The organism is Halodurantibacterium daqingense (assembly GCF_042666235.1).
Classification (GTDB): domain Bacteria; phylum Pseudomonadota; class Alphaproteobacteria; order Rhodobacterales; family Rhodobacteraceae; genus Halodurantibacterium; species Halodurantibacterium daqingensis.
This window is the reverse complement of the sequence record NZ_JBHTFQ010000003.1, coordinates 334843-390702: the sequence shown is the minus strand read 5'-3', so window position 1 is coordinate 390702 and position 55860 is coordinate 334843. Positions and strand designations below refer to the sequence as shown.

Here is a 55860-nt window from a genome sequence, read left to right as displayed (position 1 = left end):
CCCGAACCGGTGTCGCTGGGGCGGCTGTTTCAGCGGCTGGCGGCGGATTTTCACGGCCAGGCGGCCGCGCGCGGGCTTGACCTTCGGTTCGTGCCCACCGCCGCCACGGTGCTCAGCAGCCCGGTCTTTCTGCGCGGTATCGTGCAGAACCTCGTGTCGAACGCGATCAAGTATACCCGGCGGGGGCGGGTTCTGGTCGGGGCCCGGCGCCGGGATGGGATGATCTGGCTCGAGGTGCATGACACCGGCCCCGGTATTCCCCCGGCCGATCAGGAACGGATCTTCAACGAGTTCGAGCGTCTTGCCCCCGACGCGGCCGTTCCGGGCAATGGGCTGGGCCTGTCGATCGTGCGCCGCGCCTGCCTGCGGCTGGGGCATGAGCTGACCCTGGACAGCACACCGGGGCGCGGCACCCTGTTCCGGGTGCAACTGCCGCCCGCCCCCTCGGCTGCTGCGCGGGGCGGGCTTGCAGCGCCGGATCAGCGCCTGCCGCAAACGCCCGCGCGCGACCGGCTGCGGCTGAGCGGCTGCACCGCCATCGTGGTGGAAAACGATGCGGCGATGCGCCATGCCTATATGCTGCTGTTGCAAAGCTGGGGCGTGCAGGTCGCCGCAGCCGCAGGAACCGAGGATGCGCGGGCGCTGCTGCGGGCCGGGGTGCGGCCGCAGATCCTGGTAACGGATTATCAGCTTGATCGGGGCGACACCGGGATGCGCACCATCGCCGCCTTGCGCGACGATCTGGGCGCATGCCTGCCTGCGCTTCTGGTCACTGCCGAACGCTCGGCCGACCTGCCCGAAGCCGCCCGTCGCGCCGGGGCCCTGCTTCTGGAAAAGCCGGTGGCGGAAACGGATCTGCACGCCGCCGTGCTGCGCCTGCTACAGGTGCAGGCGTGAAGCCCAGGCGCAGAAGCTTGCGGCTTCGGCTGATGCTGGGCGCGCTGTCGCTGGCGGCGCTGGCGGTCTTTGCCGCGGGTCTTGCCGTGCACGGCCTGTCGCAGGCGGAACGGCTGGGCGCGGCAGCCGTTGCCGCCCAACAACGTATGGAGGCCTATTCCGCCCTTTCTGCGCGGGTGAACGAACGGGTGCTTGCCTCGCTTGCCGGGCCGGCCGATCCAACGCAGGAGGAAAGCGCCGAGACGCGGGCGGTGCTTGCCTCGCTTGCACATCTTGACGGGCTGATCGCCGCCGATGTGGCTGCGGCGCGCACCGCCGCCGAGGCCGACCGTCGCGCAGCACCGGCCCGCGTGATCGGCCGGATCCGGGGCCAGTTCATCCAGCTTTCGGAAACGCTCGACAGCCATCCGCCCGGATCGGGGCCGGTGCTGGCGGCGCTCAGCCTCTATGGCTTGCAGGTGCCGCCGCTGCTGACCGAACAGATCGACCACGAACGCCGGCGCCGCGACGAAGCGATGCGCAGCCTCAGCGGATTGCGCCGCCGGCTGGGCGGTCTGGCGGTCGGGGTGGCCGTGGCGGCGCCGGCGCTTCTGGCGGTGCTGTGGATGCTGGTGCTGCGCCCCCTGCGGCTGCGGTTGCAGGCAGCGGCCCGGGCGGCGGGCGCCGTGGGCCAGGGGCGCGCCCCGCTCGAGATCGGTCCGGGGGATGAGCTGTCGCTGGTCTTTGCCCGGATCAACCAGATGTCCAGCCGTCTGGACCGGCGGCAACGGCGGCTGGCGCAGGATCATGCGCGGCTGGAAACCACGGTTGCCGAACGCACGGGTCAGCTGCGCCGCGCCAATGACCGGCTTGCGCGGATCGATGCCGAAAGGCGCCGCTTCTTCGCCGATGTCAGCCACGAATTGCGCACTCCGCTCACCGTCATCCTGGGCGAGGCCGAACTTGCCCTGCGCGGCGTGCTTGCACCGCCCCTGGCCGAAGCCTTTACCACGATCCGCAGCCGGGCCCGACGCCTGTTCCGCCGGATCGAGGACCTTCTGCGCATCGCGCGCTCCGAAGATGGCCAGCTTGACCTTCAGCGCCAACCGGTTGCCCTGGGGCCGCTCGTTGCCGCAGCACTCGATGATCTGCGGCCGCTTCTGGGAAGCATGGCCGTCCGCCTGGATCTGCCGCCCTCCCTTGCGGTTGTGGGCGATGCGGACTGGATCCGGCAGGTGATCGGCGGCATCATCGAAAACGCAGCGAAATACGCCGGGCCCGGCGCGCAACTTGCGATCACGGCGCAGGGCCTGGGCGACAGGGTGCGGATCAGCCTGGCCGACACCGGCCCCGGCCTGCCCCCAGGCCTTGCCGACCGGGCGCTGGATCGCTTTGCACGCGGCACGGGAACGGCAGCGGGCTTTGGCGTGGGCCTGGCCCTTGCGCGCTGGGTGATCGAGGCGCAAGACGGCAGCATCGCCCTTGTGAGCCCGGCAGCCGAGGGGCGCGGGCTGCGGGTCGAGATCACGCTGCCCGCCGCCCGGCCCGAGCCAGCCCGCGCCGAAGCAAGAGAGGAGGCGCCATGGCCCGTATCCTGATCGTCGAGGATGACAGCGACATCTCTTCGCTGCTGCGCCGGGGGCTGGCCGCCGAAGGCTATGAAACCGCCTGCGAGGCAGCGCCGGAGGCCGCGCTTGCCCGGCTTGCGGCCGAGCCCTTCGATGCCGCGATCGTGGACATGATGCTGGGCAGCGAGAGCGGCGCCGATCTTCTGCATGAAATGCGGCTGCGCGGCCACCGTTTGCCGGCGATCGTGCTCAGCGCGCTCTCGCGGGTCGAGGACCGGACCGAGGGGTTGGACGCGGGCGCCAACGACTATGTGGTCAAGCCGTTCGAGCTGAGCGAGCTGATCGCGCGGCTGCGCGTCCAGCTGCGCCGGGCCGAGCCGCCGCAGAACCTGCGCTTTGGCCCGCTGCTTTATGATCGGACGGCACGGGTGGTTTCGGGCCATGGGCAGCGCATGGTGCTGACCGAGCGGGAGGGCGAGCTGCTGGAGTATCTGATCGCCCATGCAGGGCAGGTCGTCACCCGGGGGGCGATTTTCGACGCGCTCTGGGCCCCGCATGGCGGATCGGCCGAGAACGTCGTCGATGTCTATATCGGCTATCTGCGCCGCAAGCTGGCGCCCTTTGCAGGATCGGGCATCGCGCTTCGCACCTTGCGCGGCCGCGGCTTCCTGCTGACACGAGGAGAGAGCGAATGAAACCATGGCCGGCAGTGCTGCTGATGGTCCTTCTGGCCCTGGGGCCGGTTGCGGCGGCCGCCCAGATCGACTCCAGCTCCGCGGCGCAAGTGCTTCTGCAACCCGGCGCCTTTGATGCCGACAGCGCCGCGCCAGCCCGATACCTGCGCGACCGGCAGATCGATACCGCTGCCGCCCCGGAGACGACCATGATCGAGGTCGGGCAGGCAGCAGACCGCCTGACGCTTTTCGCCCTCGAGGGTGACCAGCGCCGGCAGCTTGGCACTTTTGCTCCGAATGGGGCGACGCCCATCCTTCTGTTCTTTCTGGAGGAGACGGTCCGCGCGGTGGCCGAGGCGACCGGGGGCAGCCCGTTCTACATCCGTAACCGCATGCGCGAGGCCCTGGTCCGTGCCGAAGCCGCGCGCGGAGAAGGGCCGTTCAGCGTCCGGATCGCCCCGTTCGAAAGCGACACCAATCGCGCCCGCCTGGGCGCCTTTGCCGATCTGCGGATCGAGATCACTGCCGAGCCGGGCCACCCGGCCCATGTCCTCGCACTTTCTGCCGATACCATTGAGGCGGGCGGAGGCTATCATGACCGCCTGACCCTGATCGAGGAGACACGCTGATGCATGACTTGCTGTTCCGCCTTGGGCGCCCTTGCGCAGGTTCGGGTCCACGATGCCGTGCCGCCGATACGCCATGCACCCGGACCGCGTGGCCCCGGGCAGCAGCTTTGAACGCAATACCAAGGCTGGGCGCGGCGCTGACTCTGGCGCTTGGCCTGATGCTGGCGCTGCCCGGGCCTGCCGCTGCACAGGGGCCGGCTGCGCTCAACGACTATCCGACCCTTGCCCGCGCGGATTACATATTCGGCTGCCTCGCGGTGAATGGCCAGACGCGCGACAGCATGACCCGCTGCGCCTGTTCGATCGATACCATCGCCTCGATCCTGCCTTATGATGACTATGTGGCCGGGGAAACCGTGCTCAGCCTGCGTCAGGCCGGCGGAGAGCGCACCGCCATCTTCCGGGGGACCGCACCGGCAACCGAGGCGGTGGCCAATCTGCGCCGCGCCCAGGCCGAGGCCGAGATCCTCTGTTTCTGATCAGAGCGTGCCCCGGCCATAGAAATCCGACGCGGGATCGCTGAGCACCATGTCGCGCAACCGGTGCCACAGACCGTCGCGCAGGCGGCTGAAGTCGGGATCGGCGCGACGCAGTGCCGGATCGTCACCGCGAAATGGCAAGGCAAGATCCTCGACCACGCGCCCCGGACGCGGCGACAGCAACACCACCCTGTCGCCGATCAGAAGCGCCTCGTCAACACTGTGGGTGACGAAGATCACGGTTGCCGGACGCGCCCGCAACAGACGCAGAAGCTCGTGCTGCATCAATTCGCGCGCCTGGGCGTCAAGGCTTGCGAAGGGTTCGTCCATCAGCAGAAGATCAGCCTCGGCCGCAAGGGCGCGGGCCAGCGCCAGACGCTGCTTCATGCCCCCCGAAAGCGCCGCCGGATAGCGTTCGGCAAAGCGGCCAAGGCCCACAAGATCAAGATAGCGCTGCGCCCGTTCCATGCGCTCACCATGCGACAGATGGCCCAGCGCGAACCCGACATTCTGACGCGCGGTTTTCCAGGGCAGCAGCCGAAACGACTGGAACACCATCGCCCCAGCCTGCCCCGGCCGGGGTGCCTGCCCCTGCACCAGCGCCCTGCCCCCATCTGGCCGCACCAGCCCCGCCGCCACCCGCAGAAGCGTTGTCTTGCCACAGCCCGACGGCCCCAGCAGCACAAGCCGCTGTCCCCGCGGCACCGACAGGGCCACCGGGCCCAGCGCCACGGCATCCGGATTGCCGAACCCGTGGACAACCTCGTGCAGCTCGACATGCGCCCGGGCCGTTCCGGGCTGATCCGGTGTCATCGCGACAGGCTGTCCATACCCGCGCTGTCATCCACCCCGATCCGGGCGAGCACCGCATCCAGCGGCCCGAAGTCAACCCAGGCCTCGAGCGACGGCAGATCAAGGCCCTGGAAATCCTCGGATTGCGCCACCCAGGACGCCGTATACTCCAGTTCGTCGCGTTGCAGGCCACCGTTGACGCTCCAGCTTTGCGCATAAAGCGTCGCAAGCTGGTCCAGATCGTCGCGATCGACATCGGGCCGCGCCTCGGCCATTGCGGATGCCCAGCTTGCACCATCGGCGGCGAAATCGCGCGAGGCCAGCACCAGTGCCTCGATCACCGCCTCGACCTCGGCGCGACGGGTGTCCAGAACGGCCTGCGGAACCGCGTTGACCTTTGTGACCACCGGGGCCGCAGCATAATAGGCATCGGCGTCCAGCAGCACATTCACCGCCTCGGGGTCGGGCAAGGAAATCAGGGTGCCGATCGACATGGTGGTGGCCTCGATCTGCCCGGCGAGAAGCGCCTGCGCCCGCACATTCGGCTGACCAAGCGACACGATGTCCAGACGGTCAACCGCCACGCCCGCCCGCTGCAGGACCGTCATCGAAAGCGAATGGTCAAGGCTGCCCAGCCGCCCGACGCCAAAGCTGCGCCCCTCAAGGTCTGCCACCGTCTCGATCCCCTCGGCCGCCGCGATCAGGAACGGGAGCGACTTGTTGGGCGAAAGGACGGCCCGCAGATCGGTGCCACCGCGCGCCGCAAGCTGCATCAGCGCATCGACCGAGATATTGGCCATCTCGCCTTCACCGGCCTGAAGGGCTGCAATGGCAAGCGGCGTCTGCTGGACGCGGACAAAGGTGACCTCGACCCCGGCACGTTCGAAATAGCCACCCTGCTGGGCCAGTTCCATCACCGAATTCGGCACGAGCGGCGTTTCCAGATCCGAGACGATCAGGCGAAACGGATCGGCGGCCGCGGGAAGCGCCACCAGCGCACCAAGGGCAAACAGCGCCAGAACAGGTGATTTCATTCTTTCCTCCTGAGTCAACGGCTCGCGGGGTTGCGCCAGCGCGACAGGCGCAGTTCGACAAGTCGAAGCCCCTCGGTCACCACCACCCCGATCAATGAAAGCGTCAGCACGATCACGAAATATTCGGCCATGCGGAAGGTATTGCCATAAAGCGCCAGAAGCCCGCCCAGCCCGCGCACCGCCGTGTAAAGCTCGGCAACAACGGTGTTGATCAGGCCGATGGTCGCCCCCAGCCGCAGCCCGACCACCAGAAACGGCAGCGCACCCGGCAGCACCACATGGGCATAGATCCGGGCCTGACCCGCGCCGGTGGAGCGCGCCATCTCGACCAGCTCGGCATCGGCATCCTGCACCCCGGCATAGGTGTTGAGGATCACCGGCATGACCGCGCCCAGGAAGACGATGAAGGTCTTGGCCTCCAGCCCCAGCCCCAGAAGCAGGATCACCAGCGGGATGAAGGCCACGCGCGGCGTGGCAGCAAGCGCATAGACGAACACGTCAAGCGCGCGCCCCAGAAGCCGGATCGATCCCATGAGCACCCCCACCGGTATGCCCACGAGCGCAGCAAGCCCGAAGCCGCTGGCAAAGACGGTCAGGCTGTCGCCCAGCGCCGCCTGCAGGCGCCCCGCCGCCCAAAGCCGCTGCGCAGCCTCAAGCGTCGCCACCGGCGAGGGAATGATCCCGCGCGGCACGCTTTGCGAGGCCCAGGTCCAGAGGACGAGAAGCAACACAAGAAACCCGATCCGCGCCAGCGCGACCACCGCCGCCGATTCCGCCCCAGGGCGCCGCCTTGTCTTTTCGCCCGGCCTGGCGAACCGGCGCCGGCGTTGCGCGGCGCCGCGCACTGGTGCTGGCGTGATGGGCTCTGGCAAGGTCTCCTCCGCACTCGGGGTCGCGCAGCGCGCATCCCTGCTCCGAACCTGCCATTGCCACCGTCCCGGGGCAAGCCGAAGCGTCGCCGCCTCGTCCGAACGGATGAAGGCGGGCGGTGCGGATGGCGGTCGTGCAGCATCGCCCGCCGTCTTTGACGGAGGGTGACGCACCGTCGCATCCCGCCCCCGATCCGGCCCGTGCAGATCCACGCCGCCGGTGCGCTTCGCAATCGCCGAGGCTCCCGTGCCTGCGGCCTCTGCAGGGCTTGGGCCTGTCCTCATCGCTTTGCGTCTGATGCGCCGCTTTCATCATGCGCTGCCCGGATACCCTCAGGATTTGTCCGCCGAAGGTCCGCGACACCGCGCAACCGGGCCGGGTCGGCACGTGGTCCGCACAAATCAACCGGCACGAAGGCAAAGGCGGCAAAGGTGTTCCCTGTGGCCGATATGGGGTGTTCTCAGCGGTTGGTCATCCGCATCCCGGGCGGATGACCCGACCCGAAACTCGCGTGGTAGTCCCATAGTCCCATAGTCCCATAGTCCCATAGTCCCATAGTCCCATAGTCCCATAGTCCCATAGTCCCATAGTCAGAATGCCGGGTTCGGCAGCCGGCACAAGGGCATTTCGGCACAGGCCGTGACACTGCCCGGAGGCATTGGGCGCGGGGCGCCGCCCGGCAAGGACTGACCGGCCAGGCGCCCACTTCTCAGCCTTGTGGTTGAATTGACCTGCCACGCCCATGCTGCAAGGCTTGGACAGCCATGGAAGGACCTGTCATGCGCCTTTGCCGAATTGCCCTGACCCTCGCACTGGCGACGACAATGGCCCCCGCCGCCCAAGGGCGCGAGAGCCTCGCCATTGCCGAGCTGGCGTTTCGTGACACATCGGGCGAGCTGCGCGATCAGACCGCGGAACATGCCTCGCGGATCCATGTCTTTGGCGCTGCCCTGCGCACCAGCCTCGCACGCGATCACGGGGTGCCGGTGGTGGACCTTGGCTGCACGGGGGCGTGCTCACCGGCTGATCCGGGCACCGAAGCCCTTGCCGAGATGGCACGCACGGCCGGCGCCGACCTGCTTCTTGTCGGAGAGATCCACAAGATCAGCACCCTTATCAGCAACATCCGGCTCATCATGCTGGACCTCGACAGCGGCGCGGTGCGCTGCGAGCGGCTGCTCAGCTATCGCGGCGATACCGATGAGGCATGGCAGCGTGCTGCCCGTTTCGCCGACCGCGATCTGACAACCTATTGCCTGCCCGATCAGGTCCGGGAGGCCCCCTCGCGTCATTCGCCGCCCCAGTCCGCGCATTGATCGCCCTGGCGCCTTCTGGATAAGGTGGCACCGCCGCAGGATGCTGAGCGCAACCCTGCGCTCGGATCCATGGCGGCTGACGGCCCCGCCTGAAGCAAAGCCGACCATGCGAACACAAGGCTATGCACCGCCCGCGGCCGGTGACGGCCGCGCGCCTTCGCCGGGTCGGTGGCCCTGGTGGCGACCGACCCGGCTGCCGGCTGGCCATGCGTCAGGCGCGGCGAAAGCCGATGTCATCCTCGATCACCGCCAAGGGGCCGACGGGCAGCGGCTCGGCGCCCTCCTCGACCAGCCGTTCGAAGACGATCCCTTCCTGCCAGACGTGCCGCAGCAGATCCTTGAACACATCGACCGTCAGCCATTCACCCGCACAGCGCCGATAGCCAAAACCGAAAGGCGCATAGCCTGCGTGATCGGCCAGAGGCTGCGTGGCGCCCTCGACCGTGGCATGAACCGTGCCGAAGCCGTTGCTGGGCAGGGTGACGTCGCGGCCGTCGCGGACCTGCATTTCCGCGCCCGAAAACGGGCAACGCACAAAGCCGAGGTCAGCACAAGCCGCCTCGTCCACCGCTGCTGCGGTGCGGACGCGGCGATAACGGTCAGGGTCAAAACCGGCCGGATCGTCCCAGTGGCGCGGATCGTGGCTGGTTTCGGGATGGGGATGGATGATGAAGGCGGTCCCGGTCACCCCCTCCTGACTGTCCGCCAAGGTTGAAACACTGCCGGTATTGGGCGAGATGGTCCGGAACAGCTCCATCACAAGCCGATCAAGCGGTGTGAACCCGCCTTCGTCATCCACCTCGTCGGGGGTGCCCTGCATCGTCCGGGTGAACCAGTCGCGCGCGGCGGGGTTGCCCGATTCCGGCTCGAGCACCGCCATGATGTTGTAAAGCGTGTTTCCCCACTGGCTGAAGGCAAGGAAATTGTGGAAGCATTCGAAAACCACATCCTCGCGGCGGAAATTCTCGCCCAGTTCGCCATTGACGGCCCAGTAGTGCACGAAGGTCGCCTCGGGGGCGTCGATGCGCTGGTCAAGAACGTCCTGCACCCGCGCATCGATCCAGTCGCGCAGACCCGGGCGCAGGGCGCGCACCGTCATGTAGGCCTCGTAGACCCGAGGCTCGCGCGGATCCCAGAAGCCAAGCACGGTGTTGAAGGCTGTCCCGATCTCGCGCACCTCGTCGGGGATATCCGCGCCCCGCACGCCAAGGTGCAGATCCCAGTAAAGATCGAAATAGCCATCGTAATAGGCCCGCATCAACGGCACGCCAGCCTGTGCCTCGTCAAAAAGCTGGTCAAGCGCCCGCTGCACCTTGGGTCGGTAATGGGCCGCGTAAAGATCGGGGGTCAGTGCCGACATGTAGATCCGCTTGCGGGCATTGTCGGGGCCGCGATTTTCCAGCCCTTGCAGAAAGACCGAAAGGCCCTCTTCCTGCATCGCCGGCTGCCAGTCATCGTAGAGCATGCCCCAGATCTGCGGCGGGATCGCGGCCTCCTTGCTGAACGGCAGGTCGATCATCGGAACGGCCAGTCGTCCGCCCTGATAGATCGAGGTCTGCGCAAAGGGCTTGATCGCGCCTTCGACATAGGCCGGGTCGAAATCGGGGAACCGCCCGGCAAGGCCTGGGGGGGAAGGCGATTGTGCCTGTGCCTCGGTCTGCGCCTGCGCGGGCAGTGCGGTGCCGGCAAGCGCAGTGCCGGCGCCGGCCAGAAAACCGCGACGCGAAGGGCTGTGCGTGAAGGGATTCATGGCGACTCCTCGTTCGTTCCAGCGTGTCGTTTCAGCGCCGGGCATCCCCGGCCGCGAAAACCAACCCGCCCCGTTGCGCCGTGTTCCGCCTTGCGTCGCCTGACGCGACGGCACAGTTCAGCCGCCGTGCACCTCCCGTTCGAGACCATCCAGAACGGCGGCGTTCAGGCTGCCGGCGGACAAGGCCGCGACAGGATCGGGCGCATCCAGACGGGCACGGGCCTCCGTCAGGCTGAAGCCGTCGGCCCGCTCAAGGCGCGCAAGTTCGTCCCATGCGACCGGCACCGCCACGGGCGCGCCCGGCCGCGCACGCACCGACCAGGGCGCAACCGCCGTCGCGCCCGAGCCGTTGCGCTGCCAGTCGATGAAGATCCGTCCCTTGCGGCGGGCCTTGGACATGTTGGCGGTAAATCCTTCGGGCGCGCGATCTGCCACCAGCGTCGCCACGGTGCGGGCAAAGGCGCTGACCGCAGCCAGGGGGGCGATGCGGCGCAGGCGCAGGATCACATGCACTCCCTTGCCGCCGGTCACCATCGGGGCGCTGTCAAGGCCCAGCCCCGCCAGAAGGTCGCGCAGGCGCACGGCGCCCTCTCGGACCCGCGCGAATGGCAAGCCCTCGTCGGGGTCAAGATCGAAGACCAGCCGGTCGGGCCGATCCGGCCGGTCGCGCCGAACGCCCTGAAGGTGAAACTCGATCGTGCCCATCTGGACGGCAGCCACCATCGCTTCGACGCCGTTCAGGTAAAGCCACTCCTCGCCATCGCGGGTGAAGCGGGGCACCGCATCGGGGATACTGCCGCGCCCGTGTTTCTGAAAGAAGCACTCGCCCGCGATGCCGTCGGGGCAGCGGATCAGGCTGAGCGGACGGTCGCGCGCATGGACCAGAAGCGCGGGGCCCGCATCGGCATAATATTCGGCCAGCATCCGCTTGGTGATCCGTTCCGCCGGAAAGACCAGCCGGTCGGGACTGGTGATGCGGATACCGGCGACCTTCTCATCCTTGCTCATCGCGCTGTCTCCTGGTGCGGCGGTCTCATCGGCAACCTCGCGGGCGGGCTTGTCTTCGCGCAGTCCCAGGAACACGGCATGGCGCACCGCCCCTTCGGCTGTCAGTTCGGCAAAACGGATCTGCGCGACAAGATCGGGCTGCAGCCAGACCGCGCCACGCCGCGCCTCGGGCGGCACTTCGGCAAAGGGCGGCGTGTCGCGCTGGCGGGCATGGCGCGAAATACGCGCATAGTCTGCCTCGGCAAAGCCACTGCCGACCCGGCCGCGGTAGCGAAGCTGACCGCCTTCATAGACACCCAGCAGAAGCGAGGCGAAGGGCCGCCCCGCCTTGGACGAGGCCGAGATCCCGCCCACCACGAACTCCGCCTCGCGCGCGCATTTGACCTTGAGCCAGTCGCTGCCACGCCCCGTCCGCCACGGGGACGAAAGCCGCTTGGCGATGATCCCTTCGCCGCCCGCGCGGCACATCGCGGCATGCACCTTGGCGCCGCTGCCCTCCAGCGCGGGTGACAGCCGCAGCGCCGCCTTGCGCGGCTGATCCTCGAACAACGCCTCAAGCGCCGCGCGGCGCTGTCGCAGTGGCTGCTGCGCCAGATCCTTCCCATCCAGCGACAAGAGGTCGAACACATAGGCCGCAAGCGGCGCGCCCTCGGTCAGCGCCTGCTGGAGGGCGGAAAAGCTCTCCTCGTCCGCAGCGACGACCTCGGCATCGAGAAGCGCCGCGCGGCAGGGAAGGGTCGCCGCAGCCTCGGCAATCCCGGTGAACCTGTCGGTCCAGTCCTGACCGCTTCGCGAAAAGCAACGCACCCCGCCCTTGCCGATGGCGATCTGGCAGCGATAGCCGTCGTGTTTGGGCTCGATCAGCCAGTCGTCGCCTTCGGGCGCGGCGTCAACCAACCGCGCCAGCATCGGCGCCCGGAACCCGGGTCGCGCCAGCGCCTGCCCCTTGGGAGGGACGTCGCGCCTGCTCCGGGCAGCGCGCGGCGCCTTGGGCGGCGGTCCCGCACGGTGGCGGGCGGGGGCGTCCGCGGTGATTTCCGCCATGCTGCGCCCGGTGGTGACCGAAGTGTCATGCGCCGCCGTCAGCGCATCGGGATCGTCCGCCGCGACATCGTCGCGCTCCTTGATCAGCAGCCAGTTTTCACGGCCCGCATCGCCCGCCCTGCGGCCCCGCATCCGCACCAGCGTCCAGCCGCCCGACATCCGCGCCCCATGCAGGCGGAAATGCAGCTTGCCCTGCGCCAGTCCCTCGGCCGGATCGTGCAGCGGCTCCCATTCGCCATGGTCCCACAGCATCACCGTGCCCTTGCCATAGCCTTCGGGGACCACTCCCTCGAAATTGCGATAGCCCATGGGATGATCCTCGGTTCGCACCGCAAGGCGCTTTTCGCCGGGGTCCGGGCTTGGGCCGCGCGTCACGGCCCAGCTGAGAAGCACGCCGGCATGTTCCAGCCGGAAATCGAAATGCAGCCGGCGCGCCGCGTGTTTCTGCACGACAAAGGCCCGCCCCGTGGCCGTGGGCCGCCCGCCCGACGGTTCGGGCGTCCGGTCCAGATCGCGCTTGGAACGGTACTGGCCCAGATCGCCCATGTCAGGCCTGCTTGCGGCTGCCGCTGCCGCGCGGCTTGGCGGGTTTCTTCGCCGGCTCGGTCTTCAGGCTCTTGCGCAGCGCATCCATCAGATCGATGACATTCTCGCGCTCGCCGCTGGTGCGGGCGCTGTCGCTGCCTTCCTTGCTGGCGCGCGGGGTCTTGCGGTTGCGCAGCTTGCGGTCGATGAGATCCCGCAACGCCTTGTTGTAGCCATCCTCGAAAGCGGCCGCATCAAAAGGCGCCGTCTTGCGCTTGATCAGGTCGCGCGCGACCGAAAGAAGCTCCTTGTCGGCCTTTGCATCCTCGATCCGCGAAAACAGCGGCTCGGCCTCGCGCACCTCGTCGGCATAATGCAGCGTTTCAAGCAGAAGGCCGTCGCCGCAGGGGCGGATGGCGCACAGATATTCCTTGCCCCGCATGGCAAGCTGCCCCAACCCCACCTTCTGATCGGCCCGCAAGGCGTCACGCACCACCCGATAGGCATCCCCCGCCAGATCATCGGTCGGCACCACGTAATAGGGTTTGTCGTAGTAAAGCGGCGAGATTTCAGAGGCATCCACGAATTGCACAAGCTCCAGCGTCTTTTTCGTCTCGAGCTTTATGGCATCGACTTCCTGCGGTTCGATCAGGATGTAGCCGTCGGCGCCCGTCTCATAGCCCTTCATGATATCGTCGGTCTTGATCGGGCCTATGCCCTGCACGGTCTTTTCATAGCGCACCGGCTTGCCACTGGGGCCGTGGATCTGGCGAAAGCTGACCCTGGCCCCGGATTTCGTGGCCGGATGGATCTCGACGGGGATTGCCACCAGCGACAGGCGAAGCTGCCCCTTCCAGACCGCGCGCGATGCCATTGCCTTCCTCCTGCCGACCACCTTTGCGCAAACGCGGCCAGGCCGGCCCCGGTTCCGGTCGGCAATGGCTTGATAACCGCCGGGTGTGGTCCTAGTCTGCGCGGATACCTTCCACGGCAGGGACCGGCAGATGAACGCAGAGGACAGCCAGAACCTCGCCGCACCGGTGCGGACGGCCGGAGAGCGGCTGCGCGTCCAGAACCTGCTGCTGGGGATCATCGCCTTTGCCATCGTTCTGTTCCTGCTGGTGCAGGCGCGGTTCATCCTGATCTCGCTGGCAATCGCGATCATCCTGTTCAGCCTGACCTCGGATGCGATCAACTCGATCGCGCGACTGCGCATCGGCAGTCTGCGCATTACCAACTGGGTTGCCAGCGTTGCCGCGGTCGCGCTGATCTCGGGCGCGCTGCTGGCGCTTTCGGCGGTTGTTCTGGCACAGTTGAACAACGTGCTGAGCATCACCCTGTCCTATGCCGATCAGGGACAGCGCGCCGTGGCCGAGCTGTTCAGCTGGATGGGCCAGGATGTCGAGGCGGCAGTTCTGAATTCGATGCGCTCGATCGAGATCTCGGGCTGGCTGCGCTCGGCCGCCGGCCAGGCGGGCAACCTTCTGTCGGCGACGGTGCTGGTCAGCCTGTTCGTGGGCTTCCTGTTCGCGGAACGGGTCTGGTTTTCCACGAAGCTGGTCAATCTGCTGGGCGACGAGGAAAAGGCGCGGCGCGCCGGCAACATCATGGGCTCGATCACCCGGCGCGTGAACCATTACCTGCTGGTCAAGACGGCGGTAAGCGCGGTCACGGGGCTCATGGTCTGGATCGTCATGATGATCTTCGGGCTGGAGCTGGCCGTGGCGATGGGGGTTCTGACCTTCGTCATGAACTACATCCCCAACATCGGCTCGATCATCGCCACGCTTCTGGTGACGCTGGTCGCCTATATTCAGGTCGATGACCTGTCCACGACGCTGTTGCTGTTCATTCTGACGGCGGTGATCCAGTTCGTGAACGGCAACATCATCGACCCGATGCTGATGGGCAGGGCGCTGCGGCTGTCCTCCTTCGGCATCATCATCTCGCTTGCCTTCTGGGGGGCGGTCTGGGGCGTGCCGGGAATGTTCCTGTCGGTGCCGATCATGGTGGCGCTGATGATCGTCTGCTCGCATATCCCGGGGCTGAGGCCGATCGCGATCCTTCTGTCGCGCGAAGGGCTCCCCGATACCGAAGCGCCGAACCCGCGCGCGCCGCGCAAACCCCCGGGCTGACCGGACCGATCTTTTCCTGATGCCCGGCGCCCGCGTCGTGACGGTCAATCGCAGGGCCGGCGCGGGATGAGGGCCTGTATCAGGGCCAAACCCTATGCCGGACCCGGGGATGTGCTTTCACGTCTCCTCTGCGACGCCGCCGCGCGCAAGGTCTTTGCGACGATACGGGCGAGGGCTGTTCGGACACGCACGGCCCGGACGGCACTGCGGCAGGCCGGCGCGGATCCGCGGATTGAATGACGAAGGCTTCACACCAGAAGCAGGCTGACCCGCCGGTTCATCCGGCCCTTCTTTTCGATCTTGCCCAGCCGGACCAGCCCGATTTCGCCGGTGCGCGCGACATGGGTGCCACCGCAGGGTTGAAGATCAACCTGGTCGCCGCCGGCACCGATACGGATCAGGCGCACCCGCCCCTGCCCCATCGGCGGCATGACCGACATGGTCTTGACCAGCGCGGGGTTGTCGGCCAGTTCCTGATCGCTGATCCAGTCCTCGGTTACCGGCAGATCGCGCAGGATCAGCGCGTTCAGCGCTGCCTCGAGCGCGGCGACATCCGAGGGCGGCTCTTCCATGTTGAAATCAAGCCGGCCCTTGTCGGCACTGATCTGGCCGCCGGTGACGGGCAGCGGGATCACCACCGACAGAAGATGCAGCGCGGTGTGCACGCGCATCAGCCGGTGGCGGCGTTCCCAGGCCAGAACCTGCTCGACCTCGGCGCCCCGCGGGGGCAATGGCTGAGGCTCGGCCGGGATCAGCACAACCGCGCCCGCCTCGCCCTTCACCGCCGTGGCGATCTCAATCTGCCCCCCCTCCCAGCGCAGGATGCCAGCATCGCCAGGCTGGCCGCCGCCCGTGGGATAGAACACCGTCTGGTCCAGAACGATGCCCCCCTCGGGCGTGAGCGCAACGACCCGGGCCGGGGCTTCGCGCAGATAGGGGTCGGTGCGGTAAAGCGGTTCGGTCATTCCCTGTCCTCCTGTCCCGTGCCCTCGGCCGCATCCGGTTCGGCGCCCGCATCGGCGGCATCCATGTCTTCGCCCGTCATGTGCGGGGCGGTGTTGGCACGCGGTCCGATCATGCCGCCGGCTGCACCCGCCAGGCCTGCCGCAGCCAGGCCAGGTCCGGCGCTGCGGGGGGCCAAAGCCTCGGGGTTGCGCAGCCAGATGTCGCGCTGTGCGAACGGAATCTCGATGCCCTCTTCGGTGAAACGGCGGGCGATTTCATGCAGCATGTCCGACTGCGTGGACAGCTTGAACTTCACGTCACGCAGAATCGCCCGGATCTCGAAATCAAGCGAATCCGCCCCGAAGCCGACGAACAGCACTGACGGCGGCGGATTGAGAATGACGAGCGGCTGTTCTTCCGTGATCTCGCGCAGGATGCGTTCCACCTTGCGCGTGTCGCTGCCATAGGCAACGCCAACCGGCAGGATCAGCCGGCCCGACAGATTGCCCCGGGTCCAGTTGGTGACCATGCCCGAGATAAGATCGGCATTCGGCACGATAACATCCGTCCGGTCAAATGTCTCGATCACGGTCGAGCGGACCGAGATCGCCTTGACCGTCCCCATCACGCCGCCGACCTCGATCCAGTCGCCTTCCGACACCGGGCGTTCGATCAGCAGGATGATGCCGGAAACGAAGTTCGACACGATGTTCTGAAGGCCAAAGCCCACGCCGACCGAGAGCGCCCCGGCGACGATGGCCAGCGACGACAGGTCGATCCCGGCGGCGGTAAAGGCAAAAAGCCCGGCGAGGAAGAAGCCGACATAGCCCAGCCCCGACACCACCGCCTTCTGGCCGCCCGGATCAAGCCGCGTCTTGGGCAGGACCGACCCGGCAAGCCCGCCCTGCAGAAGCCGGGTTATGGTGAACCCGATGGCAAAGACCAGAACGAACGTCAGGAAATCGGTTGGCGAAATCCGGGTGCCACCTACCGCAAAGCCTTCCCGGAACCGGACCCAGAGCTCGACCAGCTCCGACCGGCGCGCACCCCAGATCAGCGCAAAGACCGGCAGTGCGGCAAGGGTCAGGGCAAAACCGACGAGCACCGGCACCAGGGCTTCGCGCCCTCCGTCCTTGTCCTTGGTGATCAACGCATAGACGTCGGTCTCAAGCTGCAGAAGCACCAGGAGCACCCCCACCAGCCCCAGGGACAGCACCATCGGAAAGACCAGCGCCGAGGCTGCTGCCACATACCCCACTGCGGCCAGAATCGGGGCGATCAGCCCGGCGGCGATCGAAACCTGCCCGATCAGCCCCATGATACGGTTGCGGACGCTGATCTGATCTTCCTCGCCCCGGTCGTTGTGGGTGTGGAGCCGTAGAAGCTGTCCGATGCGGAACACCATCAATCCGGCCAGGGCGATCATAGGAAAGGAGAGGACCGCATGCGCCGCATAGGCGTCCTGATCGGGGTTCACCACGAGCCGCCGCACCAATTCGATGGCGAAGATCACGCCCAGCGCGTTGGTCCAGAGCCGCCCCTCGGCCCGGCGCTCGGCCGGAAGGACGAAGGGCGCCCGGTCCGAGTCGGTGCGCGGAAAGACCTGAAGGCCCAGCCAGCGCGCAGCCAGCATGGAAAACCCCACCAGCGGCAGGGCGTTCACCAGGACCTCGCCCACAAGGCCCACAAGCCCCGTCGCGCGGATTGCCGAGGCCAGCGCATAGACCCCTGCCAGGGGCAGGATCACCTGCCCAAGCGAAACCAGCAGCGCATAAACCTCGCGCCCGCGCGCCGAGGCCCGTGTCTGAAGCCGGAGCGTCAGCAGTTCCATCCAGGCGCGGCCGCGCACAAGGACCACAAGCGCAAAGGCAAGATATCCCAGGATCAACGGCAGGTTGCCGTTGAATTCCTCGCGCCGCTGCGGCGTGTCCCAGGCGCTGATGACCTCTTGGCGCAGGTTGGTGGCGCTGGCGCTCAGCGCAGCATAGCCCGCCGACCAGTTGGCGGGGTTGAGCGGGGAAGGCCAGAGCTGCATCAGCTCGTCCGCCTGCCGGTCGCGCAGCGTGCGGTCGATTTCGCGGATGATGCCTTCGGCGCGACGGAAGGCCTCGTCCGCGGCAAGGCCCGGCGCCTGCAGCCGCACAAGCTGCTGGTTCAACTCGGCCCGTCGGGCGGCGATTTCGGGCGCTTCCTCGACCCCTTCTTCCGGAACGGCGCCCAGCGCGGCGATCTGGCCGCGCACCGTTTCGATCCGGCTCTGGTTGGCGCTCTGGGCTTCCAGGAACCGGCCCCGCCATTCGACGATCTGCGCCCGGATCTGTTCAAGGCCCAGGTTGGTGACGCGGTTGTCGGCAATGGCGTCTTCGGCACGTTCGGCGACCTGGTGCCAGGCATTGTAATCCGGCGCCTGGACGCCGGGCGCGGGCTCGGCCACGCTGACCGGGGCCGACTGTGCCTGCGCCTGCTGCGGCGCGCCCCACCCCAGGCAGGCGATCAGCAGCGCAGAGGCGCCGAGTCTGAGCAGATGCCTCGTCATCAACCTTCGAACACAGCCGGAAGCGTCCGCGGCGCCGTATCCAGCCAGGCGGGAACCGGCAGGCCCTTTTCGTGCAGGAAGGCGGGGTTGAACAGCTTGGACTGGTAGCGCGTGCCATAGTCGCACAGGATCGTGACGATCGTATGGCCCGGCCCCAGATCGCGCGCCATGCGGATGGCCCCGGCAACGTTGACGCCCGAGGATCCGCCAAGGCACAGGCCTTCGTGCTCCAGCAGGTCGAAGACGATCGGCAGCGCCTCGGCATCCGGGATGCGATAGCTGAAATCGGGTGTGAAGCCTTCGAGGTTTGCGGTGATGCGCCCCTGGCCGATACCCTCGGTGATGCTGCTGCCGGGCGAGTCGAACTGACCGGTGGTGTAATAGGCGTGCAGCGCCGCGCCTTCGGGGTCGGCCAGGGCAATCTTCACGCCCTTGGGCTGCAGCGCTTCAGCCACGCCGGCGATGGTGCCGCCCGATCCGACGGCGCAGACAAAGCCATGCACGCGGCCTTCCGTCTGTTCCCATATCTCGGGGCCGGTGGTTTCCACATGGGCCTGACGGTTCGCCACATTGTCGAACTGGTTGGCCCAGATTGCGCCATTGGGTTCGGTGCGGGCCAGCGCCTCGGCCAGACGGCCCGAATAGCGCACGTAATTGTTCGGGTTCTTGTAGGGCGCGGCAGGCACCTGCACCAGCTCGGCCCCTGCCAGGCGCAGCATGTCCTTCTTTTCCTGGCTTTGGGTTTCAGGGATGACGATCACGGTGCGGAACCCCATCGACGCCCCGACCAGTGCAAGCCCGATGCCGGTGTTGCCGGCCGTGCCCTCGACGATCGTGCCGCCAGGACGCAGAAGCCCCTTCGCCACCGCATCGCGGATGATGAACAGCGCGGCGCGATCCTTGACCGACTGGCCGGGGTTCATGAATTCGGCCTTGCCGAGGATCTCGCAGCCGGTGATTTCGCTTGCATGTTTCAGCCGGATCAGGGGCGTGTTCCCGATCGCCGTCGCAAGGTCGCTGTAAATCCGCATCTCTGCCCCCTTTTGGTCCTGCCCTAGTCAATATGGTGGTGACGGGCGGAACTCAAGCGCCGGCCCGGATCCGCTCGCGGTGGCGTGCAAGCCAGAGCGCCGAAAGAACCAGCGGTCCGTTTGAGAGCGCACCGTCATCGACAAGCTGCATCAACCGGTCATAGCCCAGCAGATGCGCACGGATATCCTCGGCTTCCTCGTCCAGGCCGCCAAAGCCCGCCGCGGCGTCGGGAAGATCGGCCAGCCCGATGAAGGAATGAAGATATTCCGACTTGGCCGCCGGCGTCGGATAAAAGCCCCCCACGGGCAGAAGCGCACCCAGGGACAATCCCGCCTCTTCCTGCGCTTCGCGGCGGATGGCTTCTTCGGGGGTTTCCCGGGCATCCACGCGGCCGGCAATCGGCTCCAGCAGCCAGGGCGCGGCATCGCCGCGGGCAAAGGGCCCCATGCGGAACTGTTCGATCAGCAGCACCCGGTCGCGCTGTGGATCATAGGGCAGGACGGTGGCCGCATCACCGGTGACGAAGACCGCGCGGTTGACGACCGGCGTGACCCCACCGTCAAAGCGGCGATAGCGCAGGTCATATTCCTCGACCGAGAAGAAGTTGGCATAGGGCTCGCGCCGGGTCATCACCTCGACATCGGCGGCCCTGGGCGCAGCCCCGGCGCCCAGGGCCTCGGCCTCGCCCTTGCCTTGCCGCGCCAGAAGACGGGCCGCCGCCCGCACCGCAATCATCGGCCAGCGTGCCGACAGGGCCTGCGCGGGCCGGTCGTCGCGCAGCGCCAGAAGGTCCGCCACCGCCGCGCGCATCAGCGGGGCACCGCGTTCCTGCCACTGCGCGAGATCCCATGGCCCATCGGGCCGCCAGCGGCCGGCCTCGGGCAGCCAGATTTGCCAGACCTGCCCTTCGACCACGATCTGACGCAGCTGAAAGCCCAGCACCCCGGCGACATGGTTGATCCTGTCCAGTTCCTGCGCCGTCAGGTCCCGCACGGCAACTCCGGTCGCCGCAGCACCCGGCTGATCCAGGATCATCGGGAACTCCTGCCCCTGCACCGCCCGAACCACATGATCGGCAAGCCGGGCGGGCGCGACATCCCGCGGCGCGTCCAGCATCAGGTCGCGCAATGCGGGATCCTGCATCATGCCATAGAAGAAATATGCAGCCATTTGCCCCTCCGGCGTTTGCGGGCGGGCCTGCCCCGCCTGCGCAAGGTCAAGCACAGCCCCGGGGGCAAGGACAAGCCCCGCGCACCCAGCCTCAGCTCTCGGGACGAACCACCGTCATCTGCACCACATCGCAGTTGCCGTATTGGAACGTCCCCGCGCAGGAGGTGAGGTAGAAGCTCCACATCCGGCGGAACCGATCGTCAAAGCCCAGCGCGGCAACGTCCTCCCAGCGGGCGTTGAAGGTTTCATGCCAGCGGCGCAGGGTCTGGCTGTAGCTTTCGCCGAACTCGAACGTGTCGCGGATGCGCAGCCCTGCCCGCTCCACCTCGCGCCGCAGGGCCGAGGGGCTGGGCAACATGCCGCCCGGAAAGATGAACTTCTGGATGAAATCCACCCCCTTGCGATAGGCTTCGAAGCGCGCGTCCTGAACGGTGATGATCTGCAGGGTTGCCGCGCGGCCCGGACGCAGCCGCTGATGCACGGTATCGAAATAGACGGGCCAGTAGCGTTCGCCCACGGCCTCGAACATCTCGATCGAGGCGATGCCGTCGTATTGGCCGCGCTCGTCACGGTAATCCTGCAGGCGAATCTCGACCCGGTCCGAAAGCCCCGCCCGCTGCATCCGCTCGACCGCATAGGCGTGCTGTTCCCTGGAAATGGTCAGCGCGGTGACCTTCAGCCCCCGTTCGCCCGCCGCATATTCGCAGAACCCGCCCCAACCGCAGCCGATCTCAAGCACATGCTCGCCCGGCGAAACCCCCATGCGATCGACCATGCTGGCATATTTCTGGCGCTGCGCCGTTTCGAGCGCTTCCTGCCCGGTTCTGAACAGGGCCGAGGAATAGGTCATCGTCTCGTCCAGCCAGAGCCTGTAGAAATCATTGCCGAGATCGTAGTGATAGCTGATGTTCTTGCGGGCCTGGCGGCGGGAATTGGCGCGAAGCCAGTGGCGCAGCCGTTCGAAGGCCCTCACCAGCGCCATGCCGGGAAAGCCGTCATAGACGCCTTCGTTGCCGGCATGGACCAGATCCATGAAGGCCTGAAGATCAGGGGTGGACCACCAGCCCTCGATATAGGCCTCGCAGAAGCCAAGATCACCCTCGCGGATCAGGCGGGCAAACAGATCCGGGTTGTGGATCTCGATTTCGGCCACCGGGCCCGGATTGCGGCCCTCGGCGCGAAAGATGCGCCCATCCGGCAGGCGGAAATCAAGCCGCCCGTTTTCCAGCCGCTGTGCTACTTGCAGCACCTGCGCCATGTAGCGGGGCAAGCCCTTCTGTCCGTCCGTCGTGGTCAGAATTGACATGAACCCCCCCGGCTTTTGGCCCAGTTTTCCAGATCGTGCATCCGTGCTCAAGTCCTTCATGGCCGCCGCGCCTCATAGGCGGCAAGCGCCCGGGCGCGTCCTGCGTCCAGCGCCACGACCGGGCGAGGATAGGGCCGCGCCGGATCAAGGCCCCAGCTGCGCGGCACCGCCCGGAAGAAATCCAGCGCATCCCGCCCGGGGCTGGGGGACAGTTCGGCCAGAAAGCGCCGGCGATAGGCTTCGTCGGCGTCGAACTTCTGCGCCTGGGTATCGGGGTTGAAGATACGGAAATAGGGCGCGGCATCGGGCCCTGATCCCGCCACCCACTGCCAGCCCAGCGCATTCGAGGCCGGGTCCCAGTCAATCAGGCAGTCGGCGAACCAGTCCAGACCGATGCGCCAGTCGGTCATCAGGTGCTTGGTCAGATAGGAGGCCGCGATCATCCGCGCGCGATTGTGCATCGTGCCGGTTACATACAGCTCGCGCATGGCGGCATCGACAAAGGGCACCCCGGTCATGCCCTGCCGCCACCGCCGGGCGGCCTCATTGTCGCCCTGCCAAGGAAAGCCGTCCCATTCCTCTCGCCAGTTCCGTTCAAGCAGATGCGGCGTGTGGAACATGAGATGATAGGCAAATTCGCGCCAGACCAGCTCCTTGAGGAAATGCTCGGCCCCGGGTGCCCCTTCATGGCGTGCGCGCATTGCCGCATGCCAGATCTGGCGCGGGCCGATCTCGCCATAGGTGAGGTTCTCGGAAAGGCCCGAGGTTGCCGGTTCGCCCGGATAATCCCGCCGGTCCCGGTAGGGGCCGACAGCGCGTTCAAGGAAAAGATCGCGCCGTGCAAGGGCCCGATCCTCGCCGACATGAACATGTTGCGCCACAACATCGGCGCCCCGGTTCATCGCCTCGCCCAGCCGCCAATCCTCGAGCCGCGCCGAGACAGGCCATGCGGCAGGTGACCGAAGCGCCGCGGGCGGGGCCAGCGGCGCGGGCACCGGCCGGTCCTTGACCGCGCGCCAGAACGGGGAATAGACGCGATAGAACCCGCCCGTGCCGGTTTCCACCGTCCAGGGCTCGAACAGAAGATGGCTGTTGTGGCTTTCGGCCTGCAGGCCCCGGGCGCGCAACGCTGCCTTGACCGCCTGATCGCGCGCCCGTGCCGCCGGGTCATAGCTGCGGTTCCAGTGCACCGCGCCGGCACCGGTTTCCGAGATCAGATCCGAAAGCACCGTCAGCGCCGGTCCACGCCGGAACACGATCCGGCTTTGCAACTGGCGCAGGCTGGCATCAAGTGCGGCCAGACCAAGCCCAAGCCGCCAGCGGGCAGCAGCGCCCAGCGTTTCGGTTTCGGGGTCCAGAATGAACACCGGAATCACGGGGCGGCCATCCGCGGCGGCGGCCACAAGGGCGGGGTTGTCGGCAAGGCGCAGATCGCGCCTCAACCAGTAAAGAACCGGGGTATCGTTCATGAGGGTCCGCTTGTTCAGGGCCCCCTGCGGGCCCTACAGCACCTCATCTAGTGCGGCGATCAGCCGGTCAACTTCTTCTTCTTCCGTGTAATGCACGAAGGACAGGCGCAGCACGCCGCGCGCCGGATCGATCCCCAGCGCCTGCAGCGGCCTCTGGGCATAGAAATCCCCGCCGCCGCACATGATCCCCTTGCGCCCAAGTGCCTCGGCCAGATCCTGCGGCGCCTGGCGCACCGGGACAAGCGCGACGGTCGGCGCACGTTCGGCCGCCGCCGCCGGCCCGATCAGCGTTACATCGTTGCGCCCGGCCAGATAGGCCAGCAGCGGCGTCAGAAGCCGCGTCTCATGCGCGCGCAACAGGTCATGCACGCGGGCCGCACGGGCGGCGGGCCCGTCGGCCGAGCGGCCGAAGTGATGATCGTGCAGCGCATCCCAGTAATCGGCCATGCCCGCGCAGGCCGCGATCTGCGCATGGTCCGGGCCTGCCGGGGTGAAACGTTTGGTCAGCACCGTGCCGTTGAAATGGTGCCCCTGGTTGGGCAGCGCCTCGGCCAGTGCGCGACGCACCACCATCAACCCCTGATGGGGACCATAGGTCTTGTAGGCCGAGAAAAGGTAGATATCCGCGCCCAGCGCGGCGACATCGGGAAGACCGTGCGGGGCATAGCTTACCCCGTCCACGCAGGAAACCGCCCCGGCCGCGCGGACCAGCGCCGTGATCTCTGCCACCGGGTTCACCTGCCCCACCACATTCGAACAATGCGGGAAACACACCAACCGCACCCGGTCATCCAGCAGCGTGGCAAGCGCCTGCGGATCAAGGCTGCCGGTCACCGGATCAATCTTCCATTCCCGGATCTCGATGCCCGCCGCGGCCAGGCGCCGCCAGGCACCGGAGTTCGCCTCGTGGTCCTGATTGGTAACGATGATTGCATCACCCGCCTTCAGATGTTCGCGGAAGGCCTGCGCCAGCACATAGGTATTGGCGCTGGTCGAGGGGCCGAAATGCAATTCGTCCCCGGCTACGCCAAGCATGGCCGAGAGCCGCGCCCGCGCCTCGTCCATCTCGGCGCCGCCAGCCTGCGAGGCCGCGTAAGGCGCATAGGGCTGCACTTTCCGCGCGCGGTAAAAGCGGGTCAGCCGGTCGATCACCTGACGGCAGGTGTAGGAACCACCGGCATTTTCAAAAAACGCCTGGCCCTGCAGCGAAGGCTCGGAAAAGGCGGGGAACTGGGCGCGGACGAAGGCAGTATCAAGGCTTGTCACGGGATGGCTCCGGTTACGGCGGGTGTCAGGCCCTCGTGATAGGCGGTTTTCACCCCTTGCGGAAGCGGCCCGATCCGACCCGCCGCCAAAGCCCCGCAGGGCCCCTTGAAGCGCGGCGCGGGCGGGCGTATATTCAGATTGTCCTTTCGGGGACTATGGCAATAAACGCGCTCGTAATAAGCGGATCGGACCCGGGGGCGGTACCCGGCGGCTCCACCAAATTCCCCGTCATTGGCGGAAACTGGGGCCGAAACAGGATCGACGAACGTCTAAAGGGGTAAGCTTTTGCTCGGTGAGGTACCACCGTTATCGGTCCGAAACGTACAGTTGCCAATGACAACCGTGCTCCGGCAATGGCTGTGGCTGCGTAAGCAGCTCCAGTCGCCGAAACTAAGTCCTTGCGCTTAGCCGCGTAAGGCGGGGTCCGCAGGCACCTGGCAACAGAAGCCTGCACTTTCCCTGCTTGATTAACGCTTGCGTCGTCACGGACGGCATGTAGCATCGCCGCACATCCGCACGAAAGGATCCGCCGATGCCGCAGAGCCTGCCGCCTGCCCTGATTTCCATCGCGCTGATGGGTCTGGGCCCCATGGCCAAGGCCGAGGAGGCGCTGCCCAAGCTTGGGCCCGATGCTGTGCCCCTGACCGCGGAAACCACCTATCTTCGCCTGGCCCCGGCGGCAGATTACTGGGCCTTTTCCGCCTTCGTGGCACCGCAGATCACCGATTCCGCCTGTTCGCTTGCAGCGGTGACGGCGGCGATCAACGGCCTGCGCGGCCTGCCCGCCGAAGCCGAAAGCCCGATCCTGACGCAGGAAGCCCTTCTGGACGCGGTGAACAGCGACGACTGGCGCCGGGCAACGGCCCAGGATGGCGATGGCGTGCGTTTCGATGACCTGCTGACCTATACCGCCGCTGCACTTGCCGCGACTGGCCTTGACCATCTCGAGGCCACCCGGTTCCGTCCCCTCGATGACAGCGACGACACGCGCGCGGCCCTGCACGCGCTGCTTGAGGCCAACGAGGCCAGCGCCGAGGATGCGCTGCTGGTCTATTACAACCAGGGCGTCGTGACGGGCGACTGGGATGGCCCGCATGTGGCGCTGATCGGGGCCTATGACCTGATCAGCGAACGCGTGCTGATCCTCGAAGTTGACCGCGAATGGTACATTCCCTACTGGACGGCGACGGAGACCCTTCTTGCCGCGATGCTGCGCCCGGCCCCGGAGGTGCACGGCCCTCTCGCCGGCGAAACCGGCGGCCTGGTGCATATTCATCCCGCAGAAACCGGAGACTGACAGGTGACAATGCCAACCCAGGCCGAGGCCACGCGTGTCTTTGCGCGCATCGGGCTTCTGTCCTTCGGCGGGCCGGCAGCGCAGATCGCGCTCATGCATCGGGAACTGGTGGAAGACCGTCCCTGGCTGAGCGAGAAGGAATATCTGGGCGCGCTGTCCTTCTGCATGCTGCTGCCCGGCCCCGAGGCGATGCAGCTTGCCACCTATGCGGGATGGAAGCTGCACGGCATCCGCGGTGGCCTGATCGCCGGGCTGCTGTTCGTGCTGCCGGGCGCGGCCGTGGTGCTGGCACTGGCGATCGCCTACGGGCTGTTCGGGCAGGTTCCGCTGGTGCAGGCGCTGTTTCTCGGCGTCAAGGCGGCGGTCGTGGTGATCGTGATCGAGGCGCTGCTCAAGGTGTCGCGCCGCGCCCTGAAGCAGCGTGCGCACTGGATCATCGCGGGGCTTGCCTTTCTGGGGATCTTTGCGCTGCACCTGCCCTTTCCCGTCATCATCGCGCTGGCGGGTCTCTGGGGGTTCCTGACCAGCCGTGGCGACCAGTCCACGCCGCCCCCGATGCAACCCGTGCGCACCGGCAGCACCATCCTGCTGTGGCTGGCGATCTGGCTGGTGCCGCTGGCGCTGCTGGCGTTGCTGGAAGGCGGGATCCTCACCCAGATCGGCTGGTTCTTCGCCAAGCTTGCCGTGGTGACCTTCGGCGGCGCCTATGCGGTGCTGGCCTACATGACGCAGGCGGTAGTCAACGATCACGGCTGGCTGACCACCGCCGCGATGATGGACGGGTTGGGGCTTGCCGAAACCACGCCGGGGCCGCTGATCCTGGTGACCGAGTTCGTGGCCTATCTGGCCGCCTTCCAGGCCGGCGGCATCGGCCTTGGGATCGCGGGGGCGATCATCGCGCTCTGGATGACTTTCGTGCCCTGCTTCCTGTGGATCTTTGCCGGCGCGCCCTATCTTGGCTGGATCTCAAGCCGTCCACGCCTGACGGGGGCGCTTTCGGCGATCACGGCGGCAGTGGTGGGGGTGATCCTGAATCTCTCGCTCTGGTTTGCGGCGCATGTGTTCTTCGGCGAGGTCGGCAGCGCCGGATTCGGCCCGGTCCGTGTCATCGCGCCGGTTGTCACCACCCTTGATCCCGTCACGGTGGCGCTGGCGCTGATTGCCGGCTGGGTCATCCTGCGGCGCCACTGGTCCCTGCCCGCAGCACTCGCGCTCTGTGCGGCGCTGGGGCTTGCGGCGACGCTGGTGCCCGGGGGCGTCTGAGCCTTGGGGGCCACAACCGGGGGCAGAGTTTTCGCAACCCTGGGCAACCTGAAAAATCGCGCTCGGCCCCTTCCTTTCCCCCTCGAATCCCCTATGCTGGCCGAAAATCCGAGGGGACGTCTATGCCGCGAACGATCGATTACGGAAACCTGATGCACCATGCGATGCGTGGGCTCATACGCCAGGTTCTGGACTCGGTCGCGCGCCATGGATTGCCGGGTGAGCACCACTTCTTCATCACCTTCGACACCAATCATGCCGGTGTCGCCTTGGCCGACTGGCTGCACGACCGCTATCCCGGTGAGATGACCATCGTTCTTCAGCATTGGTTCGACAATCTGCAGGTGGATGACGACGGCTTTGCGGTGACGCTCAACTTCGGCGACCAGCCCGAACCGATGTATATTCCCTTCGACGCGATCCGCACCTTTGTCGATCCCTCGGTGGAGTTCGGCCTGCGCTTCGAGACACATGAGGCGGACGAGGACGACGAAGAGGACGAGGACGAGCAGCCCGACGACGATCCGCCCCCCCCGGCCGGAGAGGTCGTGCGGCTGGACCGGTTCCGCAAGAGCTGAGCCGCCGTATACCGCCGCATACCGATTGCTTTTGGCCTGGCACCGCCCTATGACATGCGCAGTTCTTCCCAGGAGGCTTGCCCATGACCGCAACCCGCACCGAATCCGACAGCTTTGGCCCGCTTGAGGTCCCCGCCGACAAGTACTGGGGCGCGCAGACCCAGCGTTCGATCCAGAACTTTCCCATCGGCTGGGAAAAGCAGCCCATCGCGATCGTGCGGGCGCTTGGCGTCGTGAAGAAGGCCTGTGCGCTGGTCAACATCGAACAGGGCAATATCGACGCGAAGCTGGGCGAGACCATCGCCGCCGCCGCGCAAGAGGTGATCGACGGCAAGTTCGATGACAATTTCCCGCTGGTCGTGTGGCAGACCGGTTCGGGCACCCAGTCGAACATGAACGCGAACGAGGTCATCTCGAACCGTGCGATCGAGATGCTGGGTGGCGAGATCGGCTCGAAAAAGCCGGTGCACCCGAACGACCATGTGAACATGGGCCAATCCTCGAACGACACCTTCCCCACGGCAATGCATGTCGCCATCGGCATGATGGCGCGCGATGTGCTGCTCCCGGGGCTGGAAAAGCTGCATGCGGCCCTTGTCGCCAAGTCGCAGGAATTCAAGGACATCATCAAGATCGGCCGCACCCATACCCAGGATGCGACGCCGCTGACGCTGGGCCAGGAATTCTCGGGCTATGCGCATCAGGTCGCCAAGGGGATCGAGCGGGTCAAGGCCTGCCTGCCCGACATCTATGAACTGGCACAGGGCGGCACCGCCGTCGGAACCGGGCTGAACACCCGCAAGGGCTGGGATACGGCCGTGGCCGCGCGCATTGCAGATATCACCGATCTGCCCTTCGTCACCGCCCCGAACAAGTTCGAAGCCCTGGCCGCCCATGACGCGATGGTCATGTTCTCGGGCGCGCTCAAGACCGTGGCGGCAAGCCTGTTCAAGATCGCCAACGACATGCGGCTGCTCGGCTCGGGCCCGCGGTCGGGGCTGGGCGAGCTGATCCTGCCCGAGAACGAGCCCGGCAGCTCGATCATGCCCGGCAAGGTGAACCCGACGCAGGCCGAGGCACTGACCATGGTTTGCGCGCATGTCATGGGCAATGACGCGGCCATCGGCTTTGCCGGCAGCCAGGGCCATTTCGAGCTGAACGTCTATAACCCGATGATGTCCTACAACGTGCTGCAATCCATGCAGCTTCTGGGCGATGCGGCGGGCAGCTTCACCGACAACATGGTCGTCGGCACCCAGGCGAATACTCAGCGCATCGAGAAGCTGATGAAGGAAAGCCTGATGCTGGTGACGGCGCTTGCCCCCACCATCGGCTATGACAACGCGACCAAGGTGGCCAAAACCGCGCACAAGAACGGCACCACCCTGCGCGAAGAGGCAATCGCCCTTGGCTTCGTCGATGGCGAAACCTTCGACCGGGTTGTGCGCCCCGAAGACATGATCGGCCCGAAGGACTGACCTCATGGGCGATCTCGTCAATCTCCGTCAGGCCCGCAAGCAGCGCGAACGTGCCGCGCAGCGGGCCCGCGGCGACGAGAACGCCGCCCGCTTCGGCCGGAGCAAGGCCGAGCGGGAACAGGACGCGGCGCGGGCCGAAAAGGCCCGCGCGCATCTGGACGGACATCGGCGCGATCCGGATACCCCCCAGGACACCCCGGAATGAGCCGCCGCCCCGAGAAGCATTCCCTGACGCTTCGGGGCCACCGCACCAGCGTCTCGCTCGAGCCCGAATTCTGGCAGGCATTCCGCGACATCGCCGCCCACCGTGCCATCGCCATCAACGTCCTTGCCGCCGAGATCGATGCCGGGCGGCCGCCCGAAGTCGGGTTGGCGTCGGCGATCCGGGTGCATGTGCTGCACCACTTCCGGCAGCTGTCAGAGAAAGCGGTGGATCGGCAGATGCCCGATCACCCATGACAGCCCACGGCGCAGGGCCGTCGCATCGGGTTCATGGCCCAGTTCCGAGCCGTCATGCAGGCGCCAGCGCAGCCAGCGGCCTTGCAGATAAAGGTCGAACGCCTGATCGGGGGCACTTGCACGGTCGATCTCGCCTTCCAGTTCGGCGACAAGTTCCGGGATCTCGAACAGGATGCCCATTTCGGTGTTCAGAAAGGCCGACCGCAGATCGTAGTTGAACGAGCCGATGAAGCCCGTCTTGCCATCGACCACGAATTCCTTGCCGTGCAGCATCTCGCCCCGGCGCCCCTGATCATCGGGCGGCGCGAATTCGAAAATCCGGACGCCCTTTTCCAGAAGCGGCCGGCGATAGCGGCGATAGGCACCGTGCACGACCAGATGATTGGTTGCGGCAAGGGCGTTGGTGATGACCTCGACCTGCACGCCCCGCGCTGCAAGCCCCTGCAGAAAGCCCACATCCTCGCGCCCCGGAACGAAATAGGGCGTCACCATCCGCACCCGGGTGGTGGCCTGTTCGAACATCGGGCGCAGCGCCTGGGTGATCCAGCGCTCCCGGTGCTGGCCCTGCGCCTTTTCCGGCGGATCGATCAGCACCCGCACCTGATCGGACCAGTGCAGGCCCGCCGTCAGATCCGGCACCGCAGGCAAGCGCGCCAGGTAATCGCGCGCCCGGCCGGCATCGACACCCGCCTGAAGCCGCCGGCGATAGCGCCCCAGATCCGCCTCATAGCCCAGCCAGAGCGCGGCAATGGGCAGCGCCATCGGGCTATTCCAGTAGCTGTCGAACCCGGTCTGCAGCGTGGCCACGGCCTCGCCCATCACCACAAGCTCCGAGTCACGGGAATTCCGGCGCCGCGCCCGGGTGGCGCCGAAATAGGTGTCGCCGATGTTGCGCCCGCCCACCAGCGCCACCCGCGCATCGGCGATCCACGACTTGCAATGCATCCGTCGGTTATAGCGCACCAGTGCCAGGATCATCTCGGCCCCGCGACGCAGTGCGTTGCGGCGGTTCAGGACCGGATTGAACACCCGCACCTCGACCAGCGGATGCCGGTTCAATGCGAGATAGCCGCGGTCAAAGCCCTGGGTATTCACGTCATCCAGAAGGATGCGTACCCGCACGCCGCGATCAGCAGCGGCCAGAAGCTCGTGAATCAGCAGCCTGCCGGTCAGATCATCGCGCCAGATGTAATAGAGCATGTCGAGGCTGCGCCCGGCGCGGCGGATCGTCTCCAGGCGAAGGGCGAAAGCGCGGCGATTGTCCACGACCAGCCCCAACCCTGTCTGCCCCGGCCGCGCACCCACCACCGGCAGCGCCAGACGGTCAAGATCCGTATCTTCGCCGGGCGGCAGCGAATAGGCCTCAAGGCCCCGGGCCTTGCGCGCGAACCGGCCAAAGGACCAGAGCGCCAGCATCGAGGCGAGCGTGAAGGCAATCGCCGCCAGAACAAGCCACCATGCCCAATGCATCAGGCACGCAGTCGCAGGCGGGCCTTGATCGGCAGGTGGTCCGAGGCGATGCGCGACAGCGGGCTGTCATGCGGCGTCAGATCCCGGATCTCGGCGCGCGAACAGCCGAAGATCCGGTCAAGCGGGAACACGGGGCGTCGCGCAGGAAAACTGGCGACCATGGCCCCCTCGGCGCCATAGTGGTCGCGCAGCGGAGCAAGCGAGCAATCAGGCCCGCGCCGCCATTCGTTCAGATCCCCCAGAAGGATCGTCGGACGGTCTTCGGCTCCGGCCTGTGCCTCGACCAAGGCACGGGTCTGAAGCAGGCGCGACCCCTTGAGAAGCCCCAGATGCGCGGCAACCACCCGCAGCGGCTTGCCGCCGATGCGCAGATCGACCATGACGGCGCCGCGCGGCTCAAGCCCGGGCAGATCGATGGGGCGAACCTCATCCACCTCGGCATCGCGCAGAAGCACCACATTTCCGTGCCAGCCATGCGCGCGGTGGCCCTTGCGACTGGGCAGTTCCACCGGCGTCAGCCCGGCCAGATCCTTCAGCGCATCAAGATCCAGAACGCCCGCCCGATCGCCAAAGCGGCGGTCGGCCTCCTGCAGCGCGATCACGTTGGGCGCGATTTCGCCGATCACACGGGCGATGCGCGCCGGGTCGCGGCGCATGTCCAGCCCGACACCCTTGTGAACATTGTACGAGGCGACCAGAAGGTCGCGATCAAAGACGTGGGGGTCGATGTCCTGCGCCGGCTTGTTCATGGCATGAACATGGGAAGAAAATGCGCGCGAGGCAAGTCAGCCACCGGCCTTTTCCTCAAGCATCATCCATTCTTCCTCGGCGTCCTGCAGGGCCTGCTGCCGCTGGGCGAGCATTTCCGTGGCCTTCTTGAACTTGATCGGCTCGCGGCTGAACAGGTCGGGATCCGACAGCAGCTCGGACAGCTTTCCGATCTCGGCCTCGAGCCGTTCGATGATGCCCGGCAGCGCCTCGAGCCGGTGGCGCTCGGTGTAGCTGAGCGCTCCCTTCGTCGGGCTGGGCTGCGCTGCGGGCGCCGGGGCGGGGGCAGGCTTGGCACGGCCAGCAGCGGCTGGGGACTGTCCCGCCGGAGTCGCAGCAGCACTGCGCTGCGTCTGATAGTCGCTCCATCCACCGGCATAGGCGGTGGCGCGGCCATCGCCCTCCATCGCGATGGTCACGGTGGCGACCCGGTCGATGAAGTCGCGATCGTGGCTGACCAGAAGCACCGTTCCGTCATATTCGCCCAGAAGATCCTGCAGAAGATCAAGCGTTTCCACATCAAGATCGTTCGTCGGTTCGTCCAGAACCAGAAGGTTCGATTCCCGCGCCATGATGCGGGCCAGCAGCAGCCGCGCGCGTTCGCCACCCGACAGCGCCTTGACCGGCGCCCGCGCCTGACGTTCGTCGAACAGGAATTCCTTGAGATAGCCGACCACATGGCGCGGCCGCCCGCGCACCATGACCTGATCGGCCTGGCCCGAAACACCCATCAGCGGATCGCCGGTCAGGCTTTCCCAGAGCGTCGCCTCGGGATCCAGTTTCGCGCGGGTCTGATCAAACACCGCGATTTCCAGATTGGTCCCAAGCCGAACCTCGCCCGCGTCGGGCGCCACCTCGCCGGTCAGCATGCGCAAAAGCGTGGTCTTGCCCACCCCGTTCGGCCCCACGAAGGCAACGCGGTCGCCACGTTGCACGCGCAGCGAGAAGTCATCAAGGATCACCTTGTCGCCAAACCGTTTCGAGATATGGCGCGCCTCGGCCACCAGCTTGCCCGATTGCGGGCCGGCCTCGAAGGCCATCTCGGCCACGCCCTGACGGCGGATCTGCTGCGACCGTTCATCCCGAAGCGCCGCGAGGGCGCGCAACCGGCCCTGGTTGCGTTTGCGCCGGGCGCTGATCCCTTCCACGGCCCAGCGGGCCTCGGCCTTGATCTTGCGGTCCAGCTTGTGCCGGGCCTCGTCCTCGGCGGCCCAGACTTCGTCACGCCAGGCCTCGAAGGCTTCAAAGCCCTTCTCCTGCCGCCGTGCCTGCCCCCGGTCGATCCAGAGCGTTGCGCGCGTCAGGGCGCGGAGAAAGGCGCGGTCGTGCGAGATGAGCACATAGGCCGTACGGGTCTGCGAAAGCTCGTCCTCAAGCCAGCGGATCGCCTCGATATCCAGATGGTTGGTCGGTTCGTCCAGAAGCATGAGTTCGGGCGCCTCGGCCAGAAGCTTGGCAAGCGCCGCCCGCCGCCTTTCCCCGCCCGAGGCGGTCTCGACGGCGGCATCGGGGTTGAGCTTCAGCCCCTCGGCGACCATGGCCACGCGGTATTCCTCGCCCGGCTCAAGCCCGCTGGTGGCATAGTCGCCCAGGGTGGCAAAGCCGGAAAGGTCCGGGTCCTGTTCCAGATGACCCACGCGAACCCCCGGCGGGATGACGCGGCTGCCGCGATCGGGTTCAAGCAGCCCGGCCATGATCTTCATCAGCGTCGATTTGCCCGAGCCGTTCCGCCCCACAAGGGCGACGCGGTCGCCTTCCTGGACGACCAGATCGAGCCCGTCGAAGATCGGTTCACCGCCGAAGGTCAGCGAAATGTCGGAAAGTTGCAGAAGGGGTGCGCGTGCCATGGCCGTGGGCTATCCGCCCCGCAGGCGCCCGTCAACGGGTGCCAGTGCGAAACCCGCATCAGGCAGTTGCTGTGGCGCGCAGCAGCCGCGCCCGTGCGGGCGGAATTGCGCCGATCTCGAGCCCGGTGAACACATGCAGCGTCGCCAGATCTCGGTCCACGACGGCGTGATCGCTGACCCATCCCCCCATGGCGAGGTAGGACCGCAGCAACGGTGGCATCGCGCGCATCGCCCGCCCCGGATCCGGAATCAGTTGCCGCAGCAGGCGTCCGAACCGGAAAACGTCAGGTGCCTTGACCCGCGGCTGCCAGCGATCAGGCGCCATATGGTTGCGGGCCAGAAGCGCGAAGGCATCGCGATAGCTGTCCCCATCAGTCCCGTTGAACGACGAACAGCCGAACAGAAGCTCGATCCCCTCTTCATCCACGACGCGCGCCAGCGCCGCCCAGGCGATGCGCAGGATATCGGGATCGCGCCAGTCGGGATGGATGCAGAACCGCCCCAGTTCGGCCATCCGCCCGGGATAGGCGGCAAGCGCCGAAAGCTCGTAATACTGCGCGGAATAGCTGTCGCCGATGCGTCCCCCGCCCTCGAGCATGAGCAGCCGGAAACAGCAGACCAGAACGCCCGAGGGAACGTGTTCCACCAGCAGGTGACGGCAAGATGCGTCAAAGCCATCACGCTCAAGCGCCATGCCCGGCCGGGCAGGCAGACCGCGCCCGGTGACGAAGCACTGATGGCGAAGGGCCTGGGCCGCCTCGATATCCTCGGCCGACTCGGCGAAGCGCGCGGTGAACCGTCCCCTTGCCAGCGCCAGCATGGCCGGCCCCCTTCGTGACTTGGCGGCGCAGACCGCGCCCCCTAGATTACCAGGACTCATGTAAAGAACAAATGTGACAGCCCTTCGGAAAGTAAAGCCACATGCCCGACAAGATTCGCAAGACAGATGACGAATGGCGCGCCCAGCTTGACGATCTGACCTACAAGGTCACCCGTCGCCACGGCACGGAACGCGCCTTTACTCATGACAACTTCCCGAAAGAGCCCGGAACCTTCCTCTGCATCTGCTGTGGTGCACCGCTGTTCGATCAGGCCACCAAGTTCGACAGTGGCACCGGCTGGCCTTCGTTCTACGCTCCGCTTGATGAAAGCGTGATCGGCCTGTCCGAAGACCGCAAGTTCTTCATGCGCCGCACCGAGGTTCATTGTGCCCGATGCGAGGCCCATCTGGGCCATGTCTTTCCGGACGGGCCCGCGCCGACCGGGCTGCGCTATTGTCTGAACGGGGTGGCGCTTCGCTTCGAACCCCAAGAAGGCTGACCATCCTTCGCGCCGGCGCCGCACCGACACGGCGGCCGACAGGATGGTCTGATCGGGTGGCCTCGTCCACGCCGCGATGATGGGCGGCGTGGACGATCCCGCGGTCGAGCGATCAGTCGATCAGCTGTTCGGCGCGCAGGTTGCCCAGGTTGCCCAGAAGCTGCCCGATCACGCTCACACCGCGAATGTTCGTTTCGGTGACCCGCCGCGACAGCACGACCGCACGGCCCTGCTCCAAGCCGAAGCGCTCGATATTGGCAACCGTTCCGGCCTGGTCAAAGCTGATCGCCACGACCTGGCGGTCGATCTCGCGCGGTGCGCCGATGCCGCCATGGCGATAGCGGCTTTGAACGTAATACCAGGCCCCGTCCTGCAGCAGCGCCGAGGATGCGGGGCGTCCGACAATTTCCGCCACCGTGTCACGCGTGTCGCGGCCGACGCTGATCTGCGCCAGTTCATTGTCCGTCGGTGTATAGCCGTGGTTGCGGTAGATATCCGCACAGGCCGCAGCCGACAGGGCAAGAAGCCCTACCATCGCGCCGCGTACCGCCCGTCCGAGCCTGCCCATCGCGCCCCCTTGCCTTGTGTGCCCAAGCTTCATATCTCGGATTACAGAAGCTTTGCCTTCTGTTCAAGAAAGGAACGTGCCGCGGCCTGCGGTGCCAGCCAGGAACCCTGCCGCCATGACCGAAGCCTCTGCCCTGCCCTTCTCGCATCCGCTGCGTGTCGCCGATCTGCCGACGCGAAAGCCGACGCGGTTTTCGATCACGCCGTCGGCGCCCGAACTTGCGACCATCGCCGCCGCGATCGGCGCCGATGCGCTGCGAAAGGTGCAGCTGACCGGCGAACTGCGCCCCCTCGGCCGTACCGACTGGGAGCTTGAAGCCCAGCTGGGTGCAACGGTCGTGCAGCCCTGCATCGTGACCCTCGCCCCCGTTACCACCCGTATCGAAGAGCCCGTCGCCAGACGGTGGCTGCGGGATCTGCCCGAACCCTCGGGTGACGAGATCGAGATGCCCGAGGACGACACGCAGGAGCCCCTGGGTGCCGTCATCGACCTTGGCGCCGTCCTGACCGAGGCGCTGGCGCTGGCGATGCCGCTTTATCCGCGCGCCCCGGATGCCGAACTGCGCGAGGCCGTCTTTACCGAACCCGGCAAGGCCGCTCTGAACGACGAGTCCGTGAAACCCTTTGCCGGCCTTGCCGAACTGCGTGCACGGCTGGCGGGCGACGGCGAGGGCGGCCCCGATCAGGGCAGCGGAACGGGCGGCGCCTGAAAACGTCCAGAAAACTCTTGCGCCCGGCCAGAATCCCAGTATGTTCCCGGCCTCGTTTGAAGCATGGGTTTCGGGCAACGGTCCGCAGGAATCTGTGTCTGAACTTTGCAAGAATCTGGGGCTCTGCCCCCCATAACCCGAGGTTGTGACATGGCTGTCCCTCAGAACCGAGTAACGAAGTCCCGCCGCAACATGCGTCGTGCGCATGACGCGCTGGTCGCGGCGAACCCCAACGAATGCAGCAACTGTGGCGAGCTGAAGCGCCCCCACCACGTCTGCGGCGCCTGTGGGCACTATGACGACCGTCAGGTCATCGCGGTGACCGAAGAAGTCGATCTGGACGAAGACGCGGCGTAAGCCAGGCGTCCGGCACCCCGCATGATGGATACACGCGATCCTCAGACCAAGGGTGCAGGCCGCATCGTCATTTCCGTTGACGCGATGGGCGGAGATCGCGGCCCGGCGGCAGTTGTCGCCGGTATTGCCGCATCTGCCGACAAGAATCCCGACATCGGATTCATCCTGCATGGCGACGAACAGGTGCTGGCTCCGCTGATCGCGCGGCGCCGGGGTCTGTCGGAGCGGTGTGAACTGCGCCATGCGCCGCGCGTGGTTCAGATGCACGAAAAGCCAAGCCACGTGATGCGGCATGGCGAAGGCACCTCGATGTGGTCGGCCATTGAAGCCGTCCGCAACAAGGAGGCCACCGTCGCCGTGTCCTGCGGCAATACCGGCGCGCTCATGGCGCTGTCGATGGTGCGGCTGCGCCGGCTGCCCGGCGTAAACCGCCCGGCCATCGCCTGCCTCTGGCCCTCGCGCAATCCGCATGGCTTCAACGTGATGCTGGATGTGGGCGCCGATATCCGCGCCGATGCCGAAGATTTGCTTCAATATGCGCTTATGGGCGCCGCCTATGCCCGCAACGGCCTGGCGCTGGTAAGGCCGCGGGTCGGTCTTCTGAACGTCGGCACCGAAGAACACAAGGGTCGCCCGGAGCTGCGCGTCGCAGGCGAGATGATCGCCGCCGCTGCCGAGGCCGGCGGCTATGAATATGTGGGCTATGTCGAAGGGGTCGATATTCCGGGCGCGCGCTGCGATGTGATCGTTACCGATGGCTACACGGGCAACATCGCGCTCAAGACCGGCGAGGGCACCGCGCGCCTGATCAGCTCGCTTCTGCGCGAGGCTTTCCAGAAGACCCCGATGTCGCGCTTCGCGGCGCTTCTGGCCCTGCCGTCGCTGAAACGTCTGCAGAAACGCATCGATCCGCGCCGCGTGAACGGCGGGGTCTTTCTTGGCCTCAACGGCACGGTGGTGAAATCGCACGGATCGGCCGATGCCACCGGGGTTTCCGCGGCGGTCAAACTGGCCTTCAAGCTTGCCCAGTCCGGTTTCCAGGATCGGCTGGCCGCACGGGTTGCATCGGCGGTTCAGTCCGGTCAGGATGCGGCCTTGTCTGAACAAAGAAACGGTGGGGCCGCATGACCATTCGCGCCGTCGTCCGGGGCGTCGGGCATTATCTGCCTGAACGCGTGGTCCCGAACTCGGAATTCGAAAAGACGCTGGACACGAGCGATGAGTGGATCCGCTCGCGGTCGGGGATCGAGCGGCGACATTTCGCCGCCGAAGGTGAGGCCACGTCCGATCTTGCCACCCATGCCGCGCGGGCCGCGCTTCGCGATGCCGGCCTTGAACCGCAGGACATCGACGCGATTGTCGTCGCGACTTCGACCCCGGACTTCACCTTCCCGTCCGTCGCGACAATGGTGCAGGGCAACCTGGGCATGACCTCGGGCTTTGCCTTTGACGTGCAGGCTGTCTGCGCCGGGTTCGTCTTTGCGCTCTCGAATGCCAACGCCATGATTCAGACCGGCCAGGCGCGCAGGGTTCTGGTCATCGGGGCCGAAACTTTCAGCCGGATCATGGACTGGACTGACCGCGGTACCTGCGTGTTGTTCGGGGATGGCGCCGGGGCGCTGGTGCTTGAAGCGCAGGAAGGTACCGGCACCAATGCCGACCGGGGCATCCTGTCGATGGATCTCAATTCGGATGGACGCCATCGCGACATCCTTTATGTCGATGGCGGCCCTTCGAGCAATCAGAGCACGGGCGTCCTGCGCATGCAGGGCAAGGAAGTGTTTCGTCACGCCATTGAAAAGCTTGCGCAAACGGCCCATACCTCGCTTGCCCGTGCAGGGCTTTCGCCCGAAGATGTCACCTGGATCGTGCCGCATCAGGCCAATCTTCGCATCATCAAGGGCACGGCGCAGAAGATGGGCCTGGACATGGATCGGGTCGTGGTGACGGTGCAGGATCACGGCAACACCTCGGCCGCCTCGATCCCGCTTGCGCTGTCGGTCGGCAAGGAACGCGGACAGATCCATGAGGGCGACGTGATCGTTACCGAAGCGATCGGCGGCGGACTTGCCTGGGGATCGGTCGTTCTCCGCTGGTAGGGCCCGGACCCAAGCCATTGATATTGACAGCGGTTTTGTCTTTCCCCATGCTTGGCCAAAATCGGGGGAAATCATGGGCGAAAAGACACTGACCCGCATGGATCTGAGCGAGGCCGTGTTCCGCGAAGTCGGTCTGTCACGCAACGAATCCGCGCAGCTTGTTGAAAGCGTTTTGCAGCACATGTCCGACGCGCTTGTTGCCGGTGAACAGGTCAAGATCTCCTCGTTCGGGACATTCAGCGTTCGTGACAAGGCGGCGCGGATCGGTCGCAACCCCAAGACGGGGGACGAGGTTCCGATTTCTCCGCGGCGCGTGCTGACGTTCCGGGCCTCGCATCTGATGAAGGACCGGGTCGCGGCCGGCAACAAGCGCTAGGGCGAAACACTGGTAAAGAGTATGGAAAAGTCCCGCGAGGCCTTCAGAACGATCAGCGAGGTCGCGGACTGGCTCAGCACGCCCTCACATGTGCTGCGCTTCTGGGAAACGAAGTTTCCCGAGGTGCGGCCGATCAAGCGCGCCGGGGGGCGCCGCTATTATCGCCCCAGCGACATGGTGCTTCTGGCGGGGATAAAGAAGCTTCTGCATGAAGAAGGCATGACAATCCGGGGCGTGCAGAAGCTTCTGAATGAACAGGGGGCCAAGTTCGTCTCCAGCCTGGCCGATGCGCCGGGCGAGGACGCCTTCGGCAGCCCGGCGCTTCAGGGGCAGATCCTTGACAGTGACAGCGCCGAGGACGAGGCGCCGATGATACTTGATGCCATGGAAGAACCCGCGCCCAAGGCCCCTGCCAATGTGGTGATGCTGCGCGCCGCGCGCCCTCGCCCCACCACGCCCGAACAAGGCATGCGGGATGCGGCCGGGCAGAACAGGCGCGCCGCCAGCGTTGCGCCGGATCCGTCGCATTCGCCGGATGATGCGGCGCGCGACACGACGGACACGCTTGCCAGGAGCGACGAGTCGCATGAGGCTGAATCCGTGCCGCAATCGGCCGTTGCGCCAGAGCAGGTGACCGTCGCAGATGTTCCGCAGGAAACCGACGCGGCGCTTGCGCAAGCGGCTGTGCAGGCGGAACCTGCCGAAAAACGCGGAGAACAGGAAGCCCCTCCCCAGCCCCACGCCTGGACCGACCGACGTCTTGCCGCGCGGCTGAGGAATCTTCCCGAAGGAGCCATAGCCGACCGGGGCAAGCTTCGCGCACTGCGCGACCGTCTGGCGCTGCTGCGTGACCGGCTGCGCACGCCGTAGAGCCGAGCAAGCCTCTGGGTGGAAAGGGTTTCCGCTTTTTTTGCCGTCTGGAAACCCGTTTGGCCGCTTTCGCGCTTGCCCCTGCCGACAAAGTCAGTATGTATGCCCGCGTCGGGCCGTGGCGCAGCCTGGTTAGCGCGTCCGTCTGGGGGGCGGAAGGTCGCGAGTTCGAATCTCGCCGGCCCGACCAACAAGGAAACGCCCGTGGCAGCAATGCCGCGGGCGTTCCTGCATCAAGGGGCAAGACATGAACCAGATCGGCGTTCTTCCGGCACAGACCCTGCGCGACATGGTCGCCCGCGGGCAGATCCGGCCCGATGCGCCGCTGCTTCAGGATCAGGTGCAGCCCGCGAGCCTCGACCTGCGGCTTGGCACGGTTGCCTATCGGGTGCGCGCCTCGTTTCTGGCGGGCGCCGGGCGCAGCGTGGCCGAGCGCCTCCAGGAATTCGAAATGCACCGCGTCGATCTTGCCGACGGCGCCGTCCTGGAAAAGGGCTGCGTCTATGTGGTGCCCCTGATGGAGCATCTGGCCCTGCCAAGGGACATACAGGCGGTTGCCAATGCCAAAAGCTCCACCGGCAGGCTTGATCTGCTGACGCGGACCATCACCGACGGCGGGACCGAGTTTGACCGGATTCCCGCCGGCTATGCCGGCCCGCTTTATGCCGAGATCTGCCCCCGCTCCTTTTCGGTGCTCGTCCGGCCGGGGATGCGGCTGAACCAGATCCGGTTTCGCCGCGGTCATGCCGTGCTTGCCGATGATGAACTGCGCGCGCTTCACAAGGCGCATCGGCTCGTATCAGGCGAGGCGGTCATCTCGGACGGGCTGGGCTTTTCGGTGGATCTGCGCCCCGCCGGCACCGACCTTGTCGGATGGCGCGCCAAGCCGCATACCGGCGTCATCGATCTGGACCGGCTGGGCGCCTATCAACCGTCGGCCTTCTGGGAGGAGGTACGCAGCCAGGACGGGCAGATCATCCTTGATCCGGGTGCTTTCTACATCCTCGTAAGCCGCGAGGCGGTGCATATCCCTCCGACCCATGCGGCGGAAATGGCGCCCTACCTGGCGATGGTGGGCGAATTCCGGGTGCATTACGCAGGATTCTTCGACCCGGGCTTCGGCCATGCGGCAGCGGGCGGTCAGGGATCGCGCGGCGTACTGGAGGTGCGCTGCCACGAGGCGCCCTTCGTGCTGGAACATGGTCAGATCGTCGGGCGGCTGGTCTACGAGCGGATGGCCGAGGTTCCCGAAACGCTTTATGGCGCCGGCATCGCCTCGAACTATCAAGGCCAGGGGCTCAAACTGTCAAAGCACTTTCGCGCGGGCTGATCCGCAGCCAGATTCCGTCCCTTGCCCGTACCGTCAGATGCGCGACCGGCATCGGCACCTTTCCGGGCACTGTTTCGAAACGCAGGCTGCGCACCAGCATCGCCAGCAGCAGCACCCCTTCCGCCATGGCGAATCCTGCCCCCGGGCAGACCCGCGCCCCCGACGAGAACGGCATGTAGGCGCCGCGCGCCGAGGCGCGCCCCGGATCGGTCTGCCATCGGTCAGGATCGAAATCATCCGGCCTGTCCCACAGACGCTCGTGCCGGTGCAGATGCCAGGGCGACAGAACGAACTGCCCGCCCGGCGCAACATCGCGATCGCGAAACTGCTCTTGCATCAGGTTCTCGCGCACCATCATTGGCACCGGCGGGTAAAGGCGCAGCGCCTCGCGGAACACATCCCGGGTAAAGCGCAGCCGCGACAGGGCCGCAAATTCGGGCGTCAGGCCCGCGGCTTCGTTCGCCACGCGGGCCTGCGCCTCGGGGAACAGCGCCAGAAGGTAAAGCGCCCAGCCCAGCGCCGAAGCACTGGTTTCATGGCCGGCCAGAAAGAAGATCGCCACCTGATCGACCATTTCGGCGGTATCGAACCGTGCGCCGGTTTCGGGATCGCTGGTGGTCATGATCTTCGTGGCCAGATCGTCGGGCGCGCGGCCTGCGGCGATCTCGGCCATCCGCGCCGCCGTCAGGTCGGTGATCAGCCCACGGATCACCCGCGCCGCGCGAAGCGTCGAACGGCGGTGCAGGCGCGGCAGCCAGCGCGCGAAGGGCAGCAGCGCCGCCACATTCACGATCGGCTGGTTGCGCTGATAGGCACGAAACTCGCTGAAGACACGCGACGCGATCTCATGCTCGATGGGTATCGAGAACAAGGTGCGAAAGATGACATCTGCCGCCGCATGGCTGGCCTCCTGCTCGACCTCGACAAGGCCCGGGCTCTGGCTGGCCAGCCGCGCCGTCGCCGCCTCGGCCGCCGCCCACATTGCCGGGAAGGTGTCGCGCAGCCGTCCGCCTTCAAACGCAGGATCAATGATGCGCCGCTGACGTTTCCACACCGGGCCATTGGTCACGAAAACCGAATTGCCCAGAAGCGGCGCAAGCCCGTGGCGGACCCTTTCGGATTTCGGGAAATCGTCGGGCCGTTCGTTCAGGATCACCCGCAGGACCGATGGGTCGTTGACGACAAAGCTGCGGAAGAAGGGCGTCCGGAATTCGGCCATCCAGGCGCGATAGAGCCGCGCCGGATGCGCGGAAAGCAGGTCCTGCCGGAACAGCCGGACGTAGCGCCAGAAAGAGACCTTGTCCGGGCGGGCCGGCGGCTTGGGCGGACGGATCATTCGGGCGCGCGCCCCAGATGCGGCGACAGCACCGTTTCCTTCCGCTGCGCCGAGGGCTGGCGCCCTGCAAACCGCGCGGCAAGGCTGCGCGGGCCGCCGGTGATCAGGAAATAGTCATAATCGCCCGGCTTGTCGAAGGCGCACAGATACTGGAAATGCAGTCGGAAAAAGCGCCGCCGCAACCGTGCCCAGGTTTCGGGCAGAAGAGTCTGGCTGAACGCCGCCGACAGCACCAGCGGCCAGCGTTTGCCCGGCCCCGCCGCCCCTGACACCGCAACCGGGTCGCACAGAGCATAGCAGCAGCCATCGGCCGGGGCGGAGATGTCGATCCAGGTGATTTCGTCCCGCTCGGACAGGTAATGCAGATCGGCGCGCAATCGCGCGGCATCAGGCAGAAAGCTTTGCATCGGCACCGCCTGCCCCAACGACAGGAAGGCCAGAAGCGGCCCGTCCGGGCGGCAATGGCCCGCGCGGATCACATCGGCAAGGATCGACACCCCCAGATGCACGCCCGAAGAATGGCCGACGACCAGCACCTCGTCGACATCCTCGGACAGGGCCGCGCCGATCAGGGCCACGAACGCGGCCATGCGTTGCTCCAGTTCCGGCGGGTTTTCACCCAGATGCCGGGCAGTGAAGGCATAGTCATGCAGCAGGTAATAGACGAACAGCTTGCCGTCCATCTGGCGAAACTTCCACAGCACCGGCGGCACCACCACAAGGCCAAGCGGCAGCGCGACCCAGTGCGGCAGCCGCTGCGCGGCCAACCACCAGATCAGTCCGGCCAAGCCCAGAGCCACGGCCAGTTGCCCCAGCAGCATCACCACCGGATACATCGCGGTGATCACCGGCCCCTTGCGCAGCCGGAACAGCCGCGTCATCACCCCGGTCGAGAGATAGATCCAGAAGGTGCGCACCAGGAGCAGGTAGGTCGCCAGCACGCCCATGTTCATCGACTGGCGCACGATATCCGTCCAGTGCAGGATATGTATCCGGCTGCGGGTCTCGGACCCGTCTGCGACGATCTCGATATCCCAGCCATAGGGTTCATCGCGCCCGGCGCGCGGGGTCAGCGCGAGGCTGTAGCCCGAAATCTCCGCCTGACGGGCGCCCTCCTTGCGGTAAAGCTCGCGGTAGCGGCGGGGCGGGAACGGGTCATAGCCCGGCAGGTAGAACACCACCCTGCGCCGGACCGGCCGATCCGCCCGTGCGGCAAGTTTGTCGTCCATGCATGTCCCTCTCTCGGGCACAAGCTAGGGGAAAGACCCGACGAAGTTAAGCCCTTGCTGCGGGGCAGCATCGCTATCCAAGAACGCTGAGCGCCGGGAAGGTTTCAAGCAGCCACCACGAAAAGGCCGAGAAGGCGCCCGTCAGCAGCGCAAGGCCCACAGCGATCAGCAGGATACCCGAGACGCGCTCAATGGTTTTCATGTGCCGCTTCAACCGGTTCATCACGCCGATCGCCCGCTCGATGAACAGCGCCGCCAGCAGGAAGGGAATGCCGAGGCCTGCTGCATAGATCCCCAGAAGCGCCGTGCCCCTGGCGACCGAGGCCTCCGAGGCTGCCAGCGACAGGATCGCCCCCAGTTGCGGACCGATGCAGGGCGTCCAGCCAAAGGCAAAGGCCAGCCCCAGCACATAGGCACCGGCCGCCGACCCCCCGTGATCGCCGGCATCCAGCCGTGCCTCGCGGTCAAGAATCGGGATGCGGAACACGCCCAGGAAGTGCAGCCCGAACACGATCACCACAACGCCCGAGACCTGGGCGAACACCTCCTGGTTTCGCAGGAAGAACATTCCCATCGCCGAGGCCGTGAAGCCCAGGATCAGGAACACCGTCGAGAGGCCCATCACGAAGAACAGCGCCGGAAGCACGGCGCGGCGCCGTTTTTCTCCCCGCAGATCGGTCATCGAGATCCCGCCCATATATGCAAGATAGGGTGGGACAATGGGCAGGACGCAGGGGCTCAGGAAGGACAGGACGCCTGCCAGCAGCGCCACCGTCCCGGCCGGCACGAGCCCGGCATCCAGAAGATCGATTCCGAACATGATGATCCCTTTCCGACCCCCGCTTACGCGATCCGGCGCCGCGCGTCACGCGACGCAGAGTCACATGGTCGTAAGCCGGGACGCCGGGGCGCAAAGAAAAACGCCGGGGCGCGAAGGCCCCGGCGTCCGATCAAGTCGCCCGGTTCAGCGACCGAGGTTCCACCAGCCCCTGCGCTTCGGCCGGTCGCTTTCAGGCGTCTCGCCTTCCGATCCTGCAACCTGCAGCTCCTCGGAGGGCGTGCCGGTATCCTCGGCCGAAACCGGTTCGGGCAGGACCGGGGCAGCCTCGGGCAGGGATTGCTCCGCCTCTGCCTTTTGCGCGGCAATGGCGGCCGGTTCCGCGGCGCCCACCATTTCGGCTGCGGGCCCTGCCGCCGTCGCGGGTTCCGCCTCGGTCTCGGTAGTGGCTGCCGGTGTCGCCCTGGGCTCCGGCGCGGCCTCGGCCCTCGCGGTCGCATCCTGTGCGGGGATTTCGCCGGCATCATGCACTGCGGCCGCGGGTTCGGGATTGGCCTCGGCAAAGGCCGAGGCCGCTTCTCCTGCCGCCGCTGCCTCTGCCATGCGAGCGGCCTCTTCTGCCTCGGCAGCAAGCTGCGCCTTGGTCTTGCGGCTGCGCGTCCGCTTGGGCTTGGCCGGCGCGGCCTCAGCTGCGGGCTCGACGGCAGGTTCCTCCGCTGGAGCCGCCTCGGCCGGGACCTGCGGTGCCTCTGCCTCGGGCTGCGCCGGCTTCCTGCTCCGGCTCCGGCTGCGCGAGCGGGTGGTCTTCGGCGTCTCGGCAGCGACCGTTTCTGCTGCCGGGGGTTCCGCCACTGCTGCAGCATCGGCTTCCGCATCGGCAGCCGGGGTTTCCTCGGTCACGGCCGTGGCAAGATCCTGGGCGGCATCACCTGCTTCCGGTGCGGTATCGGCCTCATCTTCGACCGTGTCGTCGCGAAGCTCGGTGCCGTTACTGCCGTTCGACCCCCGACGCCGGCGCCGGCGGCGCTTGCGCTTCTTGCCGTTGCCCTCGCCCTCGGTCGCCTCGGCCTCGGCCGGCGCCGCGGTTTCGGTCACTACATCCTCTTCGATGTCCTCTTCCTCGACCTCGGGCATGGCCGACGTATCCACCGATACAACCGGAGAAACGACCTCGGCCACAACCCGCGTCGCGGTCTTGAACTTCTCGATCGAGAAGTTCGGGCTCACCAGCGTCGGATCAACCTCGATCCGAACTGCCATGCCATACCGGGCCTCGATCTGGGCGATGTGCTCCCGCTTCTGGTTGATGAGGAAGTTGACCACATCCACCGGCGCCTTGAGCAGCACCTCGCGCGAACGTTTGCGCGTGCCCTCCTCCTCAAGCTGGCGCAGGATCGACAGGCCAAGGCTGTCGTCCGACCGGATCAACCCGGTGCCGTGGCAATGCGGGCACGGCTGGGTCGTGCTTTCGATCATGCCGGGGCGCAGGCGCTGGCGGCTCATTTCCAGAAGGCCAAAGCCCGAAATCCGCCCCACCTGGATGCGGGCGCGATCGGTCTTGAGCTTGTCCTTGAGCTTCTTCTCGACGGCAGCGTTGTTCTTGCGCTCTTCCATGTCGATGAAGTCAATGACGATCAGGCCGGCCAGATCACGCAGGCGCAGCTGGCGGGCAATCTCTTCGGCCGCTTCAAGGTTCGTCTTGAGCGCGGTGTCCTCGATCGAGCCTTCCTTGGTCGCCCGGCCCGAGTTCACGTCGATCGCCACCAGCGCCTCGGTCACGCCGATCACGATATAGCCACCGGATTTCAGCTGCACGGTCGGATTGAACATGCCCGAAAGGTAGCTTTCCACCTGATGCCGGGCGAACAGCGGCAGCTGGTCGGTGTAATGCTTCACGTTCTTGGCGTGGGACGGCATGATCATCTTCATGAAGTCCTTGGCCACGCGATAGCCCTCGACACCCTCGACCAGAACCTCATCGATCTCGCGGTTGTAAAGATCACGGATCGAGCGCTTGATCAGATCACCTTCCTCGTAGATCGGGGCTGGTGCGATCGACCTCAGCGTCAGTTCGCGGATCTGTTCCCACAGACGCACGAGGTATTCGTAGTCGCGACGGATCTCGGTCTTGGTGCGTTGCGCGCCCGCCGTGCGCACGATCAGGCCGGCGCCTTCCGGAACCTCGATCTCGGCGGCGATTTCCTTCAGCTTCTTGCGGTCCGCGGCATTGGTGATCTTGCGCGAGATGCCGCCCCCGCGGGCGGTGTTCGGCATCAGCACACAGTAACGGCCGGCAAGCGACAGATAGGTGGTCAGCGCCGCACCCTTGTTGCCGCGCTCTTCCTTCACCACCTGCACCAGCATGATCTGGCGCACCTTGATCACTTCCTGGATCTTGTAGCGACGGGGGCGCGGCTTGCGCGGCTGGCGGATTTCCTCGCTCACATCCTCGTCCGCAATCGACTCGATCTCCGAGTCGATCTCGGTCGCATGATCGACGGCGGCATAAGGCTGCCCGTCCTCATCGGCCTGACGATCGGTGCGGTCAGGACCCGTGTCGCCCTCGTCACGGTCGTGAACAAGGCCGGCGCCGTCCTGATCCTCGCCGAGATCGACGACATCCATGCTGCTGGGCGACCGCTGGGTTGCATCCTGTTCTTGGATTTCGCCGGTCTGTACGGCATCATCGCTTGCCAGGGCTTCCGCCTTGGGCGCAGGTTTGCGGCTGCTGCGACGCGGGCGGTTTTCCTCTTCCTCCTGCGCACGGGCATAGGCGCGTTCTTCTTCCAGAAGCGCCTGACGGTCCGCAGTAGGGATCTGGTAATAATCCGGATGGATCTCCGAGAAGGCCAGGAACCCGTGCCGGTTCCCGCCGTAATCCACAAAGGCCGCCTGAAGCGAAGGCTCTACCCGTGTTACCTTGGCGAGGTAGATATTGCCGGCAAGCTGCCGTTTGTTTGCGGTCTCGAAATCGAATTCCTCGACGCGCGTTCCGTCCACCACCACGACGCGGGTTTCCTCCGCGTGGGTGGCATCGATAAGCATTTTCTTGGCCATAGTCTTCCATTGCACCGGCGCAATCGGCCTGCCCCCGCGCCAAGGCGCAGGGTCAGATCCGGTTGAAGCGGGTGATCTGTTGAGGCGATCAGTGCTGCGGGACAGTGCGGAACAGAGGCCAAAGACCTTCCTGTTTTCCGCCAATCAAGTCCAGCGCGCGTCATCGCAGTCCTGTAAAGGGGCCGCAGGCGCGGCGCCCGTTCCGAATAAATACCCCGGCATCACGCACGACGGGCAATCTTGCGGCCTTGCGGCCAAACGGTCTGTCCGGAAACGTCGCAGCACATGGCGCTTGGTGACCGGAAACAGCGAAACTCATGTGGGGCGCATGAAAATGCAGGCCCGCATTTCCCGACCTTATCGGGGTTGGCGGGTGAAACACAATCGGTTTTTTCACCCGCCCCCGGTTCAGCGCGGGGCGCAAGCCCCGTCAGAGGTAATCCGACCGGCTCAGCGCGTATTTCGCCATCTTTTCGTTCAGGGTGCGGCGCGGCAGGCAAAGCTCTTCCATCACCGCCGTGATCGCGCCCTTGTGGCGGCGCATCGTGTTGTCGATCAGCATCCGCTCGAAGGCTTCCACATATTCCTTCAGCGGTTTGCCTTCGGTGGTCAGGGCCGGGCCGGCAGCTTCGTTGTCAGCCATGAGCAGCGATGCGATCGAGCCCGAGCCACGCCGGTTCTGCAGCACCGCGCGTTCGGCGATGTTGATCAGCTGGCGAACATTGCCGGGCCAGGGTGCCTGCAGAAGCTGCGCCGCCTCCTGCGCGGTGACCTCGGGGGCATCGCAGCCATATTCCTCCGAAAACTGCTCGGAATAGCGGGTGAACAGGGTCAGGATATCTTCGCCCCGCATCCGCAAAGGGGGCAGCGTGATCTTGAGTGCGGCAAGCCGGTAATAGAGATCCGGACGCAGTGCATCCTCGACCGTCTTGTCGGGCGCATGTTCGTTGCAGATTGCAACGATCCGCGTTTCCGCCGGCGTGCCCTGATCGTTGATGAAGGTCAGAAGCCGCGCCTGCAACGACTGGCTCAGCGCCTCGACATCCTCAAGGCAAAGGGTGCCACCGCGCGCCTCTTCGATAAGTGGCAGACCATCGCCCTCGTCGGTCGGGCCGAACAGCTTGGCGGCAAGCTGATCCTCGGAATAGGCGGCGCAGGATATCACCGTGAACTTCTTGCCCGCCCGCGGCCCCACCGCATGCAGGGCATGGGCGACAAGCGTCTTGCCGGTGCCGGTTTCCCCGTCGATCAGCACATGCCCGTCGGCCTGGCCCAGATCAAGGATGTCTTCGCGCAGCCGCTCCATCACCGCCGAGGTGCCGATCAACTTCTTCATCAACACCGAGCCATCGGACAATTCCCGACGCAGCGCGCGGTTGTCCAGCGTCAGGCGCCGCACCTGCGTGGCGCGTTTTGCCAGTTCGGTCATGCGGTCGGGATTGAAGGGCTTCTCCAGAAAGTCATAGGCGCCGATGCGCATCGCCTCGACCGCCATCGGCACATCGCCATGGCCGGTGATCATGATGACGGGCAGCCCGCTGTCCATGCTCATCAGACGCTTGAGGAACGCCATCCCGTCCATCCCCGGCATCTTGATGTCGGAGACGACGACGCCCGGAAATTCCGGCCCCAGTGCCTTCAGCGCATCCTCGGCCGAGGGATAGGTCTCGGTCTCGAACCCCGACAGAGCCAGCCACTGGCTGATCGACTGGCGCATGTCCTGTTCATCATCGACAATCGCGACTTTCATCGAACGACCCATTTTTCCTCACTCGGCTGCCTGTGTTTCACTTGTCAATATGGGAAGCTGGACCTCGAATACAGCCCCGCCCCCTTCACCATTGCGCGCGGTCAGGCGCCCGCCCAGGTCGGTGACGATCCCCGACGAAATCGCAAGGCCAAGGCCCACGCCCTCGCCCGGCTTCTTGGTGGTGTAGAAGGGCTCGAACAGATTATCGAGATCCTCGATCCCCGGCCCGTTGTCGCGTACCGCAAGAATCGCGGTTTCACCCTGGCTCAGCAGCAGATCCACATGCGGATCGCGCACGCCCTTCGTGGCATCCAGCGCATTGCGCAGAAGGTTGATGATGACCTGCTCCAGCCGGAGGCGATCAGCCATCACCATCACCGGCTTGCGCGGCAGGGTGCGGGTGATCTTGACTTCACGCTCCTTCAGTTGCGGCTCCATCATCGCCAGCGCCGAGGACACGCAGGTGCGCAGGTCCACGGGCTCGAAGGCCTCGCCGCCCTTGCGCGCATAGGATTTGAGCTGGCGCGTGATGGCGCCCATCCGCTCGATCAGGTCGTCGATCCGCTGGAAGGAGGCGACCGCCTCGTCGGTGCGCTTGCGCTGAAGCAGAAGCCTTGCCCCCGCCAGATAGGTCTTCATCGCGGCCAGCGGCTGGTTCAGTTCATGGCTGACCGCCGCCGACATTTCGCCCAGGGCAGCCAGCTTGGAGGATTGTGCCAGCGTCTGTTCTGCCACCGCCAGATCTTTCTGCACCTTCTCGCGTTCGGCGATCTCGCGTTGCAAACGCGCGTTGAGCCGGCGCAGTTCCGCGGATTCCTGCTGGAACACCGCCGATTGTGACCAGGCGCGGCGCGACATCATGTAGAAGGTGAAGGCCAGGAGCACCGCGAAGCCCATGATTTCCAGGGCCAGCACGCCGTTCACCCGTTCCCGGACCGAGTCGTAGCGGGTGAACGAGACGATGCGCCAGCCACGGAACGGAATGCGCGCCTCGTTGCGCATCACTGCCTCGCCGCGCAGATAGGCGTCGGGCCGTTCCTGCCCCCAGTCGGCCGGGGCGCGCAGGGCGCGCTGGATCGCCGAGGGCGCATCGCGCACCGCAAGCGCCTCATCCATGCTCAGACCCCGCCAGCGCGGCTCGGTCGAGAGGATGACATAGCCCTCGCTGTCGGTCACGGCCACGGCATCGGTCAGGCCGGCCCAGGCGCGTTCGTATTTCATCAGGTCCACTTCGACCGCAACGACACCGATCACCCGGTTCTCGTGCAGCACCGCCCGCGCAAAGGTGAATTCATATCCGCCCGTTTCGCGGCGCGCGGCCGTGAAAACGGTGTCTTTCGAGCGCTGCGCCTCGACGAAATAAGGATCCTGCCGGTGATTGGTGCCCAGAAGGTTGCGATCGGTCGCCGCCACCGTCCGCCCGCTTGCATCCAGAAGCACAAGCGAGGCCGCCCCGATCTCGCCCTGAAAGGAAATCAGCCGCTGCGAGGTGCGCGAAAAATCCTCGGTCCGCAGGGCATTGATCAACTCCGGATCACGGGCCAGCAGCAGGGGCACCACGGAATTGCGCTGCAATTCGCTTTGCAGGTTGCCGGAATAAAGCACCAGCCGCAACTCGGCGCGATTGCGCGTGCTTTCGGTGAACCTGTCGGTCAGCCAGACATTGGTGGTCCAGATCACCACGATGGCAAGCACCATCAGCCCGCCGATGACCAGCCGCATCCGCCAGGTCAGGCGTTCGGTCAGCGGTGGCGTCGGATCGGCCGCATCGGCAAGGTCATTGCGCAGGTTCATGCGCCGCAGGATACGCGCGCGCCAGGCCCGCCTCAAGCGGCGCACATCAGGCCGCAGTGAACGCACCCAGAACCGAGCGGAAAAGCACCGATCCATCGGCGCTGCCTTGCGCAGGATCGATCGCACGTTCGGGATGCGGCATCATCCCGAGCACCCGGCGGTTCGCGGACAGGATGCCGGCGATATCCGCAACCGACCCGTTCGGATTCTGCGCATAGGTAAAGGCGATCCGATCCTCGCCCTGCAGAGCCGCAAGGGTTTCGGCATCGGCCGTATAGTTGCCGTCGTGATGCGCCACCGGCACCACGATTTCGGTGCCCTTTGCCCAGCCCGAGGTGAAGGCGCTGTCGGCGGTTGTCACGCGCAGCGTCACCGGCTTGCAGACGAACTTCAATCCGGCATTGCGCATCAGGGCGCCGGGCAGCAGCCCGGCCTCGGTCAGGACCTGAAAGCCGTTGCAGACGCCCAGCACGAAGCCGCCCCGACGCGCATGATCCACGACCGCCGCGGCGATGGGCGAACGTGCGGCAATCGCCCCGCAGCGCAGGTAATCCCCGAACGAGAACCCGCCCGGCACGCCGACCACATCCACGCCGGCAGGCAAGGCGGTGTCCTTGTGCCAGACGCGGACCACGTCGGCACCGGCCGCCTCGAAGGCCACGGCAAGATCGCGATCGCAGTTCGATCCGGGGAAGGTGATGACGGCGGCTTTCATGGCATTTCTCCGGCTGGCAGGCCTCAGGCGATCTCGACCGAATACTTCTCGATCACGGTATTGGCGAGCAGCTTTTCGCACATGGCGCGCACCTCGGCCTCCGCTGCGGCGCGGTCGGTCGCGGCCAGATCCAGCTCGATCACCTTGCCCTGACGCACACCCTGAACGCCGGCAAAACCGAGCGTGCCCAGCGCATGGCGCACCGCCTCGCCCTGAGGGTCAAGCACCCCGTCCTTCAGCATGACATGCACGCGGGCTTTCAGCATCTGCGACATTGGCGCCTCTCAGTTGATCAGGGTCGGTTTGGTGACATTGTTCGCGTTTCTGGGCAGCACGCCCAGACGCCGTGCCACTTCGGTATAGGCATCCGCAAGGTTGCCCAGATCGCGCCGGAACACGTCCTTGTCCAGCTTGCGGCCGGTCTCGATATCCCACAGGCGGCAGCTGTCGGGGCTGATCTCGTCGGCGACGACCAGGCGCTGATAGTCGTTCTCCCAGATGCGGCCGATCTCGATCTTGAAATCCACCAGCCGGATGCCGACCCCCATCATCACGCCCGACATGAAGTCGTTCACACGCAGGCCCAGCGCCACCATGTCATCCAGATCCTGCTGGCTGGCCCAGCCGAAGGCGATGATGTGTTCTTCCGAAACCATGGGATCGCCCAGCGCATCGTCCTTGTAGTAGAACTCGACGATCGGGCGCGGCAGGGCCGTCCCTTCTTCGATGCCCAGCCGCTTGGAGATCGAACCGGCGGCATAGTTGCGCACCACGACCTCGAGGGGAATCATCTCGACCGAGCGGATGAGCTGTTCGCGCATGTTGAGCCGGCGGATGAAGTGTGTCGGCACACCGATCGCGTTCAGCCCGCTCATGAAGAACTCGGACAGCCGGTTGTTCAGCACGCCCTTGCCTTCGATCACGTCCTTTTTCTGCGCGTTGAAGGCGGTGGCATCATCCTTGAAATACTGTATCAGCGTCCCAGGCTCGGGGCCTTCGTAAAGGATCTTTGCCTTGCCCTCGTATACTTTGGTGCGACGTGGTGCCATGGGAACTCCGGTATGCTGCGCGGGACTGGCCGCGCTTTGCGCTTCCTATAGGCCAAGCCGCCCAATGTCGCAAGGATGTCGCGGCCAATCGTCCTGCCGCCTGCCGGCCCTTGCGGGGGCGCGCGGCCAAGGGCATATCTTCCGTCAGGACCTGCAACACCGTGAGGAGCCACGACATGCCCACCTTTGACGAGCGCGAGCGCGCCTTCGAGGCCAAGTTTGCCCATGACGCCGAGATGGAGTTCAAGGCAATCGCCCGCCGCAACAAGCTGCTGGGGCTTTGGGCTGCGGGCCTTCTGGGCAAGGAAGGCGCCGAGGCCGACGCCTATGCGATGTCGGTGGTCAAGGCCGATTTCGAGGAAGCCGGCCACGAAGACGTCATCCGCAAGCTTTCGGCCGATCTGGGCCCCCGCGCCAGCGACAGCGAGATCCGCGCCCGGATGAACGAGCTTCTGCTCGTCGCGAAGGCGCAGCTGACCGACGAGGGCTGAGGCCCGGCGATCCGGCCCGCGTCTTTGACCGGTGCGTATCGACGAAGTTCGACTAAATTGCCGGCGGGAAGCCATTTGGCGAAGGCCGGGAATCATGACATCCTGTGTGATGAAGGGCGGCCAGAGGGCCGCCCCCTTTGGTTCGAAAGGCTGCCTTGATGGGCGATCCGCTGTCCCGCCTGCTGTGCGAACGGTCATGGCTTCTGGCCGATGGCGCCACCGGGACCACGCTGTTCAACATGGGGCTGCCTGCGGGCGCGGCGCCGGAACTGTGGAACGTTACGGCACCCGATCAGATCCGCGGCCTGTATCGAAGCGCGGTCGAGGCTGGATCGGATCTGTTCCTGACCAACAGCTTCGGCGCGAACGCAAGCCGGCTGCGGCTTCATCAGGCCGAGGGGCGGGTGGCCGAACTGAACAGGGCCGCTGCCGAACTCGGGCGCGAGATCGCCGACGGCGCCGGCCGGCCCGTCGTCGTGGCAGGCTCGATGGGCCCTACCGGGGAAATCATGGCCCCGATGGGGCGTCTGTCGCAGGCAGCTGCGGTAGAGATTTTCCACCAGCAGGCCGAGGCCTTGCGCGACGGCGGTGCCGACGTCCTTTGGGCCGAAACGATATCGGCCCCGGAAGAGCTTCGCGCCATCGCCGAAGCTGCCCGCCTCGCCGGCATGCCCTGGTGTGCCACCATGAGCTTTGACACTGCCGGCCGCACAATGATGGGCTTGACCCCGGCAGAAATGGTCACCCTGGTCGAGCGGCTGGACTGGCCGCCGCTCGCCTTTGGCGCCAATTGCGGACTGGGGGCCTCGGATCTCTTGCGCACCCTTCTCGGCTTTGCCGCGCAGGGCACGGAACGGCCGCTCATCGCCAAGGGCAACGCCGGGATTCCCAGATACCGCGATGGCAGTCTTCACTACGACGGCACGCCGGACCTGATGGCGGAATATGCGGTCCTGGCCCGCGACGCCGGGGCCCGCATCATTGGCGGATGCTGCGGCACGATGCCTGCCCATCTGCGCGCGATGCGCGGCGCACTGGAAACCCGACCGCCTGGTCCACGCCCGACGCTTGACCAGATCACCGCGGCCCTCGGCGCCCTTTCTTCGGCAGGTGATGGCACGGGAATCGATCCCGCCGCCGCATCCCGCAGCCGTCGCCGCCGCGGCTGACGCCGGGTTCCCGCCTGCGGGGCAAGAGGCCGTCCGGCGGCGGCGATCCGCACCCCTCCGGCGCCACGCGGGTCCCGGACCTTGGCATGCCCCCGCGGCGCCTCTGGGTTCGGGGCCGGAGAGACGAACTGGTGATCCACCGCACGCTTCCATTCCGCCGGCGGCATGCCCAGATCAACAGAAAGGAGTTCCCATGCCCCCTGCCCGTTTTGCCCTGCTGCTTGCCGCCGTTCTTGCCGCCGCCGGAGTTACGCTTCTGGTTGGCTATCAGGTCGTGCCCGGCGCCGGGGGTGAACCGGCGCTTGCCCTGTCGCTGCTGATCGCCGCCGCGGCGGCGTTTCTCGTAGGGCGGCGGTGGTAGGGCCAGGCGCAGGAACGCCCCGCATCTCCGGCCTCCCGAGGCTTTGGTCCGCGGTTCACAAAGACAATGGGCGCAGTTCCCGTGCCCGGGCGCCTGATCGGCGACGCGCCCGGTGCCTCACGCCCTGAACGCAGGGCCAGCACAGGACGGGACGGCGTCAGCCCAGCAGGCGGCCGTGCTCCTGAATCGCGAAACGATCCGTCATCCCCGCAACATAATCCGAAACGATCCGGGCCAAAGCCTGTTCATCCCGGGCCCGCGCCACATCCTCGCGCCATTCGGACGGAAGCAGTTCCGGGCGCGCCATGTACAGCGGAAAGAGCTCGCAGACCATGGCCGTCACCCGCGCACGTTCTTCCATGACGCTAGGCGCCCGATACATGCGGTGGAACAGGAAGCTGCGGATGGATTTCAGCTCCATGTAGAGCTTCTTGGAGAAGCGGATGATCGTGGTGCCCATCGCGCGGATATCATCGGCCGATTGCGGCTGTGCCGCATCAAGGCGCGCGCGGGCCACGGCGATGACATCCTCGACCAGAACGCCGAAGACGCGCCGCAGCGCCTCGTGTCGCCGCCGCATCGGGTCGAGGCCGGGGTAAAGGCGATCCACTTCCTCGAAGGCGGGGCCGGTTACGGGCAGTTCCATCAGGTCGGCCTCGGTGAACAGGCCCGACCGCAGACCATCGTGCAGATCGTGATGAGAATAGGCCACATCATCGGCGATCGCAGCGACCTGTGCCTCGGCGCTTGCATGGGTGTGCAACTCCAGATCGTAGAGGGCGTTGAACTCGGCCAGGGCATAGGGGATCTCTCCGACCACCGGGCCGTTATGCTTGGCGATCCCTTCCAGCGTCTCCCAGGTCAGGTTCAGCCCGTCGAAATCGGCATAATGCCGTTCCAGCGAGGTCACGATCCGGA

Annotated in this window: 52 protein-coding genes, 1 tRNA gene and 1 other RNA gene (2 of these 54 cut by a window edge); 26 read left to right on the top strand and 28 right to left on the bottom strand. The window is 66.2% G+C overall.

The window, feature by feature from the left end; all coding sequences use genetic code 11:
* The 5 genes from ACFQXB_RS08050 to ACFQXB_RS08030 form a co-directional block, all read left to right on the top strand.
* A protein-coding gene (locus ACFQXB_RS08050) for an ATP-binding response regulator (RefSeq protein ID WP_377401811.1) crosses the window boundary here: on the top strand, positions 1-897 show its 3' portion. The gene continues 462 nt to the left of window position 1, outside the view; the window shows 897 of its 1359 coding nt (coding positions 463-1359); its start codon lies beyond the left edge, outside the window; the stop codon is at positions 895-897.
* A 17-nt stretch (positions 898-914) separates the two neighbouring features.
* Positions 915-2474 (top strand): sensor histidine kinase, encoded by a 1560-nt coding sequence (locus tag ACFQXB_RS08045; RefSeq protein ID WP_377401808.1) that lies wholly within the window; start codon positions 915-917, stop codon positions 2472-2474.
* Entirely contained in the window at positions 2459-3139 is a 681-nt protein-coding gene (locus tag ACFQXB_RS08040; RefSeq protein ID WP_377401805.1) for a response regulator transcription factor, read from the top strand. The genes ACFQXB_RS08045 and ACFQXB_RS08040 overlap by 16 nt, the downstream gene beginning before the upstream one ends.
* Positions 3136-3747 carry a hypothetical protein gene (locus ACFQXB_RS08035; RefSeq protein WP_377401802.1) on the top strand — a complete coding sequence of 204 codons (612 nt, stop codon included), beginning with the start codon at positions 3136-3138 and terminating at the stop codon, positions 3745-3747. Before ACFQXB_RS08040 ends, ACFQXB_RS08035 begins: the two co-directional genes overlap by 4 nt.
* 158 nt (positions 3748-3905) lie before the next feature.
* Complete coding sequence (locus tag ACFQXB_RS08030; protein WP_377401903.1) at positions 3906-4226, top strand: hypothetical protein; 321 nt, start codon at positions 3906-3908, stop codon at positions 4224-4226.
* On the opposite strand, the gene ACFQXB_RS08025 is transcribed toward ACFQXB_RS08030, so the two are convergent.
* Genes ACFQXB_RS08025 through ACFQXB_RS08015 form a run of 3 tightly spaced genes read right to left on the bottom strand, consistent with a single transcriptional unit; the run spans position 4227 to position 6804 of the window.
* Entirely contained in the window at positions 4227-5039 is an 813-nt protein-coding gene (locus tag ACFQXB_RS08025; protein WP_377401799.1) for an ABC transporter ATP-binding protein, read from the bottom strand.
* Positions 5036-6052 carry an ABC transporter substrate-binding protein gene (locus ACFQXB_RS08020; protein WP_377401796.1) on the bottom strand — a complete coding sequence of 339 codons (1017 nt, stop codon included), beginning with the start codon at positions 6050-6052 and terminating at the stop codon, positions 5036-5038. The genes ACFQXB_RS08025 and ACFQXB_RS08020 overlap by 4 nt, the downstream gene beginning before the upstream one ends.
* 14 nt (positions 6053-6066) lie before the next feature.
* Positions 6067-6804 carry an ABC transporter permease gene (locus ACFQXB_RS08015; protein ID WP_377401900.1) on the bottom strand — a complete coding sequence of 246 codons (738 nt, stop codon included), beginning with the start codon at positions 6802-6804 and terminating at the stop codon, positions 6067-6069.
* A gap of 897 nt (positions 6805-7701) precedes the next feature.
* Here ACFQXB_RS08015 and ACFQXB_RS08010 point away from each other — a divergent pair.
* Positions 7702-8238: a DUF2380 domain-containing protein gene (locus ACFQXB_RS08010; RefSeq protein ID WP_377401793.1), complete on the top strand. Its 537-nt coding sequence runs from the start codon at positions 7702-7704 to the stop codon at positions 8236-8238.
* 211 nt (positions 8239-8449) lie between these two features.
* Here ACFQXB_RS08010 and ACFQXB_RS08005 read toward each other — a convergent pair whose 3' ends face one another.
* The 3 genes from ACFQXB_RS08005 to ku form a co-directional block, all read right to left on the bottom strand.
* Positions 8450-9988 carry a hypothetical protein gene (locus ACFQXB_RS08005; RefSeq protein WP_377401790.1) on the bottom strand — a complete coding sequence of 513 codons (1539 nt, stop codon included), beginning with the start codon at positions 9986-9988 and terminating at the stop codon, positions 8450-8452.
* Positions 9989-10105: 117 nt separating this feature from the next.
* Entirely contained in the window at positions 10106-12586 is a 2481-nt protein-coding gene (ligD, locus tag ACFQXB_RS08000; RefSeq protein WP_377401787.1) for a DNA ligase D, read from the bottom strand.
* Between the two features lies 1 nt (position 12587).
* Entirely contained in the window at positions 12588-13439 is an 852-nt protein-coding gene (gene ku / locus ACFQXB_RS07995) for a non-homologous end joining protein Ku (RefSeq protein ID WP_377401784.1), read from the bottom strand.
* 130 nt (positions 13440-13569) lie between these two features.
* On the opposite strand from ku, the gene ACFQXB_RS07990 reads away from it, so the two are divergent.
* Positions 13570-14700 (top strand): AI-2E family transporter, encoded by a 1131-nt coding sequence (locus ACFQXB_RS07990; RefSeq protein ID WP_377401781.1) that lies wholly within the window; start codon positions 13570-13572, stop codon positions 14698-14700.
* A 248-nt stretch (positions 14701-14948) separates the two neighbouring features.
* On the opposite strand, the gene ACFQXB_RS07985 is transcribed toward ACFQXB_RS07990, so the two are convergent.
* From ACFQXB_RS07985 to ACFQXB_RS07955, 7 genes are all read right to left on the bottom strand, one after another.
* Positions 14949-15665 (bottom strand): alanyl-tRNA editing protein, encoded by a 717-nt coding sequence (locus tag ACFQXB_RS07985; protein ID WP_377401778.1) that lies wholly within the window; start codon positions 15663-15665, stop codon positions 14949-14951.
* A complete protein-coding gene (locus ACFQXB_RS07980) occupies positions 15662-18181 on the bottom strand; it encodes a DUF3772 domain-containing protein (protein WP_377401775.1) in 2520 nt (839 codons plus the stop codon). Before ACFQXB_RS07980 ends, ACFQXB_RS07985 begins: the two co-directional genes overlap by 4 nt.
* Positions 18181-19212, bottom strand: a complete 1032-nt coding sequence (locus ACFQXB_RS07975; RefSeq protein WP_377401772.1) for a cysteine synthase A — start codon at positions 19210-19212, stop codon at positions 18181-18183. Before ACFQXB_RS07975 ends, ACFQXB_RS07980 begins: the two co-directional genes overlap by 1 nt.
* A gap of 52 nt (positions 19213-19264) precedes the next feature.
* Complete coding sequence (locus tag ACFQXB_RS07970) at positions 19265-20383, bottom strand: NUDIX domain-containing protein (RefSeq protein ID WP_377401769.1); 1119 nt, start codon at positions 20381-20383, stop codon at positions 19265-19267.
* Positions 20384-20474: 91 nt separating this feature from the next.
* The gene (locus tag ACFQXB_RS07965) at positions 20475-21689 is read right to left on the bottom strand and encodes a class I SAM-dependent methyltransferase (RefSeq protein WP_377401766.1); all 1215 of its coding nucleotides are present in this window, start codon (positions 21687-21689) and stop codon (positions 20475-20477) included.
* Between the two features lie 56 nt (positions 21690-21745).
* Complete coding sequence (locus tag ACFQXB_RS07960) at positions 21746-23158, bottom strand: cryptochrome/photolyase family protein (RefSeq protein WP_377401763.1); 1413 nt, start codon at positions 23156-23158, stop codon at positions 21746-21748.
* Between the two features lie 33 nt (positions 23159-23191).
* On the bottom strand, positions 23192-24424 hold the full coding sequence (locus tag ACFQXB_RS07955) for an aminotransferase class V-fold PLP-dependent enzyme (RefSeq protein ID WP_377401760.1): 1233 nt from the start codon (positions 24422-24424) through the stop codon (positions 23192-23194).
* 101 nt (positions 24425-24525) lie between these two features.
* Here ACFQXB_RS07955 and ssrA point away from each other — a divergent pair.
* The 7 genes from ssrA (at position 24526) to ACFQXB_RS07920 (ending at position 29499) form a co-directional block, all read left to right on the top strand.
* Positions 24526-24879: a transfer-messenger RNA gene (ssrA, locus tag ACFQXB_RS07950) on the top strand.
* A 77-nt stretch (positions 24880-24956) separates the two neighbouring features.
* On the top strand, positions 24957-25721 hold the full coding sequence (locus tag ACFQXB_RS07945; protein WP_377401757.1) for a phytochelatin synthase family protein: 765 nt from the start codon (positions 24957-24959) through the stop codon (positions 25719-25721).
* A gap of 9 nt (positions 25722-25730) precedes the next feature.
* Positions 25731-26984, top strand: coding sequence for a chromate efflux transporter (gene chrA, locus ACFQXB_RS07940; RefSeq protein ID WP_377401897.1), 1254 nt, complete (start codon positions 25731-25733; stop codon positions 26982-26984).
* Positions 26985-27106: 122 nt separating this feature from the next.
* Positions 27107-27562, top strand: a complete 456-nt coding sequence (locus ACFQXB_RS07935; RefSeq protein ID WP_377401754.1) for an SspB family protein — start codon at positions 27107-27109, stop codon at positions 27560-27562.
* 83 nt (positions 27563-27645) lie between these two features.
* Positions 27646-29040 (top strand): class II fumarate hydratase, encoded by a 1395-nt coding sequence (gene fumC / locus ACFQXB_RS07930; protein WP_377401751.1) that lies wholly within the window; start codon positions 27646-27648, stop codon positions 29038-29040.
* A 4-nt stretch (positions 29041-29044) separates the two neighbouring features.
* Positions 29045-29245 (top strand): DUF4169 family protein, encoded by a 201-nt coding sequence (locus tag ACFQXB_RS07925; protein WP_377401748.1) that lies wholly within the window; start codon positions 29045-29047, stop codon positions 29243-29245.
* A complete protein-coding gene (locus ACFQXB_RS07920) occupies positions 29242-29499 on the top strand; it encodes a ribbon-helix-helix domain-containing protein (protein WP_377401745.1) in 258 nt (85 codons plus the stop codon). Before ACFQXB_RS07925 ends, ACFQXB_RS07920 begins: the two co-directional genes overlap by 4 nt.
* On the opposite strand, the gene ACFQXB_RS07915 is transcribed toward ACFQXB_RS07920, so the two are convergent.
* The 4 genes from ACFQXB_RS07915 to ACFQXB_RS07900 are packed head-to-tail and all read right to left on the bottom strand — an operon-like array spanning position 29458 to position 34404.
* Entirely contained in the window at positions 29458-30969 is a 1512-nt protein-coding gene (locus ACFQXB_RS07915) for a phospholipase D-like domain-containing protein (protein ID WP_377401742.1), read from the bottom strand. The two genes, ACFQXB_RS07920 and ACFQXB_RS07915, sit on opposite strands and share 42 nt — an antisense overlap.
* Positions 30969-31718, bottom strand: coding sequence for an endonuclease/exonuclease/phosphatase family protein (locus ACFQXB_RS07910; protein ID WP_377401739.1), 750 nt, complete (start codon positions 31716-31718; stop codon positions 30969-30971). Before ACFQXB_RS07910 ends, ACFQXB_RS07915 begins: the two co-directional genes overlap by 1 nt.
* Before the next feature lie 36 nt (positions 31719-31754).
* A complete protein-coding gene (locus ACFQXB_RS07905; RefSeq protein WP_377401736.1) occupies positions 31755-33584 on the bottom strand; it encodes an ABC-F family ATP-binding cassette domain-containing protein in 1830 nt (609 codons plus the stop codon).
* 58 nt (positions 33585-33642) lie between these two features.
* Entirely contained in the window at positions 33643-34404 is a 762-nt protein-coding gene (locus tag ACFQXB_RS07900) for a GNAT family N-acetyltransferase (RefSeq protein ID WP_377401733.1), read from the bottom strand.
* Between the two features lie 101 nt (positions 34405-34505).
* Here ACFQXB_RS07900 and msrB point away from each other — a divergent pair, with 101 nt between their 5' ends.
* Complete coding sequence (gene msrB / locus ACFQXB_RS07895) at positions 34506-34904, top strand: peptide-methionine (R)-S-oxide reductase MsrB (RefSeq protein WP_377401730.1); 399 nt, start codon at positions 34506-34508, stop codon at positions 34902-34904.
* Between the two features lie 112 nt (positions 34905-35016).
* On the opposite strand, the gene ACFQXB_RS07890 is transcribed toward msrB, so the two are convergent.
* Positions 35017-35472, bottom strand: a complete 456-nt coding sequence (locus ACFQXB_RS07890) for an outer membrane protein assembly factor BamE (protein WP_377401727.1) — start codon at positions 35470-35472, stop codon at positions 35017-35019.
* 115 nt (positions 35473-35587) lie between these two features.
* On the opposite strand from ACFQXB_RS07890, the gene ACFQXB_RS07885 reads away from it, so the two are divergent.
* The 8 genes from ACFQXB_RS07885 (at position 35588) to ACFQXB_RS07850 (ending at position 41213) form a co-directional block, all read left to right on the top strand.
* Positions 35588-36181 carry a YceD family protein gene (locus ACFQXB_RS07885; protein WP_377401724.1) on the top strand — a complete coding sequence of 198 codons (594 nt, stop codon included), beginning with the start codon at positions 35588-35590 and terminating at the stop codon, positions 36179-36181.
* 150 nt (positions 36182-36331) lie between these two features.
* On the top strand, positions 36332-36538 hold the full coding sequence (rpmF, locus tag ACFQXB_RS07880; RefSeq protein WP_377401721.1) for a 50S ribosomal protein L32: 207 nt from the start codon (positions 36332-36334) through the stop codon (positions 36536-36538).
* A 21-nt stretch (positions 36539-36559) separates the two neighbouring features.
* Entirely contained in the window at positions 36560-37666 is a 1107-nt protein-coding gene (gene plsX / locus ACFQXB_RS07875; protein WP_377401718.1) for a phosphate acyltransferase PlsX, read from the top strand.
* Positions 37663-38637, top strand: a complete 975-nt coding sequence (locus ACFQXB_RS07870; protein ID WP_377401715.1) for a beta-ketoacyl-ACP synthase III — start codon at positions 37663-37665, stop codon at positions 38635-38637. Before plsX ends, ACFQXB_RS07870 begins: the two co-directional genes overlap by 4 nt.
* Positions 38638-38710: 73 nt before the next feature.
* A complete protein-coding gene (ihfA, locus tag ACFQXB_RS07865; protein WP_377401712.1) occupies positions 38711-39013 on the top strand; it encodes an integration host factor subunit alpha in 303 nt (100 codons plus the stop codon).
* Between the two features lie 21 nt (positions 39014-39034).
* Positions 39035-39883 (top strand): MerR family transcriptional regulator, encoded by an 849-nt coding sequence (locus tag ACFQXB_RS07860; protein WP_377401709.1) that lies wholly within the window; start codon positions 39035-39037, stop codon positions 39881-39883.
* A 112-nt stretch (positions 39884-39995) separates the two neighbouring features.
* Positions 39996-40073, top strand: a tRNA-Pro gene (locus ACFQXB_RS07855).
* Between the two features lie 57 nt (positions 40074-40130).
* Entirely contained in the window at positions 40131-41213 is a 1083-nt protein-coding gene (locus ACFQXB_RS07850) for a 2'-deoxycytidine 5'-triphosphate deaminase (protein ID WP_377401706.1), read from the top strand.
* On the opposite strand, the gene ACFQXB_RS07845 is transcribed toward ACFQXB_RS07850, so the two are convergent.
* The 9 genes from ACFQXB_RS07845 to purC form a co-directional block, all read right to left on the bottom strand.
* Complete coding sequence (locus tag ACFQXB_RS07845; protein WP_377401703.1) at positions 41182-42549, bottom strand: cytochrome P450; 1368 nt, start codon at positions 42547-42549, stop codon at positions 41182-41184. The two genes, ACFQXB_RS07850 and ACFQXB_RS07845, sit on opposite strands and share 32 nt — an antisense overlap.
* Complete coding sequence (locus ACFQXB_RS07840) at positions 42546-43778, bottom strand: hypothetical protein (RefSeq protein WP_377401700.1); 1233 nt, start codon at positions 43776-43778, stop codon at positions 42546-42548. Before ACFQXB_RS07840 ends, ACFQXB_RS07845 begins: the two co-directional genes overlap by 4 nt.
* 73 nt (positions 43779-43851) lie before the next feature.
* Positions 43852-44598 carry a cytochrome c biogenesis CcdA family protein gene (locus ACFQXB_RS07835; protein ID WP_377401697.1) on the bottom strand — a complete coding sequence of 249 codons (747 nt, stop codon included), beginning with the start codon at positions 44596-44598 and terminating at the stop codon, positions 43852-43854.
* A gap of 144 nt (positions 44599-44742) precedes the next feature.
* On the bottom strand, positions 44743-47613 hold the full coding sequence (locus tag ACFQXB_RS07830; RefSeq protein ID WP_377401694.1) for an Rne/Rng family ribonuclease: 2871 nt from the start codon (positions 47611-47613) through the stop codon (positions 44743-44745).
* A gap of 430 nt (positions 47614-48043) precedes the next feature.
* Positions 48044-49375 carry a sigma-54-dependent transcriptional regulator gene (locus ACFQXB_RS07825; protein ID WP_377401691.1) on the bottom strand — a complete coding sequence of 444 codons (1332 nt, stop codon included), beginning with the start codon at positions 49373-49375 and terminating at the stop codon, positions 48044-48046.
* Between the two features lie 6 nt (positions 49376-49381).
* The gene (locus tag ACFQXB_RS07820) at positions 49382-51085 is read right to left on the bottom strand and encodes a sensor histidine kinase (RefSeq protein WP_377401894.1); all 1704 of its coding nucleotides are present in this window, start codon (positions 51083-51085) and stop codon (positions 49382-49384) included.
* A 118-nt stretch (positions 51086-51203) separates the two neighbouring features.
* The gene (gene purQ / locus ACFQXB_RS07815; protein WP_377401688.1) at positions 51204-51872 is read right to left on the bottom strand and encodes a phosphoribosylformylglycinamidine synthase subunit PurQ; all 669 of its coding nucleotides are present in this window, start codon (positions 51870-51872) and stop codon (positions 51204-51206) included.
* 23 nt (positions 51873-51895) lie between these two features.
* Positions 51896-52135 carry a phosphoribosylformylglycinamidine synthase subunit PurS gene (gene purS / locus ACFQXB_RS07810; protein ID WP_377401891.1) on the bottom strand — a complete coding sequence of 80 codons (240 nt, stop codon included), beginning with the start codon at positions 52133-52135 and terminating at the stop codon, positions 51896-51898.
* A 21-nt stretch (positions 52136-52156) separates the two neighbouring features.
* Positions 52157-52921 (bottom strand): phosphoribosylaminoimidazolesuccinocarboxamide synthase, encoded by a 765-nt coding sequence (gene purC / locus ACFQXB_RS07805; RefSeq protein ID WP_377401685.1) that lies wholly within the window; start codon positions 52919-52921, stop codon positions 52157-52159.
* A 176-nt stretch (positions 52922-53097) separates the two neighbouring features.
* Here purC and ACFQXB_RS07800 point away from each other — a divergent pair, with 176 nt between their 5' ends.
* From ACFQXB_RS07800 to ACFQXB_RS07790, 3 genes are all read left to right on the top strand, one after another.
* Complete coding sequence (locus tag ACFQXB_RS07800; RefSeq protein WP_377401682.1) at positions 53098-53412, top strand: DUF1476 domain-containing protein; 315 nt, start codon at positions 53098-53100, stop codon at positions 53410-53412.
* Between the two features lie 158 nt (positions 53413-53570).
* The gene (gene bmt / locus ACFQXB_RS07795; RefSeq protein ID WP_377401679.1) at positions 53571-54581 is read left to right on the top strand and encodes a betaine--homocysteine S-methyltransferase; all 1011 of its coding nucleotides are present in this window, start codon (positions 53571-53573) and stop codon (positions 54579-54581) included.
* Positions 54582-54774: 193 nt separating this feature from the next.
* On the top strand, positions 54775-54942 hold the full coding sequence (locus ACFQXB_RS07790) for a hypothetical protein (protein ID WP_377401676.1): 168 nt from the start codon (positions 54775-54777) through the stop codon (positions 54940-54942).
* Between the two features lie 157 nt (positions 54943-55099).
* Here the strand turns inward: ACFQXB_RS07790 and ACFQXB_RS07785 are convergent, their stop codons facing one another.
* Positions 55100-55860: the 3' portion of a deoxyguanosinetriphosphate triphosphohydrolase gene (locus tag ACFQXB_RS07785; protein WP_377401673.1), read on the bottom strand. 376 nt of this gene lie beyond the right edge of the window; 761 of the gene's 1137 nt are visible here — the last part of the coding sequence; its start codon lies off the right edge, out of view; its stop codon occupies positions 55100-55102.

Coding starts and splice junctions, on each gene's coding strand:
- ligD (WP_377401787.1), bottom strand. CDS start 12,586: ATGGGCGATCTGGGCCAGTACCGTTCCAAGCGCGATCTGGACCGGACG.
- fumC (WP_377401751.1), top strand. CDS start 27,646: ATGACCGCAACCCGCACCGAATCCGACAGCTTTGGCCCGCTTGAGGTC.
- ACFQXB_RS07985 (WP_377401778.1), bottom strand. CDS start 15,665: ATGACCGAACCGCTTTACCGCACCGACCCCTATCTGCGCGAAGCCCCG.
- ACFQXB_RS07970 (WP_377401769.1), bottom strand. CDS start 20,383: ATGGCTGCATATTTCTTCTATGGCATGATGCAGGATCCCGCATTGCGC.
- ACFQXB_RS07960 (WP_377401763.1), bottom strand. CDS start 23,158: ATGAACGATACCCCGGTTCTTTACTGGTTGAGGCGCGATCTGCGCCTT.
- ACFQXB_RS07935 (WP_377401754.1), top strand. CDS start 27,107: ATGCCGCGAACGATCGATTACGGAAACCTGATGCACCATGCGATGCGT.
- ACFQXB_RS07870 (WP_377401715.1), top strand. CDS start 37,663: ATGACCATTCGCGCCGTCGTCCGGGGCGTCGGGCATTATCTGCCTGAA.
- ACFQXB_RS08020 (WP_377401796.1), bottom strand. CDS start 6,052: ATGAAATCACCTGTTCTGGCGCTGTTTGCCCTTGGTGCGCTGGTGGCG.
- purC (WP_377401685.1), bottom strand. CDS start 52,921: ATGGCACCACGTCGCACCAAAGTATACGAGGGCAAGGCAAAGATCCTT.
- ACFQXB_RS07920 (WP_377401745.1), top strand. CDS start 29,242: ATGAGCCGCCGCCCCGAGAAGCATTCCCTGACGCTTCGGGGCCACCGC.
- ACFQXB_RS08025 (WP_377401799.1), bottom strand. CDS start 5,039: ATGACACCGGATCAGCCCGGAACGGCCCGGGCGCATGTCGAGCTGCAC.
- ACFQXB_RS08010 (WP_377401793.1), top strand. CDS start 7,702: ATGCGCCTTTGCCGAATTGCCCTGACCCTCGCACTGGCGACGACAATG.
- ACFQXB_RS07840 (WP_377401700.1), bottom strand. CDS start 43,778: ATGGACGACAAACTTGCCGCACGGGCGGATCGGCCGGTCCGGCGCAGG.
- ACFQXB_RS07965 (WP_377401766.1), bottom strand. CDS start 21,689: ATGTCAATTCTGACCACGACGGACGGACAGAAGGGCTTGCCCCGCTAC.
- ACFQXB_RS07915 (WP_377401742.1), bottom strand. CDS start 30,969: ATGCATTGGGCATGGTGGCTTGTTCTGGCGGCGATTGCCTTCACGCTC.
- rpmF (WP_377401721.1), top strand. CDS start 36,332: ATGGCTGTCCCTCAGAACCGAGTAACGAAGTCCCGCCGCAACATGCGT.
- ACFQXB_RS07905 (WP_377401736.1), bottom strand. CDS start 33,584: ATGGCACGCGCACCCCTTCTGCAACTTTCCGACATTTCGCTGACCTTC.
- ACFQXB_RS08035 (WP_377401802.1), top strand. CDS start 3,136: ATGAAACCATGGCCGGCAGTGCTGCTGATGGTCCTTCTGGCCCTGGGG.
- ACFQXB_RS07925 (WP_377401748.1), top strand. CDS start 29,045: ATGGGCGATCTCGTCAATCTCCGTCAGGCCCGCAAGCAGCGCGAACGT.
- ACFQXB_RS07790 (WP_377401676.1), top strand. CDS start 54,775: ATGCCCCCTGCCCGTTTTGCCCTGCTGCTTGCCGCCGTTCTTGCCGCC.
- ACFQXB_RS07860 (WP_377401709.1), top strand. CDS start 39,035: ATGGAAAAGTCCCGCGAGGCCTTCAGAACGATCAGCGAGGTCGCGGAC.
- ACFQXB_RS07945 (WP_377401757.1), top strand. CDS start 24,957: ATGCCGCAGAGCCTGCCGCCTGCCCTGATTTCCATCGCGCTGATGGGT.
- ACFQXB_RS07800 (WP_377401682.1), top strand. CDS start 53,098: ATGCCCACCTTTGACGAGCGCGAGCGCGCCTTCGAGGCCAAGTTTGCC.
- ku (WP_377401784.1), bottom strand. CDS start 13,439: ATGGCATCGCGCGCGGTCTGGAAGGGGCAGCTTCGCCTGTCGCTGGTG.
- plsX (WP_377401718.1), top strand. CDS start 36,560: ATGATGGATACACGCGATCCTCAGACCAAGGGTGCAGGCCGCATCGTC.
- ACFQXB_RS07975 (WP_377401772.1), bottom strand. CDS start 19,212: ATGCGGATTTACAGCGACCTTGCGACGGCGATCGGGAACACGCCCCTG.
- ACFQXB_RS07820 (WP_377401894.1), bottom strand. CDS start 51,085: ATGCGGCTGGTCATCGGCGGGCTGATGGTGCTTGCCATCGTGGTGATC.
- ACFQXB_RS08030 (WP_377401903.1), top strand. CDS start 3,906: ATGCTGGCGCTGCCCGGGCCTGCCGCTGCACAGGGGCCGGCTGCGCTC.
- ACFQXB_RS07900 (WP_377401733.1), bottom strand. CDS start 34,404: ATGCTGGCGCTGGCAAGGGGACGGTTCACCGCGCGCTTCGCCGAGTCG.
- ACFQXB_RS07825 (WP_377401691.1), bottom strand. CDS start 49,375: ATGGGTCGTTCGATGAAAGTCGCGATTGTCGATGATGAACAGGACATG.
- ACFQXB_RS07850 (WP_377401706.1), top strand. CDS start 40,131: ATGAACCAGATCGGCGTTCTTCCGGCACAGACCCTGCGCGACATGGTC.
- msrB (WP_377401730.1), top strand. CDS start 34,506: ATGCCCGACAAGATTCGCAAGACAGATGACGAATGGCGCGCCCAGCTT.
- ACFQXB_RS07990 (WP_377401781.1), top strand. CDS start 13,570: ATGAACGCAGAGGACAGCCAGAACCTCGCCGCACCGGTGCGGACGGCC.
- ACFQXB_RS07890 (WP_377401727.1), bottom strand. CDS start 35,472: ATGGGCAGGCTCGGACGGGCGGTACGCGGCGCGATGGTAGGGCTTCTT.
- ihfA (WP_377401712.1), top strand. CDS start 38,711: ATGGGCGAAAAGACACTGACCCGCATGGATCTGAGCGAGGCCGTGTTC.
- ACFQXB_RS07885 (WP_377401724.1), top strand. CDS start 35,588: ATGACCGAAGCCTCTGCCCTGCCCTTCTCGCATCCGCTGCGTGTCGCC.
- ACFQXB_RS07835 (WP_377401697.1), bottom strand. CDS start 44,598: ATGTTCGGAATCGATCTTCTGGATGCCGGGCTCGTGCCGGCCGGGACG.
- ACFQXB_RS07830 (WP_377401694.1), bottom strand. CDS start 47,613: ATGGCCAAGAAAATGCTTATCGATGCCACCCACGCGGAGGAAACCCGC.
- ACFQXB_RS08040 (WP_377401805.1), top strand. CDS start 2,459: ATGGCCCGTATCCTGATCGTCGAGGATGACAGCGACATCTCTTCGCTG.
- chrA (WP_377401897.1), top strand. CDS start 25,731: ATGCCAACCCAGGCCGAGGCCACGCGTGTCTTTGCGCGCATCGGGCTT.
- purQ (WP_377401688.1), bottom strand. CDS start 51,872: ATGAAAGCCGCCGTCATCACCTTCCCCGGATCGAACTGCGATCGCGAT.
- ACFQXB_RS08005 (WP_377401790.1), bottom strand. CDS start 9,988: ATGAATCCCTTCACGCACAGCCCTTCGCGTCGCGGTTTTCTGGCCGGC.
- ACFQXB_RS07910 (WP_377401739.1), bottom strand. CDS start 31,718: ATGAACAAGCCGGCGCAGGACATCGACCCCCACGTCTTTGATCGCGAC.
- bmt (WP_377401679.1), top strand. CDS start 53,571: ATGGGCGATCCGCTGTCCCGCCTGCTGTGCGAACGGTCATGGCTTCTG.
- ACFQXB_RS07845 (WP_377401703.1), bottom strand. CDS start 42,549: ATGATCCGTCCGCCCAAGCCGCCGGCCCGCCCGGACAAGGTCTCTTTC.
- ACFQXB_RS07980 (WP_377401775.1), bottom strand. CDS start 18,181: ATGACGAGGCATCTGCTCAGACTCGGCGCCTCTGCGCTGCTGATCGCC.